Genomic DNA, 41,333 nt, shown 5'->3' with positions numbered 1-41,333 from the left:
CTGTGAACATCAGGCACACAGAAACAGAATGCGGATATCGAGGATCTGTGCATGGAATACCAGCAGGCTTGCGTATGATGGAACCGGAACAGTTATCCGTGATCCGGGAAACCACAGCCTGTGTGTATTCCAGACAGGAAAACGATATAATTGTGACTTATCAGCATCGTACAATATTGGAGCAAGATACTTTATCAGAGAACTTTTAAAACCCCTTCCGGTAACGGAAAGGTCTTTGCTGGAGGCAAAAGTCCCTGCAGTAAAGCGTAGAACCTCATGTGTTTATGCAGATCTGAGAAAACTCAGTTCAGAAATGAACTTAAGAGCAGCATAAATGCAGGCAGATATACAGCGGACTACCTGTTATGTGGGAACCTGCCGTATCCGGCATGGAAAATGCACGTAATTGTGCACCTAAGTTACAGGCGTATCTGCCGATATTTAGTCTGACGCCTAAAGCGTCTGGAAGCACGTGACTTCAGTCATGTGAGGATAGAGTTTTTAATTCACGGCGAGGCTATATAATTAACAGTAAATGAGTAGCCCTAATAAAACAGCATAATGACTGAAAAAAGAGGAGAAAGCATGAATCTTTTTGAATTATATAAAATAATAAATGAAAATCTTCAGCAGAAATCCAACCTTCTGGCGACGGTGCTGGAGGGAGAGGCAGCCGGAACCAGGTATTTTTGGGCAGATGGGGAACTTCTGGGATATACAGGCACCGGCGAGGTGAACGAAGAACTCAAAACACAGATCACAGAGACACCGCAGATCGGCATTTATGAAATAGAAGGGCAGAAATTTTTCATAGAGCATCTCAAACGTCAGGCGCATCTTGTGATCTGTGGAGGCGGGCATGTATCACAGCAGGTGATCGAACTCGCAGGGAAAGTCGGATTTCATGTGACAGTGCTGGAAGACAGACCATATTTTGCGGACCGCGCGAGAGAAGCCGGAGCAGACCTTGTTCTCTGCGATGCCTTCGAAAAAAGCCTGCAGGGAATCGCCGGAACGCCGGATACCTATTTTCTGGTGGTGACCAGAGGACATCGTTTTGACCGTGCCTGCCTTGAACAGATTCTGAAGAAACCATATGCCTATGTGGGAATGATGGCGAGCCGCGGACGTTCTGCACTTCTGAAGAAACAGATGGCTGGGGATGGTTTTGACAGAAAAGCACTGGATGAGATGCATACACCGGTAGGGCTTTCTATCCATGCGGAAACCCCGGAGGAAATTGCAGTTTCCATTGTGGCAGAACTGATCCAGATCAAGAACCAGACAAAAAAAACAGCCGGATACGATTCTCTTCTCATGGAGTATCTCACAGGAGTGAAGGAGCCGGGTCAGCCAAAAGTTCTTGCGACGATCATAGCCCGCAGAGGTTCAGCCCCGCGTTCGATAGGAACCAAGATGCTGGTACTCGGTGATGGAAGGATCATCGGCACGATCGGCGGCGGCTGTATGGAAAGCGAAGTCCAGCACCAGTGTCTGAGACTTCTCCGCGAAGAAAACGAAAAGTCCCGCATCGTCTGTGCTGACATGACAGTATCACAGGCAGAGGACGAAGGAATGGTCTGTGGTGGAACCATCGATGTTTTTCTGGAAAAATTTGAATGATTTCGAAGAAATAAAATAAAAAATACAATTCTGCAGAACGCTGTGTTATAATAAAAACACTTGAAAGAAGAAACCAGGAAGGCAGCTTTTTGAGACTGCCGCATCATATCATAATGGAGGATGAGATTATGAAAAAAAGAAGTATGATCGTAGCCGCACTGTGCAGCATGTGCCTTGCACTCAGTAACCCGATCCCGGCAATGGCAGATGCATCCAAAGTAGTAACACTTGGTGCAGACCTTACAGATGAACAGAAGAATACCATGATGAAATATTTTAAGGCAGATGCAAGCCAGGTACAGATCATCACAGTTAATAACCAGGATGAGCGCAATTATCTGGGAAAATATATTTCAAGCGCACAGATCGGTACAAGAACTTTAAGCTGCGCCTATGTGAAACCAACCCAGTCCGGCGGCATCAAGGTTCGTACTGCAAACCTCAACTACGTAACCTGCAACATGCTTGCAAATGCACTTTCCACAGCAGGTGTTTCCAACTGCGAGGCAGTTGCAGCCTGCCCGTATGAAGTTTCCGGAACAGGAGCACTTACCGGTGTCATGATGGCTTACGAGACAGCCAGCGGCAAGCAGCTTGATTCCACCAAGAAAGACCTTGCTACCAAGGAAGTCGTAGTTACCGGAGATGTTGCACAGCAGGTCGGCGGCGATAATGCTACCAACATCATCAACCAGGCGAAACTGCAGATCATCGGTGACAATGTTCAGAACGCAGACGAGATCTACAACATCGTCAACAACATTGCAATCCAGAACAACGTATCTCTGAGCTCCGATGAATTGAATACGATCACAGCACTTCTTCAGGAAATCGTACAGCAGAATTACGACATTCAGGAAATGAAGCAGACTCTGGAAAGCATCCAGAAGAACCTCGACAAGACTATGAATAACGACAGTTCTTCCGATGATTCCTCTTCCGATGGCGAAGAAGATCTTGTAGATGAAGATTCCAGTGACGGCGAAGATATCACCGAGGACGTAGACAGCGATGTTCTTGATGGCGCCAAGGAATCTTACACCGAGGATGCCAGCGTTGCAGAGGATACAGGCATGAATGACGTTCTGGAACCGGACGACGGCTCTGAGGATGATGGCATGGGAATCCCGGAGGCAACTGAAGACGGAACACAGGACAATTACGAAGAAATTACAGAAACTCCGGAAGGAACAGATTCTACAGACACCAGTACAGATGAATCTGACAGCAGTTCCGATGATGGTACAGGAATTCCGGAAGCAACCGGTGATGAGACATACGAAACAGACGCTTCCACAGAGGATACTTTAAATACAGATTCCCTCGATGATGCTTCAAAGGCACAGTTTGACCAGGCAGAACAGTTCTGCGAGGGAGAATACAATGGAGATATCGCAGTTCTCAATACTGTAATGCCAAATGCAGTGCAGCCGACCGTGACTCTTGATACAGACACCGCTTCCAAACTTACAAAGAAAGTTCTTGAGGCATATCTGAATGTTCTCAAGGATGGCGGAGCAACTTATACAGCATCAGAAACAGATATCTATGTATCCAGTCAGCTCAATATGGTCAACAATGACATGAAGAAGATTTTCAGCATTGAGACCGAGCCGGCAACAGACGATATCCTTGCAGCTCAGTCCGCAGAAGACAGACAGACTCTGTACAATGATACCATGAAGTTCTTTGAACAGCTTTATGGTGAGAGTACAGACACTTCTGCTCAGCAGGAATCTACAGATGAGACTTCTTATGATGAGGAGTCTTATGACTAAGAATCCTACAACGAAGAGTACTAATCATTAGGCAAAGCCCTCAGGCCGCAGCTTTTCTGAATAACCAGGAAGCTGCGGCTTTTTGCAGCTTTTTTGAGAACTGCAAAACTGTGATTTTTTTGTGAGCCCTGCGAAAAACTGGAAATCTAAAAGCATCTGTGATAGAATAGAGAGAAATCTTGTTGTTACTGTGGACAGTAACAACTTGCTAACTAATTGATGGGGAATATATAGCCGAAAGGGGAAATAATATGAGTCTTGCAGTGGTTACACTGAAAAAAGGAGAGGGAAGACTTCTCAAATCCGGTGGCATGTGGGTCTTTGACAACGAGATCGCCAGTATTATGGGAAGCTTTGTAAATGGAGATATCGTGCTGGTACATGATTTTGACGGATATCCGCTTGGAAGAGGATTTATCAACACCAATTCCAAGATCACGGTACGTCTGCTTTCCAGAGATGAGAATCAGCATATAGACGAGGACTTTTTTGAAAAAAGAGTAAGAGATGCCTGGGAATACCGCAAAAAGGTAACAGATACTTCAAGCTGCCGCCTGATCTTTGGCGAGGCAGATTTCCTGCCAGGTCTGACAGTTGACAAATTTGAGGATGTTCTGGTCGTACAGTCCCTTGCACTTGGAATCGACCGCTGGAAAGAAATGATCCTCGAACTTATCAGGAAAGTTCTTGCAGAGGACGGAATCAACATCCGTGGAATCTACGAGAGAAGTGATGCCAAAGTCCGCAAGCAGGAAGGAATGGAACTTCACAAGGGCTTCATCGGACCGGAGTTCCCGACTCTTGTTGAGATTGTCGAAAATGGAGTGAAATATCAGGTCGATGTCAAGGACGGACAGAAGACAGGATTTTTCCTGGATCAGAAATACAACCGTCTTGCGATCCAGAAACTCTGCAAGGATGCGAGAGTCCTGGACTGCTTTACACATACAGGTTCTTTTGCACTGAATGCGGGAATTGCAGGAGCAAGAGAAGTTACCGGCGTGGATGCTTCTGAGCTTGCTGTTCATCAGGCACAGGAGAATGCGAAGCTGAACGGACTGGACGGCAGAGTTAAATTTATCTGTGAGGATGTTTTTGAACTGCTTCCGAGACTGGAAGAAGAGGGCGAGAAATATGACGTTGTGATCCTCGATCCGCCGGCGTTTACCAAGTCACGAAGCTCTATCAAGAATGCAGTCAAGGGTTACAGAGAGATCAACCTGCGTGGTATGAAGCTTGTCAGGGATGGAGGATTCCTTGCAACCTGTTCCTGTTCTCATTTTATGGATTATGAACTCTTTACCAAGACGATCGGACAGGCCGCACGAAATGCACACAAGAGACTGCGCCAGGTAGAATACAGAACCCAGGCACCGGATCATCCGATCCTGTGGTCTTCAGATGAATCTTATTATCTGAAGTTTTATGTGTTCCAGGTGTGCAGTGACAGATAAAAATAATCTTACATAATAATAGTGACATCATTTCATTAAAGAAAGAAGGACTTGCATGAGAGAAAAGTTTATCAAGTTTATGGAAGGACGCTATGGAGTAGACGCATTTGCAAGATTTACGATGGGCGTTGCATTTGTGATGATCATTCTGTCCATGTTTATCCGGAACAGAGTCGGCGCGGCGTTTGATACCATTGGCCTTCTTGCGATCCTTTATACTTATTACAGAATGCTTTCCAGAGATATACAGAAGCGTTATGCCGAAAACCAGAAATATCTGTCCATTACATCCGGCATAAGACAGAAATTCAACCGTGAGAAAAACATCATGCAGCAGAGAAAGGAATATCACATTTATTCCTGTCCGAACTGCAAACAGAAGATCCGTATTCCGAGAGGAAAAGGCAAGATAGAGATCGACTGTCCGAAATGCCACACGAAATTTATCAAAAAAAGCTGAATACGATCTGAGATCAGAATACAGCCGGAGGTCTTATGTTTGGTTATGTGGTAATGAATAAACCGGAGATTAAATTCAAGGATTTTGACCTGTATCGTTCTTTTTACTGTGGTCTCTGCAGAGAACTGCGGGATCGCTATGGAGTGACAGGACAGATTTCCCTGACATATGATATGACGTTTGTGATCCTTCTCCTGAGCGGGCTCTATGAGCCGCCGACAAGGAAGGGAACGACGAGATGCATCATCCACCCTGTACGGAAACAGCCGGTCCGCAAAAATGCGATCACAGAGTATGCCGCAGATATGAATGTTTTTCTTGCATACTATAAATGTGAGGATGACTGGAAAGACGAGAAGAAGCTTCTGAGTCTTTTGTACGGGAACCTCCTTCGGGGCAAAGAGAAGCATGCAGAAGAGCGGTGGCGTAAGAAAGTCGACACGATCGTTTCACTTCTGAATGAACTTTCTGAGATGGAGAAGGCGGGGGAAGAGAATATCGATTGCATTTCCGGATGTTTCGGGAAGATCATGGAGGAGATCTTTGCGTATCGGGCAGATCTGTGGGAACCGACACTGCGCCGGATGGGTTTTTTCCTGGGTAAATTTATTTATCTCATGGATGCCTATGATGATGTAGAGGAAGATATCAAAAAAGGAAATTACAATCCTTTTTCCAGAAGTTATATAATGGAAGGGTTCGATGAACAGGTACGGCAGATGCTGATCATGATGATAGCAGAGGTCTGCCGGGAATTTGAAAAACTTCCTATTATTAAATATACCGATATACTGCGGAATATTCTGTATTCCGGAGTCTGGTGCAGATTTGAAGCAGTGTCCGGTAAGAGGAAGAAAGAGCAGGAGAAAGAAAATGTTTGATCCATACAGTGTCCTTGGCGTTTCCAGGGATGCATCCGATGAAGAAATCAAAAAGGCATACCGGAAACTGAGCAGGAAATATCATCCGGATGCAAATATCAATAATCCAAACAAAGAACAGGCGGAAGAGAAGTTCAAGGAAGTCCAGCAGGCTTATGAACAGATCATGAAAGAAAAGGAATACGGCTCCTCTTATGGAAATGCAGGCGGCTACTACGGTGGATTTACAGGCCGTCAGAACAGCACTTACCAGGATGAGGAGGCAATCCGCAGACAGGCGGCTGCCAATTATATCCAGAACCGTCATTTCCAGGAGGCAATGAATGTACTCTCATCCCTGAAGCAGAGGAACGGAGAGTGGTATTACCTTTCTGCGATGGCAAATATGGGATTTGGAAATAATGTCAATGCACTGGAGGATATCCGGACAGCGGTAAACCTGGAGCCGGATAATGTACAGTATCGTATGCTCCTTCAGAGAATGGAGGGCGGCGGAACCTGGTATCAGGAACAGCAGAATCCTTTTGGCGGAATGCCGGTGGATGGAAGCGATTACTGTATGAAGCTCTGTATCGCAAATATGCTCTGCGGACTGTGCTGTCCGGGCGGCGGTGTATTCTGCTGCTGAGAAAATTATTCAGTATTACTAAATGAATAAAAGAAAATACAAATCAACGGATTGACATTTTTTAGTTGTGATATTATCATAGTATCGTACTGCTGTGATAAAGCAAAAGCAGCAGGTCAGGTTCCTGTAACCGAGCAGGCAGGAACTTTAGAAGTACAATGGAAAAGTACAGGAGGAAATCTTAAGATGAGTATTCGTATTGGAATTTTAGGTTATGGAAACCTTGGACGAGGCGTAGAATGTGCAGTTAAGCACAATCCGGATCTTGAGCTTGTAGCAGTTTTTACACGCCGTGATCCTTCAACAGTAAAAATCCTCACAGATACAGCAAGCGTTTATCATGTAGATGAAGCAGAAAAAATGAAAGACAAGATCGATGTTCTGATCCTCTGCGGAGGAAGTGCAACAGACCTTCCGGAGCAGACACCGAAATATGCACAGTGGTTCAATGTCGTAGACAGTTTTGACACTCATGCAAGAGTTCCGGAGCATTTTGCAAACGTAGACAAGGCAGCTTCCGAGAGCGGCCATGTAGGAATCATCTCCGTGGGCTGGGACCCGGGAATGTTCTCCCTGAACAGACTGTATGCAAATGCAATCCTTACCAACGGTAAAGATTATACATTCTGGGGCAAGGGTGTAAGCCAGGGACATTCCGATGCGATCCGCAGGATCGACGGAGTCAAAGACGGCAAACAGTACACCATCCCGGTAGAAGCAGCACTGGAAGCTGTAAGAAACGGAGAAAATCCGGAACTTACAACAAGACAGAAACACACCAGAGAGTGCTTCGTAGTAGCTGAGGAAGGCGCAGACCTTGCACGTATCGAGAACGAGATCAAGACTATGCCGAACTACTTCGATGAGTACGATACTACAGTACACTTCATCACAGAAGAAGAACTGAAACGTGATCACAGCGGGATCCCGCACGGTGGATTTGTTATCCGTTCCGGCAAAACAGGCTGGAATGATGAGAACAGTCATGTGATCGAATACAGCCTGAAACTGGATTCTAACCCGGAATTCACTTCTTCCGTAATCGCAGCATATGCAAGAGCAGCATACCGCATGAGCCAGGAAGGACAGAAAGGCTGCAAGACAGTTTTTGATGTTGCACCGGCTTACTTAAGCGCACAGGACGGAGCAGAACTTCGTAAACATCTTCTTTAAGATCAATTTCAGCAGAGCGGGAAACACATGCCTGATATCTTATGTGAGACATCAGGCAGTGTTTCCCGCTCTTTTTATGTATTGACGTATCATAAATCTTGCGATATAATACCTACATGATATTGTAATAATATTGTAAAATTTGCAACGAAAAAAGTAACAATAAGTTTTTCGGAAAGAGGACGATATATGAAGAAGGTATGTAGAAAAGCTGGACTTTTGGGGATACTTTTGGGGCTCATGCTTTTTGCAGCAGGATTTGCCGTACATACAACGACGGTAGATGTTCAGGCTGCAACAACGACAGGATTTCGTACAGTAAACGGCAAAACTTACTATTACAAGAGCGGCAAGAAGGTCAAGGGATGGCTGACACTTGGAAGTAATAAGTACTTTCTGAATACGAAGACCGGAGTTCTTCTTAAGGGCTGGCAGAGAAGTTCCAAGGGATCGATGAGATACTTCGATTCCCGTACAGGAGCAATGTACAAGGGATTTAAGAAGATTGGTGGGAATTACTATTATTTCAAACCGTCTACAGGCTACACGGTCAGTGGTTTTGTCAAAACTTCAAGTACCGTTGTGAGATATTTTTCATCAGGCAGTTACACGATGGCAACTGGCTGGATGAAGAACAGCAAGGGCGAGAAGTGGTATTTTACCCCATCAACAGGAATTATGTACAGGGGACTTAAGAAGATTGGAGCCTATTATTACTACTTTGATGGGACAACCGGTGCAGCCAAGAGCGGATTCCTGACAGCAGCCAACGGAAATGTCCGTTATTTCCGCGGAAAGACCTATGTAATGGCAACCGGATGGCTTGGCAGCAGCAGCGGCAAACGCTACTACTTTGCAAAGAATACAGGTGTCATGTACAAAGGCTTCAAGACAGTTGATGGCAAGACTTACTATTTCAATCCAAAAACAGGAGTTGTAACTACCGGCTGGGTAAAGGAAAATGGTAAGACTTATTATATTAATCCAAGCACAACCACGATAACAACAGGTACGAAGCTGATTGACGGCAAATATTACGTTTTTGACTCAAACGGAGTTATGACGGGCTCTTATACTGACAGTTCCAACTCTGGTCCGACAGCACCAACCTCTGCAAGAACGCTTAAGAATTATCTCGCAGGAGCACTGCAGCCGGTAGGTCGGGCCCTTTATGTATGGGGCGGCGGCTGGACAGATTCCACAAGAAAAGGTGTAAGTCCGACCTGGGTTTCCTGGTATAACAGTCAGACGAGCAGTTACAACTATAATAATTACAGGGATTTAACGACTGCAAACAGAATCAAGGGACTTGACTGTTCTGGATTTGTAGGATGGGCATCTTATCAGGTTATGCATACAAAGTCTGGAGAAGGCGGTGGATATACCGTAGTTTCCGGAGATATTGGTTCTTATTATCAGAATACTCTGAAGTGGGGACGGATCGTAAACCAGAATTATCTTTCTCAAACAAAATGGAAGATGCAGCCAGGAGATATTGGCTATGATTCCGGACATACCTGGATCGTTCTTGGACAGTGTTCAGATAAGAGTGCTGTGATCGTTCATTCCACACCACAGGCAGGCTGCCAGATTGCAGGAACCTGCACACCGGATGGGGATTATGACAGCCAGGCAGTTGCACTTGCCAAAACTTATATGTCCAGATATAAGGGATATACGAAATACGAATATCATCCATCCTGTGGAAACTATATTCGAAGAGGAAATTATCTGAGATGGTACAGCAGTACACTTTCTGATCCGGATGGATATAAGAACAAGACAGCAGCACAGATACTTGCAGATCTGTACAGCTAAAATAAAGCATTAACAGTGAAGAGAAGCAGTTTTCATTACAGAAGGCTGCTTCTTTTTTTCGTATTCTTTACTAAATGTTACAAAATTTTAAATTTTTTAATTATTTACTCTTGCGTTCTTGAGAACGATATGTTAATATGTAAAAGAAGTTCAATAAGATATTTCGAAAATGTTACAAAATAGATTGATTTAGATTATGAGGTGAAAACATGAAGAAACGAATTGTTTGCATGACGTTAGCATTAATGATGACAGCATCACAGGTTGTCAGCGTAAGCGCGTCAAGAGAAGACGAGCTGAGAGAGGAACAGGCAGCTACCAGCGCACAATTGGATGCTACATACGCACAGATCGACCAGCTTTATTCAGCAAAGCAGCAGTTACAGAGCGAAATTGATGCTTTGGATGCAAATCTTGTGAATGTCATGGTTTCCATTCAGACCCTTGAGGGAGATATCAGCAATAAAGAAACTGACATTCAGAATACCCAGACAGCACTTGAGAAAGCACAGAATGCCAAGGCTAAACAGTACGAAGCAATGAAAGAACGTATTCAGTACATCTATGAGAAGGGCGGCAATGCTGCATGGTTCCAGATGATGATGGATGCTGATAACCTTTCTGATCTTCTTACTAAAGCAGAATACACACAGAAGATGTATGAATACGACAGACAGAGCCTTGAGAAATATGCCAACACCATTGACCAGGTAACACAGCTCGGTGACCAGTACAAACAGGAGAAGGCAGAACTCGAGGGAATGAAACAGGAATACGAATCTGAGTCAGTAAACCTTCAGACACAGATCGATACCAAGAAAGCCAACTCCGCAGACTGCGACAATGAGATCGCATACGCACAGCAGATGGCAACAGAGTATTCCAACCTGATCGTTCAGCAGCAGGCAGAGATCGAACAGCTTGAGGCAGAGCGTATCGCCGCTGAGGAAGAAGCAAGACGTCAGGCAGAGGCAGAAGCCGCTGCAGCAGCAGAGGAAGCTGCAAGACAGGCCGCTGAGGAAGAGGCAGCACAGGAGCAGGAAAATCAGGAAAATCAGTATGATGAGAATACTGATGAAGAAGATCAGGAAGAGATTTCTGAGGATGGTGAGTATACAGAAGATGATGGATGCACAGAGGATGAGGATTCTGACAGTGAAGACTCTTCTGATGACGAAAACACCGACAGCAGTGATGACGAGAGCACATCTGACAGCAGCGACGGTGTAAAACATGATGAATATGGCAATGTGATCGACAGTGACAACACTGTAAATCCGGAGGATGTAGATACTTCATCCAGTTCTTCCAGCTCATCCAGTGGTTCTGGCTCTTCTATCGTAGACTATGCACTGCAGTTTGTCGGAAACCCGTATGTATGGGGTGGAACAAGCCTTACAAGCGGTGCGGACTGCTCTGGATTTACACAGAGTGTATATGCACAGTTTGGCTACAGCCTTCCGAGAACATCCTACGAGCAGCAGAACTGGGGAACTGAGGTTTCTTATGCAGATGCACAGCCAGGCGACCTGATCTGCTATGGTGGACATGTTGCAATCTATATGGGCAATGGACAGATTGTACATGCGTCTAACTCCCAGGATGGTATTAAGATTAGTAATGATGCTACTTATAGGACTATTCTTTCTGTAAGAAGACCGTCATAATTTTTCATAAAATGTATGCATAAAAACGGTGGTGTAAAAACTGCCGTTTTTTTTGTTTTGTGGGGCGGTCTTGCATTACAAATGCGCCACTGCCGGGTGCCCCCGGCAAACAAAAATGTTGACTTTCCAAAGATAAAGTATTAAAATGTCATAAAGCGCAACGGGGCACTTCATAGTTTCGTGCGCTTTTTTTTACTTTAAAGCAGTCCCATCTGCTTTATTCAACACGGTGATATGTTCCGCAAGGACATATGGATGAAAAATATATATTTCAGGAGGAAACGAAAATGAGAAAGAGCAAAATGTGGAGAATGTTGACAGTAGCAGCCGTAGCAGCATCTATGACATGCGGAGTATTTGGCGTACAGAGCGTAAGCGCGGCTGACAAAAAGACCCTCAAAGTTGCAATGGAATGCGGATACGCTCCATACAACTGGACACAGCCGGATGATTCCAACGGAGCAGTGCAGATCTCCGGAAGTTCCGACTATGCATATGGTTATGACGTTATGATGGCGAAGAAGATCGCAGACGAACTTGGCTACGACCTTGAGATCGTCAAACTTGACTGGGATTCCCTCGTACCGGCAGTTCAGTCCGGACAGGTTGACTGTGTTATCGCAGGACAGTCCATCACCAAAGAACGTCAGCAGATGGTTGATTTCACAGATCCATATTATTATGCATCGATCATCACTCTGGTAAAAGGGGATGGAGACTATAAAGACGCAGCAAGTGTAGAAGACCTCAAAGGAGCAACAGTTACTTCCCAGCAGAATACCATCTGGTATGATTCCTGCTTGCCGCAGATCCCGGACGGAAACATCCTTCCAGCACAGGAAAGCGCACCGGCAATGCTGGTAGCTCTGGAATCCGGTAAATGTGATGCAGTCGTAACAGATATGCCTACAGGAAAAGCTGCCTGCGTAGCTTACCCGGATTTCAAACTCCTTGACTTCACGGGAACAGACGGAGAATTCGAAGTATCTGACGAGGACATCAACATCGGTATCTCCCTCAAGAAAGGAAACGATGAACTCAAAGATGCGATCAACGGAGTTTTAAGCGAGATGACAGAAGACGACTTCAACGATATGATGGACGAAGCAATCTCAGTTCAGCCACTGTCCAGCGAGTCATAAAGGAGGAGCAAAATGCTGCCTGAAAGTTTTGGAGGAAGAATCATATATCTTCTTCAGCAATATGGTCCCTCTTTCGCGAAGGGAGCCGGAGTCAGCATGTGGCTGGCACTGGTCGGAACACTTTTTGGATGCATCATCGGTTTTCTCGTAGGTATCGTGCAGACGATCCCGGTAGACAAAAACGATTCCACAGCCAAGAAGGTACTGATCAAAATCGTGAAATTTATCCTTGCCTGCTATGTGGAGTTCTTCCGTGGAACTCCTATGATGGCACAGGCAATGTTTATCTACTTCGGTAGTGCATACCTGTTCAATATCAATATGTCCATGTGGTTTGCCGCGATCTTCATCGTATCCATCAACACAGGTGCATACATGGCAGAGACTGTCCGCGGCGGTATCCTTTCCATTGACCCGGGTCAGACAGAAGGAGCCAAGGCGATCGGCATGACACATGTACAGACCATGATCAATGTTATTTTGCCACAGGCACTGCGTAACATCATGCCGCAGATCGGCAACAACCTGATTATCAACATCAAAGATACCTGTGTACTTTCCATCATCGGTACGGTAGAACTTTTTTACACGACCAAAGGTGTGGCAGGTGCACTGTATACATACTTTGAGTCCTTCACAATTGCCATGGTCATTTACTTTATCATGACCTTTACCTGTTCCAGGATCCTTCGCGTGATCGAGCGTAAGATGGACGGACCGGACAACTACGACCTGGCAACCGCAGATACCCTGACACATACAAGTGGTATGTATTCTTATAAGGAAAGGAAGGACAACAGAGAATGAGTGAAACGATCCTGGAAGTGCAGCACCTGGGAAAATCCTTCGGAACACATGAGATCCTGAGAGACATTGATTTCTCTGTAAAACCGAAAGATGTTACCTGCATCATCGGACCTTCCGGTTCAGGTAAATCCACACTGCTGCGCTGTATGAACCTTCTGGAGACACCTTCATCCGGCGAGATCCGCTACCACGGAACAAACATCATGGACAAACACGTGAACGTTCCGAAGTACCGCTCCAAAGTCGGCATGGTGTTCCAGAACTTTAACCTTTTTAACAATATGACAGTTCTCAAAAACTGCACAGTCGGACAGGAAAAAGTCCTCAAAAAAAGCAAAGAAGAGGCACACAAAAACGCAATGATGTATCTCGAAAAAGTCGGCATGGCCCCATACATCAATGCAAAGCCGAAACAGCTTTCTGGTGGACAGAAGCAGAGGGTAGCGATCGCAAGAGCCCTTGCGATGGAACCCGAGATCCTGCTCTTTGACGAGCCGACATCCGCCCTCGACCCGCAGATGGTCGGAGAGGTTCTGGAAGTCATGGGAACCCTTGCCAAAGATGGTCTGACGATGATCATCGTCACACATGAGATGGCCTTCGCCAGAGATGTGGCGAAGCATGTGATCTTCATGGGCGATGGAGTTATCGTGGAAGAGGGAACTTCCCATCAGATCTTTGAAGATCCACAGAAAGAACAGACGAAGGAATTTCTGAGCCGTTTCAGAAATTCCTGATGGGAACTGCCCAGTGGGGCGGCTGTTTGGCAAATAAGAAAACCCTGAGGGGGACGATCTCATAGTTGCGAAGGCCGATTGTCCCCCTCAGACTCCCCCTTTTTGGCCACGCCTGGTGCATCAAGACGGAACGGGTTGACGTCAACTGTTTAAGGCTGTTTCGCTGACGCGAAAAGCGCGGGAACTTGAGCTTGCGAGAACTGGGGTTCCCGCGAGCACGTCGAAGGCGTGATGTTGACGGGCCCGTAGTATGTGATACTGCGGAAGCAGGTAGAACAATAGAATACGTAGGATTGATTAGTTTCAGGTGCAAATCTGAACTATACAGAAAAACCAACAACATAAGTAAGCGCAGACTCATGGGGCAACCGTGCAAGTCTGCGCTTATTTATACGAAAATCTTCTTACATGCCAATGTAAATCGCGGGCACATGGGAAGTCTCCATGAAACATTGTTTTAATAAAAATACAATATCCAGCAAAAAAAAACTAGACAACACACAAAATATAATATATGCTTGAAAAGCAAATCAAATAACATTTGTTGGTTTTGAACCAGCCTCTATAAGTTCCAGTAAAATATTTTTTATTTTACATACACGGATTAAAAGGGAAACCGGTCGAATTCCGGTACGATCCCGTCACTGTGATAGGGAGTTGCGAAACATAATCCACTGGAGTGGCAGTCGCCAGTCTGGGAAGGAGTTTTGGAGCAAAGATCTTAAGTCAGGAGACCTGCTTATGGATGATCAGATATGATTCTTACGGTAGATAGGAAACATTGTTTTTTTGTGTGCAAACGTCCGTATTATGTTGTTTACGGATGTTTTTTTCTGCGCGTTTATTCAAAGGTGTATTTCCCCTGCCATTTTTAAAATTGAATCTGATCCAGTTAAAGTCGCTGATACTGTGAACGAAGTAAACAGTAACAAAACCTCTACAATGTAGGAAGGAGAAACAATGTCAAAAAAACAATTTGGAAAAAGGCTTCTGCAGATACTGATCGTTCTGATCGGCGTAAGTTTCTTTACATTTGGACTTACTTACCTTTCACCAGGTGACCCGGCGGAGATCATGCTGACAGAGTGTGGTAACCTGCCGACACCGGAACTTCTCGAACAGACGAGACATGAACTGGGCCTTGACCAGCCGTTTCTGGTGCAGTACGGTTCCTGGGTAAAAGGAGTACTTACCGGAGACATGGGAACTTCATATGCATTTAAAGTTCCTGTAACTGAGAAACTGATGAAATGTTTTTGGCCGACCCTTCAGATGTCGCTCTTCGCGCTTCTTCTGATGATCCTGTTCTCCATACCATGCGGAATCCTCTCCGCGGTATATCAGAACAAGTGGCCGGATTATCTGATCCGCGGAATCACGTTTTTCGGGGTATCTATCCCGAGCTTCTGGATCGGCCTGATTCTTCTGAGCATCTTTGGAGTGCAGCTTCGCTGGATCAACGTAGCAGGAGGTACGACTGATTTCAAGGCAATGATCCTGCCGTCTGTGACACTGGCGCTTTCCATGTCTGCAAAATATACCAGACAGGTACGAAACGCAGTGCTGGAAGAACTCAGACAGGATTATGTCATTGGAGCCAGAATGAGAGGGATCAAAGAAAGCGTGATCCTCTGGAGACATGTACTTCCAAACGCAATGCTTCCTATTGTAACACTTCTTGGTCTTTCCCTCGGCTCTCTGCTCGGAGGAACAGCAGTTGTTGAGATCATTTACAACTGGCCTGGAATGGGAAGCATGGCGATCAAGGCGATCGCCTGTCGTGACTACCCGATGGTACAGGCATACGTACTTATGATCGCGATCATGTACATGGTCATCAATATCATCGTTGACCTGTCCTATACTTATCTGGACCCAAGAATAAAGGAGGTTAAGTAAATTGAAGAAACAGAATTTTTTCCTGGCTCACAAACAGTTTACCTTATTCTTTATTCTGGCTCTCGCTGTTGTAGGCGTGGCAGTTTTTGCCCCGTGGATCGCACCGAAGGATCCTCTGGAAGCAGTGATGATCGATTCACTCAAAGCCCCGTGTGCGGAATACCCTCTTGGCGCTGATAAACTCGGACGTGATCTTCTTTCCCGTGTGATCTATGGTACCAGAACTTCACTGGTGTCTACCCTGATCCTTGTGGCAACGATTTTTGTTGTAGGTACTTTCCTTGGAATCATTGCCGGATATTTTGGCGGCTGGATCGATCAGGTGATCATGCGAATCGCAGATATGATGATCTCTTTCCCGGGAATGATCCTGGCTATCGCAATTGCAGGTATGCTCGGACCAAGCCTTCGTAACGGAGTTATCGCGATCACAGCGGTAAGCTGGACAAAATACGCACGTCTGGCAAGAAGTATGGTTTTGAAAGTAAAACGTAATCTGTATGTGGAAGCCGCGATCGTAAACGGCACAAGCACATTCAAAATCTTATGGAAACATATTCTCCCGAACATGCTGACGATCATGACTGTAACAGCAGCGGCAGATATGGGAACCATGATGCTTGAACTTGCATCTCTTTCTTTCCTGGGATTCGGAGCCGTGGCACCGACACCGGAATGGGGACTGATGCTGAATGAAGGAAGAACTTATATGGCAAAAGCACCGTGGCTTATGATCGCACCGGGTATCGCCATCGTAATCGTAGTAATCGTATTTAACATGCTCGGCGACAGTATCCGTGATATTCTTGACCCGAGACAGGACTAACACAGATACCAGGGTGAAAAGAGCTGAATCCACATGAGCTTGCTCATAAGTGGATGAAGAATCTTGGAACCCGCCCCGATATGAGCATAAAAGTGGGATGATAATCCCGCGATATGCGAAGAGAGGGTAGAATTGCGAAAGTTACTTGGTAACGGAGCAATTCGTAGGTATCGTAAACTACCGAAAAATAAAGGAGAAAAATATATGAAAAACAGAATCGCAAAAAAAGTCTGTGCAGCAGCACTTGCAGCTCTCATGACAATGGCACTCGTTCCAACATCCGTATTTGCAGCAGGAACAATGACGATCGGTGTAACAAGCTTCGCTGATACACTGGAGCCGACAGAGCAGTACTTCAGCTGGGTTATCTCCCGTTACGGCGTTGGCCAGGGTCTTACCAGGTTTGATGAAGAAGGAAACATGGTACCATGTCTTGCAACAGAGTGGACCAACAGTGAAGATGGAAAAACATGGACATTTACGATTCGTGAGGGCGTTAAATTCTCAAACGGTAACGATATGACACCAGAGCTTGTAAAAGCATCTCTGGAGCGTACCATCGAAATGTCAAACCGTGTACCGGAGTTCTTTGATATTGACAGCATTGAAGTTGATGGACAGAACATCATATTCAACCTGAACAGAGCAAACGCAAACATGGCAGGATGTCTGGCAGACCCGCTGTTCCTGATCATGGACACCAGCATTGACAACTCCAACATCGCAATGGAAGGACCAGTTTGTACAGGACCGTATGCATTCCAGTCTTTTGACCCGTCAGGTGATACCGTTGTTGTACGCAACGAGTACTACTGGGATGGAGATGTTCCGAATGACAGCGTAACTCTTCGTATCATTGGCGACCAGACAACACGTTCCATGGCTCTTCAGTCCGGTGAGATCGATGTCGCTTACAACTTAAAGACAGAGAACGTTTTTGAATTTGACGGAAATGACAACTACAACATCCAGTCCCTGGAATCCCTTCGTTCTACTTATGCATTCATGAACCAGAACGGAGCACTCGGAGATCTGGCACTTCGTCAGGCAGTTCTTCGTGGACTTGACAAAGAAACTTACACAAGCGTTCTGCTTGAGGGCGGCGCAACACCAGGAAAAGCACCGGTACCGCCGACACTGGATTATGGCTATGATGATCTGAACGATGAGAACGCTTACGATCCGGATGGAGCAAAACAGGTTCTTGAAGATGCAGGATACAAAGATGTAGATGGTGACGGATATGTAGAAGATCCGGACGGAAACCCGGTAGAACTTACTTTTGTATACTATGACAGCCGTGCAGAACTCGGTGTATATGCACAGGCAGCTCAGGCAAGCCTCAAAGAGATCGGAATCAACATCAAACTTGACTGCGTATCTTACGAGACACTTCTTGACCGCCGTGATTCCTCTCAGTACGATCTCCTGATCTGGAACGTACTCGTTGCAAACACAGGTGACCCGGAAAACTACCTTCGTGAGAACTGGTACAGCACATCTGCAAACAACACAGCAGGATATGCAAATGAAGATGTAGACAAATGGCTGGATGAGCTGGCAGAAACAATCGATACAGATGCAAGAAAAGAACTGATTGTAAAGATCCAGCAGGCGATCATGGACGATGCAGCTACTGTATTCTTCGGATATGAAAACACATTCCTTATCTCCAAAGCAAGCGTAGAAGGACTTGTAATGTATCCAATGGATTACTACTGGGTAACTGCTGACATGCAGATGGCTGAATAATAAAGGAGACTGTAAGAATGCTGGAAATTAAAGATCTGGCTGTACAGTATGGACATCATGATCCTACGATCGAGCATTTTAACCTTTCCATGAAAAAGGGTGAGATCATCAGTGTTGTAGGTGAGAGCGGAAGTGGTAAGACCACAGTGATCCGTGCCGTTCTGGGGGCTCTCCCCGGAGCGGGACAGGTTACTTCAGGAGATATCCTCTTTCACGGGGAATCTCTTCTGAAAAATTCCAAAAGCGACTGGAGAAAGATCCGTGGCAGCAAGATGTCAATGATCTTCCAGGACTGTGGCGGAACCCTGAACCCGATCCGTAAGATTGGCAGCCAATATGTAGAATATATTTGTACACATGAGGCTATGGCAAAAAAAGATGCCTGGCAGAGAGCAGTCACCATGCTTTCCAAAATGAGACTTCCGGATGCGGAAAACATCATGAACAGTTATCCGTATCAGTTATCCGGAGGTATGCGCCAGCGTGTCGGAATTGCTATGGCGATGACTTTTAACCCGGAACTTCTTCTGGCAGATGAGCCGACAAGTGCTCTGGACGTAACAACACAGGCACAGATCGTCCGTCAGATGATGGAGCTCCGCGATGATTTCGGAACAGGGATCATCATTGTTACACATAATATCGGAGTAGCAGCTTATATGGCAGATCAGCTGATCGTTATGCACCACGGCAAGGTGGTAGACCACGGAACCAGAGAAGAGGTCCTGAATAACCCGACCAGCGATTACACAAAGAAACTGCTTGATGCAGTTCCGGAAATGGAGGGAAAACGATATGTCTGAAAATCATGAGATCGTCATGCAGGCAAAGCATATTGTAAAACAGTTCCCTGCTTCCCGCGGAAGAACCCTGACTGCCTGCAATGATATCAACCTGACCATGTATAAAGGAAAGACTCTCGGGATCGTAGGAGAGAGTGGATGCGGTAAATCTACATTTGTCCGCATGGTGACTTTCCTGGAAAAACCGACCAGCGGTGAGATTCTTTATCACGGCAAAAACATCACAGGGCTTTCAAAGAAAGAAACCTGGGAAAACCGCCAGAACCTTCAGATGGTCTTCCAGGATCCGATGGCATCTTTTAACCCGAAGATGAAGATCAGGGATATTCTGACAGAGCCTCTGATGAACTACAAAAAGATCAAAAGAAACGAAAGAGATGCAAAAGCAAGAGAACTTCTCCGCATGGTAGAACTTCCGGAAGAGTTTGTAGACCGTTATCCGCACAACATGAGTGGTGGACAGCGTCAGAGGATCAGTATCGCAAGAGCACTTTCTCTGGAACCGGAGATCCTGGTCTGTGATGAAGCAACTTCTGCACTGGATGTTTCCGTACAGGAGTCTGTCATCGAGCTTCTGGTACGTCTGCAGAAAGAAAAAAATATCTGCATGATCTTTATCTGCCATGACCTGGCGCTGATCCGTTCTTTCGCGCATCAGATCGCAGTCATGTACCTGGGACATATCGTGGAAACGATTCCGGGCGAAGATGTTTCAGGAAATGCAGAACATCCATATACCAAAGCACTTGTCGGAGCACAGTTCTCTGTTCATATGGATCCAGCCAAAAAGATTGAAAGCATTGAAAGCGAAGCACCAAGTCCGCTCGATGTACCGGTAGGCTGCCCGTTCCAGAACCGCTGTGAACACTGTACGGAACAGTGCAAAAAAGAAATGCCGGAATTAAAAGAAATTGCACCGGGTCATGAAGTTGCCTGCTTTTATGTAGAAAATATCACAAAATAAACAGAAGGAGGCAAGTAGATGAAGAGAAGAATACTCACTCTGATGATGAGTGCGGCACTTATTGCCGGCACTCAGAGCACTGTATGGGCCGATGTGGAAGACTACTCAGACGGAGATGTTCATACGATCGGTGTAGTTGTATATGATCCGGACTCTGCGGAGATGGAAATGTTTGCGGACTATTACCGTGATTACATCCAGGAAGGTTTTCCTGTAAAATTTATTTTTTCAGGAAAAATTGCAGATTCTGAGGAAGAAAAGGCATTTATTGAAGAAGCCAAAGCAGAAGGTGCAGAGGGGATCATTTCTTTTGCCGGATATGCAGATGGGCTTACAAACGTTATCAAAACCTGTGAAGAAGAGGAAATCTACTATGCACTGGGTTCCAATACGGTAAGCGATGAGAACTATGAGGTCATCAAAGATAATCCATGGTACATGGGAAGCGTCGGACCGGATCTTGAGACCGTTTATCAGGCCGGCTGCGACATGACAGAGTTTTTTCTGGATAAAGATGCCAGAAACATCGTGATCATGTCAGGCGGTGCATCTTCTGGAAACAGACTTCATCAGGTAAGAACCTGGGGAATGCTGAACACTCTGGAAGAAAAAGCGGGACTTGTACTTGATGAAGATGCAGAAAAACTTTCTGCAACAGATAAAGTGACCGAACTCACAGACAAGGACGGAAATTTACACGTTACGATCTGCCCGGGATATACCGAGGGTGGAGAGGGACTTGACAATCTGGAGACCGCATTTGCGGAAGGCACCTGTGATACGCTTATGAGTGCGTTCCATGTATCTGCCTATCTGGATAAGATCTCCGATAAGGAAAAAGATCAGGACAGCAACATCATGGTCGGCGCGATCGACAGCTTTTCTGAGCAGAATTTTGAAATCTTCAAAGAAAAAGATTCTTTTGGAAATGCACCGATCGACTATGTACGCGGCAAATACGCTTCCATGGCAGGCCCGGCCTTCGCAATGATCTACAACGCGATCACCGGAACTCCGGATGTAGTCCGGGAAAACGGTGAGGCAGTACGCCTGTACCAGAATCTCTGGACTGCGAAGTCTGAGGAAGAATATGTTGAACTGTATGGGTATGCGACGGGGATTTATGAGAATGCGTATAGTTGTGATGACCTTATGCAGGTCATCGGGCAGTTTGATGTGGATGCGGATCCGCAGGGCTTTAAGGAGTTGACGGAAGCGTCTGATGTGGAGAGTGTGAAGGAGAGGATTTTTTCCAATTAAAAAATTGGGTAAAAGGGATGGAGTTTTTTGGCTCCATTCCTTTTTTTATCCCTTAAATTCGTGGGATTTATTTGCTTGGGAGCAGAGAAAACCGCGAAGGGACGTCGCCCGTCCCCTTGCCACCCCTGAGGTCTTCTTAGTCTCCCAGACAAAATAAAAGAAAAACAGAAAAAAAATTAAAAAAATGAAACAAACCTTTCATTTTTTGCAACGTTTTTATAAAACCATAAAAACCACCCCATTTTTTTGAGTCTTTTGTCAATGGAATTTTCAAATGAAGTCGGCTACAATAAGGACAGTTGAAAGATACGTAAAGAAACAACGAAATCAATATTGTAGAAGAATCAGGAGGAAATAACAATGAAAGTTGGATTTATTGGTCTTGGAATCATGGGAAAACCGATGTGCAAAAACCTCATGAAAGCAGGTTACGAAATGGTTGTAACCACACATAATAAAGAAACCCTCAAAGAAATGGAAGCACTCGGAGCCAAAACTGTAACATGCGGACGTGAAGTTGCAGAAGAAGCAGATGTGATCATCACCATGCTCCCGAACTCCCCACAGGTAAGAGAAGTTGCACTTGGCGAAGGCGGAATCATCGAGGGCGGCAAAGAAGGAAGTGTCCTGATCGACATGAGCTCCATTGATCCTACCGAGAGCAAAGCAATCTCCGCAGAGCTTGCAAAGAAAGGCATCGACATGCTGGACGCACCTGTTTCCGGTGGAGAACCGAAAGCAATCGATGGAACCATTTCTGTAATGGTTGGCGGAAAGAAAGAGACTTTTGATAAATACTATGACCTGATGATGGCTATGGCTGGTTCCGTTGTATACGTAGGACCGATCGGATCAGGAAACGTTGCAAAACTTGCAAACCAGATCATCGTTGCAGTCAACATTGCAGCAGTATCCGAAGCCCTCACCCTGGCAAAGAAAGCCGGAACAGATCCGGAGCTTGTATACCAGGCAATCCGCGGCGGACTTGCAGGATCTACAGTCCTCGATGCAAAAGCACCTATGATGATGGACAGAAACTTCAAACCGGGATTCCGTATTGAACTTCACATCAAAGACCTGAACAACGCCCTCAATGCAGGACATGCCGTAAGCGCACCGCTTCCGCTGACAGGAGAACTTATGGAGATCATGCAGGCACTCAAAGCAGACGGACACGAAAAAGAAGATCATTCCAGCATTGTAAAATTCTACGAAAAAATTGGTAATGTAACAGTTACAAGAGACTAAAATCCGGTATATAATAAGGTAAGACTTTTGCTAACCGTAAAGAAAGCCTCGACAGGTTGCCATGAGCCTGCCGGGGCTTTTTTGAGTGGAATGGAGGATCTTTTATGTCAAAAATAGCGATTTTACTTCCAAAGGAATATATGCTGGAACAGGCAAGAAATGTAATCCGGGAGGACGAACTGGATATCGACATCCTCAAAGTGATCAAGACTTCCGACTCTGTCTATGAAGCAAGACAGGCCGTAGAGCAGGGCGCGGAGGTGGTTCTTGCCCGAGGCGTGCAGGCAGCTTTTATCCGCCAGTACACAAATATTCCTGTTGCAGAACTGACACTTACAGGCCAGGAAATCGGTCTTATGATCGCCAGCGCCAAGAAAAAAGTCCCGGACAAAAAGTGCCCGCAGATCGCACTGATCGGTTTCAAAAACATGTTCAGCGATACAACTTATGCAGATGAGCTTTTTGATATCCGGCTGAAATTTTATGACATCACAGCCATTGAGCAGGCAGCAGAAAAAGTAGACCTTGCGATACAGGAAGGCGCAGATGTCCTGCTCGGCGGCGATACCGTCAATGCACTGGCGGCACAGAAAGGCATTCCGGCGCAGTTCATCGATTCCACAGAGGAGTCGATCCGTTCCGCTATCGGCGTGGCAAAAAAGATGATCCTGACTGCGGAGGCAGAGAAAAATTTTACCGCACAGTTTGAGACAGTGCTGGATAATTCATATAACGGGATTTTGGAAATTGATGAAAACAAAGAGATCATGATCGTAAACCGTGCAGGAGAAGAACTTTTTCACAAAAAAGCTTCTCAGCTTGAAGGAACTGCCCTGGAAAAAGTGATCCCGGAACTGGAACAACGGTATATCGATGACGTTCTGAGCGGAAAAAGAGATTCATTTATGACCTCGGTCTATGTGGCTGGTGTTCCGATGATGCTCACGGCAGCGCCGATCCAGTATGAAAACAAGATTCGTGGCGCGATCATTTCACTCTATCGAAATGCTTCTGTCCGAAAAAATGATGCAGATGAGCTGCATTCCTATTACCTGAAGGGCTACGTGGCGCATGCTCATTTTTCTGATATCAGGATCACTGGTAAAGAAATGGAATACTGCGTGGAACTTTCCAAAATGTACGCCCTGTCAAAGAATCCTGTGCTGATCTGTGGAGAAGACGGAACAGATAAGGAAAAACTGGCACAGTGCATCCACAACAACAGTTCCTATAAAGCGGGGCCTTTTGTTGCAGTGAATTGCAGCGGTATGACAGAACAGATGCAGGTGGACAGGCTTTTTGGAAACCCGGATGCAGAAGACGAGAGCATGAAAAAAGGGGCACTTGCGATCGGCGATCATGGAACGATCGTAATCTCTGAAATAGAAAAACTTTCACTTCTGTGCCAGTATCGTCTGTACCGTGCGATACGGTATGATTCCCTGATCCAGAATGACCTGGAGCGAAGCCAGACGCTGGATAACCGTATCATAGCGATAACGGGAGCAGATCTTTACCAGTATGTAGAGCAGGGCAGATTCCGGCAGGATCTTTATTATCTCCTGAACAGCCTTACGGTGGAGATTCCTCCGCTTCGGAAGCGCCCGCAGGATATCCGTGCGATCGTGGAGGACTGCAGGGTAAGATTTACAAAAAGATATGCAAGATTTCCAAAGATCGCAGAGGATGCGATGGAGGCACTTGCCGGATTTGGATGGCAGGGGAATGAAATCCAACTGGAGTCGTTTTGTGAAAGACTTTTTCTGACTTCACCCAAGAAGACGATCACCAGTGACTATGTATATTTTCTTCTGGACACATTGTATCCTGTAAAAGAAAGAATTTCGGAAGATGGCACAACAGTGATCTATCAGCACCCGGAGGCCGCGCGTCTGACGGAACTTCTGGAAAAACACCAGGGAAACCGTTCAGCAGTGGCGAAGGAGCTTGGAATCAGCACAACGACGTTGTGGAGACGAATGAAAAAATATGGCGTGATAAATAAATATGATCTGACGTAAGGAGGAAACGCTATGGCGATCCATATCATAGATGAGGCAAACCGCTGTCTCAATTGTAAGAAACCAAGATGTATGGAAGGATGTCCGGTGCATACACCGATCCCGCATATTATCCAGATGTTCAAGGAGCACAAGGTCATGGATGCGGGGGCGGAGCTGTTTCAGAATAATCCGATGTCTGTGATCTGCTCGATCGTGTGTGACCATGAGCAGCAGTGTGCCGGTCACTGTGTACTTGGAAAGAAAGGCAATCCGGTGCATTTTTCCAGTATTGAGAACTATATTTCGGACACTTATCTGGATCGAATGAAACTTCAGATTCCAGAAGAAAAGAAAAAACCGGTGGCAGTGATCGGGGCAGGTCCGGCAGGATTGACGGTGGCGATCATTCTGGCACAGCATGGGTATAAGGTGACGATCTTTGAGCAGCAGGACAAGATCGGCGGTATCACACGTTACGGAATCCCGGAATTCCGTCTGCCGAAATCTATCCTGGATCGTCTGGAAAAGCAGATCCTTGCGATGGGTATCCGCATCCGTCCGCATACTGCGATCGGAACAGTTCTGACGATCGATGATCTTTTCCGCGACGGATATGCAAGCGTGTTTGTTGGAACAGGAGTGTGGAAAGCACGAAACCTGGGGATTCCGGGGGAATGTCTGGCGAATGTGCATTTCGGCATTGACTATCTGGAAAATCCGGCAGCATATGATCTGGGAGAAAAAGTCGCCATTATTGGAATGGGAAATGCGGCAATGGACGTTGCGCGGACAGCTCTTCGAAACGGTGCACTGCAGGTGACATTGTATGCCCGCGGAACGCATGTAGCGGCGAACTCGCATGAAATGGCGTATGCAGAGCTGGATGGCGCACAGTTTGTCTTTGGAAAAGCGATCGAGCGCATCACGGAAACCGGCCCGGTATTCAAGACTTCGGTCATTGATGAGAATAATAAAGTCGTCGGATACGAGGAAGGCGAAGACCAGGTGGAAGCAGATTCCACGATCATCGCCATCAGCCAGGGACCAAGAAACCGCCTGATCCGCACAACAGTAGGACTGGAAGGCTCCGACAAAGGTCTCCTCATCGTAGACGAAAACGAAATGACCACCAGAGAAGGCGTCTTCGCCGCAGGAGATGTCGTACGCGGCTCCAAAACCGTCGTCCATGCCGTAGAACAGGCAAAGAAAGCGGCCGTGGCGATGATCGCGTATATGGAAAAAGAAAGTTGACTTTTACCAGGGAAAGACATATAATAAATAATAGCTAAGGAATGTGGTGAAATTCCAAGAGGCAAAACGAAAACCCCCAGAGTTGCCGCTCTGGGGGTTTTCTTGCTCGTTACGGTGAGCTATTCCGTTTAGGCTGTTGCTACCTATTGTCTACCGCTCAGCCATTTGCATATGTAATAGCTAATTACATTTGCTAACACGGTGACAAGAAGTGTGGTGAAAAAATCATCCAAGAGATACACCTCCTTTCTGCTGGAGGAGCGGCAGCAACATTATTATAACACAAAATCAGAACAAAATGTACAATCTATAAAATTTAACTCCAGAATTCTTCAGCCAGGGATATGAAATCTCTGGCTGCTTTGCTGAGATAACGTTTTTTGTGGTGACATGCCATGATGTTCCAGGAGGGTTTGCCAGGGAGAGTGAAGAATCGGATCTTGTCCTCGTGTCCACGGGCATAAAAAGCAGGAATGATGCCACAGCACATTTCAGCCCCGACCATAGTGGTGATGGTTGCATTGCTGGAGGTCTCAAAGAGTACATGAGGCTTGAAACTGGCAGATTCGAAGATGTGGTCGGTCAGATCGCGAAGCGTGGATTCTTTGTACGTGAGGACAAAAGGTTCCTCGCGAAGCGCATAAAGGTTCAGTTCGGAAATCTCACCCTCGCGAACAGGAACAGCATTTGTCCATCCTTCCTCCGGTGGTGTGGCGATCGGATGGCGGATCGGAACGGCAGCAAAAATATCCTCGGAAGCTAAAGGAATATAACTCAGAGCAGGTTTCTGCTGTTCCGGAACAAGTGTCACGAATCCCAGATCCAACTCACCGGATATCAGGAGTTCCTGCTGTTTCTGGACACTGAGTTCCCGTGGAGTGACCTGGATATTAGGATGCAGGCGGTGAAATTTCGGATACACATTAGAAAACATGGCGATCCCACGCCCAGGCGTAAAGCCAACACTGAGCTCCCCCTGCTGGATCTTCGCGAGATCATGGATCCTGTGGTAAGTATCCTTCTTAAGCAACAGCATTTCCCGTGCAGCCTTCAGATAAATCTCCCCAGCTTCCGTAGGATGCCAGTCCGTCCGCGAACGATGAAAAAGCTGCACACCGAGTTCCTTCTCAAGTTTAAGAAGCTGCTGGTTAAGCGCAGACTGCGTGATATAAAGCTTTTCCGCTGCACGGGTGATGTTGTTTTCTTCCGCGATTGCTACAATATATTGTATTTGACGTAAATCCATTGTGGGTACCTCCTTACCTCCATTCTACCCCAATCCCCTCCACATTCCAATATGTAAATTAGAAAAATTAAGAGAACTATAACTACAATGAATTTTACTTATACAACCTCCTGCGTTATAATAACCTCAACAAAGCAAAGGAGGAATCCAAAATGTCACTGCTAGTAAAAATAAACCAGTCTGACAACGTAGCCATCGCTGTTCAGCCACTGAGCGCAGGATCAGAAGTGGAAGGCATCCACATCAACCAGGACATCCCGCAGGCACACAAAGTCGCACTGGCTGACATTCCAAAAGGAAGCCCGGTCATCCGCTACGGCGTGATCCTCGGATACGCCATGAACCCGATCAAACGCGGCGACTGGATCAACGAATTCATGCTCGAACTCCCAACCCCGCCATCCGTAGATGACATGGAGTTCGGCAAAAACATCGTCACAGACCTGCCTGAACCGCCGGTAACTACCTTCGAAGGATATGCAAATCCAGACGGCGGCTACGCAGGAACCAGAAACATCCTCGGGATCAGCACCACCGTACAGTGCGTAACAGGAGTACTGAATGTCGCAGTAAAGAAAATGAAAGAAGAACTTCTTCCAAAATATCCAAACGTAGACGACATCGTCCCGATCAACCACGCATACGGCTGCGGCGTTGCCATCAACGCACCTGAGGCAAAAGTCCCGATCCGTGCACTCAGAAATCTCGCCAAACATCCAAACTTCGGCGGACAGCTCATGGTAGTCGGACTTGGCTGTGAGAAATTCACTGTACAGATGCTCCTCGATGAAGCCGATATTACACCTGAAAATGTCATTATTCTCCAGGAACAGAAAGGCTTCGATGCCATGGTTGACGCCCTCATGAAAATGGCAGACAAAAAACTCGCGATCCTCAACGAAAGAAAACGAGAAACACTTCCATTATCCAAACTCTGCATCGGTATGCAGTGCGGTGGAAGCGATGCATTCTCCGGCGTGACTGCAAACCCATCCGCAGGATATGCGGCAGACATGCTGGTAAAAGGCGGCGCAACCGTTATGTTCTCCGAAGTAACAGAAGTACGTGACGGAGTACATTACCTTGCAGAACGCTGCGTCAGCGCAGAAGTAAGAGACAAACTTGCAGCAGAAATGCGCTGGTACGATCATTACCTTGCAGAAGGAAACGTAGACAGAAGCGCTAACCCGACCCCGGGAAACAAAAAAGGCGGACTCTGCAACATCGTAGAAAAAGCCATGGGCTCCATTGCAAAATCAGGAAGCTCACCGATCGTGGAAGTACTTTCCCCGGCAGAAAAACCAACCAAACACGGTCTTATCTATGCAGCGACACCGGCAAGCGATATCGTCTGCGGTCCATGCCAGCTTGCATCAGGAATCACTCTGCAGGTATTTATGACAGGCCGCGGAACTCCATATGGACTCGCAGCAGCTCCGGTCATCAAAGTCTGTTCAAGAAATGAAATGAAAGCCATGTGGCAGGATCTGATCGATGTCAACGCCGGTCCGATCGCAACAGGCGAAGCAACGATCCAGGAAATCGGAACCCAGCTGTTCAACAAGATCATCGCGGTTGCAAGCGGAAAGGATCAGTCCTTCGCAGAGAAATACAAACTCCACAACGACCTCTGCATCTTCAACCCGGCACCGATCACCTGATATCCAGGTTTCAAAATTTCAACTGCATCTCATGCCTGCATGTGTATGCAGTTGAAGTTATAAATATCAAGCGACCTGCTTTTTTTTTACCTTAAATTGCAGAAAATCCTGTATTTTACGCAATGCATGAAACAAAATGCGATTAAAATGAAACATATCATTTCAAAAACCGCAACATTAACGAAAGCATAAAAATCATAAGAACCTTCTTGGGTATTCTGCGAATTGAACAAAAAGCCAGAATGTATATAATAAAATACATACAAAACAAACAAAGAAAAACATTGAGGCCGCAATGATTTCGAATATTCTAGGAGGAAGAAAAATGATACCTGTTGTAGAAAAAATGGAAGTTTTCCCGGTAGCCGGACATGACTGTATGGAATTAAACCTTTCCGGCGCACATGCACCTTACTTTACAAGAAACATCGTGATCCTGACAGATTCCAACGGAGTAGAAGGTGTTGGAGAAGTTCCGGGAGGAGAGAAGATCACAAATGCACTTGAGCAGGTAAAAGACCTGGTGATCGGAACAAGCATTGCAGATTACAAACAGACGCTCAACAAGGTTCGTAAATGGCTGGATGAAAATATCAAAGATGACGTGCGTGGCTTACAGACATTCGACCTTCGTACCGGAGTACATGTAGTAACAGCAATCGAAGCACCTCTGCTTGACCTTCTCGGAAAATTCCTTGATGTGCCGGCAGCAGCTCTGATGGGTGATGGAATCCAGAGAGAAAGAGTACAGTTCTTAAGCTACCTCTTCTACATTGGAGACCGCAAAAAAACAGATCTTCCGTACGAAGAAGAACCAGATGCAGAATGCGACTGGTACCGTCTCCGTCACGAAGAAGCCCTTACACCAGAAGCAATCGTAGCACTTGCAAAAGCGACCCATGAAAAATACGGCTTCGTAGATTTCAAGCTTAAAGGCGGCGTACTTGCACCGAAGGAAGAACTCAAAGCAGTTCAGGCGATCAAAAAAGCATTCCCGGATGCAAGAGTTGATCTCGACCCGAACGGCTGCTGGAGCCTCAAAGAAGCACTGGAGATTGCTCCACAGCTCAAAGAATGTCTTGCTTACTGTGAAGACCCATGCGGCGCAGAAAACGGATTCTCCGGACGTGAAGTTATGGCAGAGTTCAGACAGCTCTCCGGAATGCCGACAGCAACCAACATGATCAACACAGACTGGCGCCAGATGCATCACTGCCTGTCCCTGCAGAGCGTAGATATTCCGCTTGCAGACCCGCATTTCTGGACTATGAACGGTTCCGTTCGAGTAGGTCAGATGTGCAACGATTTCGGCATGATGTGGGGATGTCATTCCAATAATCACTTCGATGTCAGCCTTGCAATGGTCGTACAGTGTGCAGCAGCAATCCCAGGAAAGATGAACGGAATCGACACACACTGGATCTGGCAGGAAGGACGCGAGCGTCTCACAAAACAGCCGATGAAAATCGTTGACGGATGCATTGATCTTCCGAAAAAAGGTGGACTTGGAATCGAAGTTGACCGCGAACAGGTTCTCAAAGCACACAAACTTTACATGGACAACTGTCTGGGAGCACGTGACGATGCAAAAGGCATGCAGTATCTGATCCCGGGATGGAAATTCGATAACAAGCGTCCGTGTCTCGTAAGATAAGATTTTATCAGCAAAATAGGTTACCTTAAAAACTTTAGTGAATGAATATATGGAAAGAGTATGAGGAAAAAACATGTCTGAATCAACAAGAATGTTATTAGGACTGGCATTAGGAATCATCGTAATGATCGTCCTGGTAATGAAAACAAAAGTACATTCCTTCATGGCCCTTCTGATCGCAGCCATGATCACAGGAATCATCGGCGGAATGCCGATCTCAGATATTACCCTCGCTGACGGCACAACTCAGACTGGTCTGATCACAGCCATTCAGGAAGGATTTGGAAGCACATTAAAGAGCACCGGTATCATCATCGGTCTTGGCGTTATGATGGGCGGTATCCTGGAGAAATCCGGAGCTGCCGAAAAAATGGCATACAGCTTTATCAAACTGATCGGTCAGAAAAACGAAGAATGGGCACTGGCGATCACAGGATGGTTCATTTCCATTCCGGTATTTGCAGACTCCGCGATCGTAATTTTTGCACCTCTTTGCAAAGCAATGTCCAAAGTAACCGGTAAATCTGTAGTTGGACTTGCACTTTCACTGGCAGTTGGTCTTCAGCTGACACACTGTCTGGTACCTCCGACACCTGGTCCGCTGACTGCAGCCGGAATGTTCAATGTCGATGTAGGCCAGATGATCATCGGTGGTGCACTGATCTCCATTCCGATGCTGATCGTAGTAGTTTTTTACACAAAATGGATCGGAAAGAAAATCTATCAGGTTCCGAACGATGAAGGTGGATTTGACAGAAAAGAATTCAAACAGGAATACATCAAATCCATGGATGAACTCAATGCAATGATGGATGCAAAACCACTCCCGGGCTTCTGGGTATCTGTAGCACCGATCTTTGTTCCGATCATCCTGATCCTTCTCAAAACTGTACTTGGTTTTGTTGGTATCAGCAACAGCGTAGTTGATTTCCTTGGTTCTCCGATCGTAGCACTTGGAATCGGTACACTTCTTGCAATCTACGGACTTGTTCCGAAGGAAGATAACAAAGCTGTTCTCAAGATGATGGATGACGCTATCAAAGATACCGGTATCATCATGCTGATCACAGGTGCCGGCGGATCTCTTGGAAACGTTGTAAAAGTAAGCGGTATCGGTACTGCACTTGGTGAAATGGTTACATCCTGGGCACTTCCGGCAGTTCTGATCCCGTTCATCATTGCAGCACTTATGAGGATCGCTCTCGGATCTGCAACCGTTGCAATCACAACAGCAGCATCCCTGACAGCACCACTTATGAGTGTTTTAAGCATCAGCCCGCTTCTTATGTCCCTTTCCTGCTGCGTAGGTGCGATTTCATTCTCCTACTTCAATGACAGTGGATTCTGGGTATTCAACGGAATGTTCGGACTGACAGAACTGAAAGACCAGGTTCGATGCAAGACGGCCGTATCGATGATCATGTCGGGCGTTGGTGTACTGGAACTGCTTATCGCACAGTTCTTTATCTAAAATCAATGAACAAAAATTAAAACATATAACAAGATCATTCAATCCAAAAAATATAGCAACAACGAGGAGGAAAAAACAATGGGATTTGTACCAAGAGGAATTATTCCACCAATCATCACACCACTTACAGATGACGGAGAAGTAAACTATCCAGTACTGCGTCAGATGGTCAATCATCTGATCGACAACGGCGTGCATGGTCTGTTTCCACTGGGAACGACCGGAGAGTTTTACGCATTCGATGACGATACCTATCGCAAGATCCTTGAAACAGTCAAAGATGAGACAAGAGGTCGTGTTCCGGTTTACGGCGGTGCAAACCATATCACAACAAGAGGCGTTATCCGTCTGGTAAAGATCTGCGAAGAAGTTGGCGTGGATGCAGTTTCCGTACTGACACCAATGTTTGTATCCCAGACACAGGACGAACTGTACGCTTACTATAAGGAAATCGCAGAAAGCACTTCACTTCCGATCATCCTTTACAACAACAAACCAAAAACAAACGTAACTATCACACCGGCAACTGTTGCAAAACTGGCTGAGATCGACAACATCGTTGCAGTCAAGGACAGCACCGGTGATATGACAAATGCAGCAGAGTACATCCGTCTGACAAGAGACAACGACAACTTCCATGTACTGATGGGAAGAGACACTCTGATTCATGCAGCTCTCTGCTATGGAGCAACAGGCGCGATCGCATCCTGTGCAAACGTAGCTCCACGTATCGCAGCTGATATCTACGACAAATTTATGGAAGGTGATCTCAAGGGATCTTTGGATGCACAGTTTGAACTGGCACCGCTCCGTATCGCATGCGGTATGGGCACTTTCCCGGCTGTTATTAAGGAAGGGCTTGTACAGCAGGGCATCCCGGTTGGCAAGTGCCTGGCACCGATCGGAGAGCTGACACCAGAAGAGAAGGAGAAACTTCATCAGGTTCTGGTTGACATGAAGCTTGTTTGATGATATAAAATCTCCAGATAAATAAAAAGGCAGGAATGTAAAATGCGAGTTTTCTACGAAGAAATGAAAGAAAAATTACAGAGCATTCTTGTGAAATATGGTTTCGATGAGAAACGTGCAGAGGAATCGGCGAAGAATTTCGCCGATTCTTCTTTAGATGGAGTGTATTCTCATGGTTACCAGCGTTTTCCAAGAGTGATCGATTATATTCAGAAAGGCTACATTGACGTAAATGCAGTGCCGGAAAAAATCATCGGCTTTGGTGCCGTGGAACGATGGGACGGCCATCTGGGAATGGGAAATCTCAATGCAAAAATGGCAATGCAGCGTGCGGTAGAACTGGCGGCACAGCTTGGGATCGGTATGGTGGCGATGTCCAATACCAATCACTGGATGCGCGGGGGTGCCTACGGATGGCAGGCAGCGGAAGCAGGATGTATCGGAATCTGCTGGACAAATACCTGTCCAAACATGCCGGCATGGGGAGCCATTGATGGAAGGATCGGAAATAATCCATTCGTTCTGGCTGTTCCGGATCAGAATGGAGAGCATGTTGTTGTTGATACTGCGATGGCACAGTATTCTTACGGCAAGCTTTCTGTATGCAGGCAGAATGGAGAAAAACTTCCTTATCCGGGTGGTTACGATGAGGAAGGCAGCCTGACCTGCGACCCGGCAGCCATCGAAAAAACAAGAAGAGTCGTCCCGATCGGCTACTGGAAAGGTTCTGGCCTCTCGATCGTACTGGATCTGATCGGCGGGATACTCACACTCGGAAGAACTGTGACAAAAGTAGGACAGGAATGCGAATCGGAATACGGCCTGACGCAGGTATTCATCGCGATCCGCCCGGAAGTCCTGAATCAGGATCCAGACAAAGCACAGGAAATCTTAAACGAGACACTGAAAGATATCCAGGCTTCCATTCCGGAAAAAGAAGGACATACCGTCCGATATCCAGGACAGGGAACACTCATCCGACGCAGGGAAAATCTGAAGAACGGAATCCCGGTCAACGAGGAAATATGGAAAAAGATATGTGAATTATAAATAGCACAATAAAACTCCGGTCATGAAGAAATTTGTGACCGGAGTTTTGAACATATCAGGGTGTTTTTACAGGAAGCGTTGTTTCGCGATGAATCAATATCGGTGGAATGATCTGGTGGACTGGTTCGGAAGAAAGTGCAGGTTTCCTTTTGTGGCTTTCTTTGATCTGAACGTTCAGGATTTCCATAGCGGCAGCGGCAATCTTGTCGATCTGCTGTCCAACCGTACTGATCGGAACGATGGCCTCTCTTGAGACAGGAGAGTCATCAAAACCGATGAGCTTATAATCATCAGGAAGCTTTCCGTATCGCCGGATCAGATGATGAAGTACGATATTGGCAAAAGTATCGTTTGGAAGAAAGATTCCCTTGGTTTTGCCGGTATATCTGATATCAATATCGTCAATCAGGTTCTTGAGAATCTGGGACGTTTCTTCATAACTGTGTCCTGTATCGGTAAGGATCAGTTCATGTGGGATTTGGTATTCTTTACAGATATCAGTAAATCCTTTGATACGTCCGTAGGATGGAATCTGCGAAGAAAACTCTGCGTTAATATGAATGAGTACATCAGCTCCGATTTTTGCCAGAAGACTGGTTGCCTGCACCCCGCCCATGTAGTTGTCTGTATTGACACTGCTGACATACTGATCTTCTCTTTCGATTGTTACGATAGGAATATTATAGGAGGCGAGTTCACGGGATGGTATCGTATGACTGAGAATGATCATTCCTTCAATCTTGTAGGAAAGGAGCTCCTGGATATATTTTCGCTCATTTGTCTCCTGGTCATCTCCTGTGAATACAAGAAACTTGTAGCCAAAAGTTTCGTAAGTTTTTAATATCTGGTTCAGAACTTCAGAATAGTAGTGCATATAGAGGTTTGGGATGATAACCCCGATAAATTCTGTTTTTCCGTTTGCGAGGATCCTCGCAACTTTATTTTCTTTATAGTTTAATTTCTCAAGAGCATCCGCAATGATCTGCTGGTTTTCCAGGGTAAGAGAGTCCGGATTATTGAAATATCTGGAAATCGTTGTTTTGGAAAAACCGGTATATTTTGCAATATCGCTGAAAGTTATATTTTTTTTCCCCATAATAACAGAAGAGTCCTTTCAATAAAAAAACTGAATAGTATTATATTGCTTAAGAGTATAACAGAAATTGTGGTTTATAACAAGGACAAGCAATACAGAAGTGGTTAAGTAACCGGTTTTGTAAAAAATCAACAAAGGAAAAATACAGAATTTGTATATATCAATGAAAAAATAAGAGAATACTTGACGAAATCATATTCTGATGATATTATCAATTTATAAAGTAACCGGTTACTTTACCGGTTACACAAACAGCAGAAAGGAAAAGGAGGAGAACATGAAAAAAACAAAACTGATTCTTCTTGCCGGTCTGGCAATGGCAGTCAGTATGACGGGATGCCAGAAAAAGGAAGTAAAGCCTGGCGATGTGGCAGGATACGATGAGGGCGAACAGTATCTTTCTATATGGGTACACAGTATTGAGGATACTCCGGAAGGACAGGTTTACAGGGAATCTGTAGACAGGTTTAACGAGAAATATAATGGCAAATATTTTGCAGATATTGAATTTATTCCGAGAAATGACAGCGGCGGCGGCTATTCGGATAAGGTAAATTCATCGGTGCTCTCAGGAGGACTTCCGGATGTTCTTACACTGGACGGACCGAATGTTGCTGCATATGCAGAGAACGGTATCATCCAACCTCTGGCAGACCTGACAGAGGAGGAGAGGGGCGAGTATCTGGAATCCATTCTGGAGCAGGGAACTTATGATGACAAGCTCTATGCACTTGGAGTCATGGAATCCAGTGTAGGCCTTTATTACAATAAAGATATTCTTGAGGAGGCCGGGATTGAAGTGCCGGATGCCGACCATCCATGGACAAGAACGGAATTTATGGATATTCTGGCAAAACTGAAGCCAATAATGGATGAGAAGAAGGGATATCCGATTGATATGACTTTCCCGGTAGGTGAAGCAAGTATTTATTATTATGCACCATTTATCTGGGCAAATGGCGGCAATCTGGTAAGTGATGATGGAATGACTGTAGATGGATATTTTAATTCAGAGAAAAACGTTGAGGTTATGAATTATTTCCATCAGATTGTAGAGAACAAATATATGTCAGAAGCTCCGGTCGAAAAGCTTTTTGAAAGCGGAAGAGCAGCCTTCAAATTTGATGGTGCATGGGAAGTCAATACCATATATGAGAACTATCCGGATGTGAACCTCGGTGTGGCACCTTATGTAGTAGGAGATGACTGGGATGGTGAGAGATATACACCGACAGGATCCTGGGCATTTGCGGCTTCTTCTGCGACAGATAATATTGAAGGAGCAACAGAGTTGGTCAAATGGATGAGTGGTGTGGAAAGTGGTGTCAGAATCTGGAATGAAGCAAAATCACTCCCATCAACATATAAGGCATTTGATCAGATCGATATATTCCAGACAGACGAAAATTACAAAGCACTGTACGAGCAGCTGAGTAAATACGGACACCCAAGACCAAAAACTCCTGTATATCCACAGGTAAGTACATCCTTCCAGCAGGCACTTGAAAGTGTCGGACTTGGCGGCAAGGATGCACAGACAGAACTGGATAAATCTGTAGAAAGGATTAACGCGAAACTGGAACGTTATACGAGAGAATAATGAAGAAAAAAGAATCAATCTTAGGAATGGCTTTCTTTGGCCCGGCACTGGTACTTCTTATACTGTTTTTATTTCTGCCGATGGTGTTGACACTGGTGTTCAGTTTTACCGATTACTTTGCACTGAACCCGGATATGACACATTTCGTAGGACTGGAAAACTACATAAATATTTTTAAAGACGAATTATTTGTAAAATCATTTTTTAACACGGTAAAATTTGTAATTATCATCGTTCCCTGCCAGTGTATCGGAGCACTTGTTCTGGCACTTGCAATCAATAAAGTTACGCATTGCAAGAAATATTTTAAAGTAGCATTTTTTATCCCTGTTGTCATGTCTTTGGCAGTTGTATCCACACTCTGGATGGATATTTACAGCCCTGAGGGCATCCTGAATACAATGCTTGCACACCTTGGAATCAGTGCACAGCCTTTTATCCACAGTGCAAAGCAGGCACTTCCGTCCATCGCAGTTATGAGTGTATGGCAGGGTGTCGGATATCAGATGATTATCTTCCTTGGCGGACTTCAGAATATCAATCCGGCACTTTATGAGGCAGCAGAGATGGATCATGCAAGTGGATGGCAGAAATTTAAAGACATCACACTTCCGGAACTGAAACCTCTTTGCGTTTTCGTATTTATCACAGTTACAATTGGCGCGTTCCGTATGTTAGTACAGCCGATGGTAATGACCGGCGGTGGTCCGGACCATTCAACCTACACTTTGGTATATGATATTTATGAAACTGGTACAATGAACTGGGAGATGGGACTTGCATCTACCATGGCAATTGTCTTTACAGTCTTTGTTGTTGTACTGACTATCATACAGAATGTACTGACTAAGGGAAAGGAGGAGAAAAAACATGTTAACAAAAAAGCAAAAAACATTTAACTGGGTTCTGGCAGTTTTTCTTCTGCTGCTCTCCATATTCTTCCTGTTTCCGGTAATCTGGATGCTTGCAAACTCTTTTAAACCGGATGCAGCGATCACAGCGGATATGAATTCTGTGGCAGCATTTATTCCGCCTGCTTTAAACGGAAATTATTTTGAAAACTATATTACGATTCTTACGGACACCAATTTCCTCCGTTATATGCTTAATACTTTAGGATATGCGGCACTTTTGATCGTACTCGGCGTGATCGTCAACGGGCTTGCCGGTTATGCACTGGCAAAGATTAATTTTCCATTTCGTGACCAGTGGCTTCTGATCATTATGATGCTTCTGATCGTACCAACAGAAACAGTTATCACGATTCACTTTCTGATCATTGCAAAAGCAGGTCTTCTGAATACAGTTATCGGATATGTACTTCCAATGATCGTGAATCCATTTAATATTTTCCTTTTCCGTCAGGTGTTTGTAAGCCTTCCGGATGACGTTTACGAGGCAGCTCAGCTTGATTTCTGCAGCCCGGTAAAATACTTCTTCACAATGGTGCTGCCGATGTCAAAGACAGTTGTTGCAACAGTAAGTGTTTTTACATTCCTCGGAGTATGGAATGATTATCTCTGGCCGTCACTTGTATTCACATCCAGTGATCTTCTGACCGCACAGATCGGTCTGAACTCAATCACATCCAATGACAATACAACAATGGGTCAGACACTTGCAGTGATCACCCTGATCACAATTCCTGTTATTATCATTTATGCACTGTTCTCAAAACAGATTGTAGAAGGTGTAACTTCAACCGGTTCCAAGGAGGGTTAATGAATTATGAGTTTTATAGAATTTAAACATATCGGAAAAAAATATGCAGGAGCAGATAAGAACTCCGTAAGTGATTTCAACCTGGAAATCAATGAAAAAGAATTTATTGCATTTGTCGGACCATCTGGATGTGGAAAATCAACAACACTTCGCATGGTAGCCGGATTTGAGGAGATTACAGAAGGTGATCTGTATATTGATGGAAAAAAAGTAAACGAAACTGCTCCGAGAGACCGAGGTATTGCAATGGTATTCCAGAACTACGCACTGTACCCGCATATGACAGTAGAGAAAAATATCGGATATGGTCTGAAGAATATGAAAATGCCGGCAGATCAGATCAAGAAAAAAGTAGACTGGGCGATTGATATTCTGGGACTGCAGGAATTTCGTTACAGAAAACCGAAGAATCTTTCCGGTGGACAGAGACAGAGGGTTGCACTTGGTCGTGCCATCGTAAAAAATCAGAAAGTATTCCTGATGGATGAGCCTCTTTCCAACCTGGATGCGAAACTCCGTGTCAGTATGAGAACAGAGATCAGCAGACTTCATCGTGAGATGGGAGCAACTACAATTTATGTTACACATGATCAGGTTGAGGCAATGACAATGGCAGATCGTATCGTCATCATGAAAGAGGGCGTGATCCAGCAGGTTGGAAAACCAATGGAGCTTTATGATCATCCGGTAAATAAATTTGTAGCTGGATTTATCGGATCTCCGCAGATGAACTTCTTTGATGTGACAGTAAAAGGAAATGAAGTTACATTTAAGGACGGAAATAAACTTACACTTCCGGAAGCTATCATCAATAAACTGAACGGCAGGGAAGGTGAAATGACACTTGGAATCCGTGGTGAGGATCTCAAGATGGATGCACAGAATCTGGAATTATATAAAGAAAATAAAATGAGAGCTGTGATCACAGATACGGAAGTTATGGGAAATGAAAATAACCTGTATTTCCAGTTTGGAGGCTGCCAGGCAGTTGCGAGAGTTTCAAAGTATGAGATCAGCCAGGTCGGAGATGAAATTGAGTTTGTATTCATGCCGTCCAAAATTCATTTCTTTGATAAGGAAACTGAGGTAAATTATTTATAGGAGTGACAGTAATGGAAGAAATCAGGATATTTTTGGGTACGATTGAGAGAGTCAAAAATTTTGTGAATGAAGTGAGTCATCTGGAATGCGACGTGGATATTGTTTCCGGAAGATACGTGATCGATGCAAAATCTATCATGGGAATTTTCAGTACAGATCTGTCCAAACCGGTCAATGTAAGAATTCATGCACAGGGAGCCGAAGCAGAAAAAGCCCTGCAGGTAGTCCGAAAATATGCAGAAGAATGAGAAAGTGAGTACAGAAAATGCAGAAAATATATGTAAAACCAAAAGACTGCTGGATGAATGACCCGAATGGTTTTATTTATTTCAAAGGTCTGTATCATTTGTTCTATCAGTGCTTTCCTTATGCACCGCAGTGGGGAAGAATGCACTGGGGTCATGTTGTCAGCAAAGATCTTGTAAGCTGGGAAAATCAGGGAATAGCGTTGTATCCAAGTAAAACAGATGACAGAAGTGGGTGTTTTTCTGGAACAGCTGTTGAAAATGATGGGAAGATGCAGCTGTATTTTACCGGAGTAAATTATCTGGTTGAAAATCCTGAGAATATCAATCACTGTGTAGATGAGCAGTTTGTATCCGCACAGCTGATGATCACTTCTGAGAATGGATTTGATTTTGATAACATTGGGGATAAGAAAACAGTTCTTCCGGTCATCCATGATGCAAAAACCGGTGATGCGAGACATACCCGAGATCCGAAGGTCTGGAAAAATGGCGACAGATGGTATATGATGCTTGGAAGCACAATTGAAGATAAGCAGGGAAGACTTCTGTTCTTTACTTCAAAAGATGGCGAATCCTGGAAATATAAAAACTCTGTTACCAAAGAGAAATTTGGCTGGATGTGGGAATGCCCGGATTACTTTGAAGTGGACGGAAAACAGATAGTAATCTTTTCACCAATGGGATTTCTGAAAGACGGAAAAGCAGATGATGCACAGGCGGTCTGTATGCAGGTGAAATTTGATGAGAAAACATGTCAGATGGAACTTCCGGATGAGTACCAGCTTATGGACTATGGAATGGATCTTTATGCACCACAGAGCACCCTCGATGAGGAGGGAAGAAGAATCCTGACTGCGTGGCTTCGCATGCCGGAGCCGGTGGATGGGAAATGGCAGGGAATGATGTGTATTCCAAGAGTTGTAGAAGCGAAAGAGAATCACATTTATTTTCGTGTCCATCCGAATATTCAGGCAGCATATACAAGAGAAATCTCCGCACCGTATGAAGCAGATGAAAGCGGATATCGTGTAAGATTTTCTCTGAAAGATGGTGAAAAGGTAAACATTGGCGGATACATTATTTACAGAGAAGGCAGCAGGATTTGTACTGACAGAAGCAGCCTCTACAGAAAATTTACGAATCACAGAGTACAGTTTACAACACCTGAATTAAAAGAAGGATTTGAGCTTGAAGTATATGTAAACCCGAACCTGATTGAAGTCTTTGTAAATGACGGTGAAGCGGTAATTTCCAATACCGTGTATGATCTGGGCAAAGAAATAGAGACAGATGTAAAAATGAGAATAGAAACTCTGGAAAAATAAAGAACTCCGGTCATGA

Annotated in this window: 34 protein-coding genes, 2 pseudogenes and 1 riboswitch; of the genes and pseudogenes, 33 read left to right on the top strand and 3 right to left on the bottom strand. The window is 45.3% G+C overall.

Features of this window, described 5'->3' with window-relative positions; translation table 11 throughout:
• From DWX28_RS05135 to nikC, 15 genes and pseudogenes are all read left to right on the top strand, one after another.
• Window positions 1-334 (top strand): annotated as a pseudogene (locus DWX28_RS05135) (IS200/IS605 family accessory protein TnpB-related protein); the annotation flags it as partial.
• 251 nt (window positions 335-585) lie between these two features.
• Window positions 586-1,623: an XdhC family protein gene (locus tag DWX28_RS05130; protein WP_118252058.1), complete on the top strand. Its 1,038-nt coding sequence runs from the start codon at window positions 586-588 to the stop codon at window positions 1,621-1,623.
• Between the two features lie 128 nt (window positions 1,624-1,751).
• Complete coding sequence (locus DWX28_RS05125; RefSeq protein ID WP_243002340.1) at window positions 1,752-3,401, top strand: DUF1002 domain-containing protein; 1,650 nt, start codon at window positions 1,752-1,754, stop codon at window positions 3,399-3,401.
• A gap of 251 nt (window positions 3,402-3,652) precedes the next feature.
• A complete protein-coding gene (locus tag DWX28_RS05120) occupies window positions 3,653-4,855 on the top strand; it encodes a class I SAM-dependent rRNA methyltransferase (protein WP_118252057.1) in 1,203 nt (400 codons plus the stop codon).
• A 55-nt stretch (window positions 4,856-4,910) separates the two neighbouring features.
• On the top strand, window positions 4,911-5,315 hold the full coding sequence (locus DWX28_RS05115; protein ID WP_022214537.1) for a hypothetical protein: 405 nt from the start codon (window positions 4,911-4,913) through the stop codon (window positions 5,313-5,315).
• A gap of 35 nt (window positions 5,316-5,350) precedes the next feature.
• Window positions 5,351-6,196: a DUF5685 family protein gene (locus tag DWX28_RS05110; RefSeq protein WP_022214538.1), complete on the top strand. Its 846-nt coding sequence runs from the start codon at window positions 5,351-5,353 to the stop codon at window positions 6,194-6,196.
• The gene (locus DWX28_RS05105; protein ID WP_022214539.1) at window positions 6,189-6,824 is read left to right on the top strand and encodes a J domain-containing protein; all 636 of its coding nucleotides are present in this window, start codon (window positions 6,189-6,191) and stop codon (window positions 6,822-6,824) included. The genes DWX28_RS05110 and DWX28_RS05105 overlap by 8 nt, the downstream gene beginning before the upstream one ends.
• Window positions 6,825-7,010: 186 nt before the next feature.
• Window positions 7,011-7,997: a diaminopimelate dehydrogenase gene (locus DWX28_RS05100; RefSeq protein ID WP_022215719.1), complete on the top strand. Its 987-nt coding sequence runs from the start codon at window positions 7,011-7,013 to the stop codon at window positions 7,995-7,997.
• Window positions 7,998-8,186: 189 nt separating this feature from the next.
• Window positions 8,187-9,815, top strand: a complete 1,629-nt coding sequence (locus DWX28_RS05095; RefSeq protein WP_118252056.1) for an N-acetylmuramoyl-L-alanine amidase family protein — start codon at window positions 8,187-8,189, stop codon at window positions 9,813-9,815.
• Window positions 9,816-10,024: 209 nt separating this feature from the next.
• Entirely contained in the window at window positions 10,025-11,482 is a 1,458-nt protein-coding gene (locus DWX28_RS05090; RefSeq protein WP_118252055.1) for a C40 family peptidase, read from the top strand.
• 341 nt (window positions 11,483-11,823) lie between these two features.
• A complete protein-coding gene (locus DWX28_RS05085; RefSeq protein WP_227222316.1) occupies window positions 11,824-12,624 on the top strand; it encodes a transporter substrate-binding domain-containing protein in 801 nt (266 codons plus the stop codon).
• A 15-nt stretch (window positions 12,625-12,639) separates the two neighbouring features.
• Window positions 12,640-13,431, top strand: coding sequence for an amino acid ABC transporter permease (locus DWX28_RS05080; RefSeq protein ID WP_173905530.1), 792 nt, complete (start codon window positions 12,640-12,642; stop codon window positions 13,429-13,431).
• On the top strand, window positions 13,428-14,168 hold the full coding sequence (locus DWX28_RS05075) for an amino acid ABC transporter ATP-binding protein (RefSeq protein ID WP_118252053.1): 741 nt from the start codon (window positions 13,428-13,430) through the stop codon (window positions 14,166-14,168). The genes DWX28_RS05080 and DWX28_RS05075 overlap by 4 nt, the downstream gene beginning before the upstream one ends.
• 549 nt (window positions 14,169-14,717) lie before the next feature.
• Window positions 14,718-14,925: riboswitch (cobalamin riboswitch) on the top strand.
• Window positions 14,926-15,128: 203 nt separating this feature from the next.
• Entirely contained in the window at window positions 15,129-16,067 is a 939-nt protein-coding gene (nikB, locus tag DWX28_RS05070; protein ID WP_022215725.1) for a nickel ABC transporter permease, read from the top strand.
• Window position 16,068: 1 nt separating this feature from the next.
• Window positions 16,069-16,893, top strand: a complete 825-nt coding sequence (nikC, locus tag DWX28_RS05065; protein ID WP_022215726.1) for a nickel transporter permease — start codon at window positions 16,069-16,071, stop codon at window positions 16,891-16,893.
• On the opposite strand, the pseudogene DWX28_RS20735 reads toward nikC, so the two are convergent.
• Window positions 16,890-17,095: pseudogene (locus DWX28_RS20735) on the bottom strand (hypothetical protein). The gene nikC and the pseudogene DWX28_RS20735 overlap by 4 nt on opposite strands.
• 2 nt (window positions 17,096-17,097) lie before the next feature.
• Between DWX28_RS20735 and DWX28_RS05055 the strand changes: the two are divergent.
• The 7 genes from DWX28_RS05055 (at window position 17,098) to DWX28_RS05025 (ending at window position 26,174) form a co-directional block, all read left to right on the top strand.
• Window positions 17,098-18,645, top strand: coding sequence for an ABC transporter substrate-binding protein (locus DWX28_RS05055; protein ID WP_118252051.1), 1,548 nt, complete (start codon window positions 17,098-17,100; stop codon window positions 18,643-18,645).
• 17 nt (window positions 18,646-18,662) lie between these two features.
• The gene (locus tag DWX28_RS05050; RefSeq protein WP_022215728.1) at window positions 18,663-19,448 is read left to right on the top strand and encodes an ABC transporter ATP-binding protein; all 786 of its coding nucleotides are present in this window, start codon (window positions 18,663-18,665) and stop codon (window positions 19,446-19,448) included.
• Complete coding sequence (locus DWX28_RS05045) at window positions 19,441-20,412, top strand: ABC transporter ATP-binding protein (protein WP_022215729.1); 972 nt, start codon at window positions 19,441-19,443, stop codon at window positions 20,410-20,412. The genes DWX28_RS05050 and DWX28_RS05045 overlap by 8 nt, the downstream gene beginning before the upstream one ends.
• 18 nt (window positions 20,413-20,430) lie before the next feature.
• Window positions 20,431-21,672 (top strand): substrate-binding domain-containing protein, encoded by a 1,242-nt coding sequence (locus DWX28_RS05040; protein WP_118252050.1) that lies wholly within the window; start codon window positions 20,431-20,433, stop codon window positions 21,670-21,672.
• 360 nt (window positions 21,673-22,032) lie between these two features.
• The gene (gene garR / locus DWX28_RS05035; RefSeq protein WP_022215731.1) at window positions 22,033-22,920 is read left to right on the top strand and encodes a 2-hydroxy-3-oxopropionate reductase; all 888 of its coding nucleotides are present in this window, start codon (window positions 22,033-22,035) and stop codon (window positions 22,918-22,920) included.
• A gap of 104 nt (window positions 22,921-23,024) precedes the next feature.
• Window positions 23,025-24,941 carry a sigma 54-interacting transcriptional regulator gene (locus DWX28_RS05030; RefSeq protein ID WP_118252049.1) on the top strand — a complete coding sequence of 639 codons (1,917 nt, stop codon included), beginning with the start codon at window positions 23,025-23,027 and terminating at the stop codon, window positions 24,939-24,941.
• A 12-nt stretch (window positions 24,942-24,953) separates the two neighbouring features.
• A complete protein-coding gene (locus tag DWX28_RS05025; RefSeq protein WP_118252048.1) occupies window positions 24,954-26,174 on the top strand; it encodes an NAD(P)-dependent oxidoreductase in 1,221 nt (406 codons plus the stop codon).
• Between the two features lie 316 nt (window positions 26,175-26,490).
• On the opposite strand, the gene DWX28_RS05020 is transcribed toward DWX28_RS05025, so the two are convergent.
• On the bottom strand, window positions 26,491-27,420 hold the full coding sequence (locus DWX28_RS05020; protein ID WP_022215734.1) for a LysR family transcriptional regulator: 930 nt from the start codon (window positions 27,418-27,420) through the stop codon (window positions 26,491-26,493).
• Between the two features lie 152 nt (window positions 27,421-27,572).
• Between DWX28_RS05020 and garD the strand changes: the two genes are divergently transcribed.
• From garD to yiaK, 5 genes are all read left to right on the top strand, one after another.
• Window positions 27,573-29,081 carry a galactarate dehydratase gene (gene garD, locus DWX28_RS05015; protein ID WP_118252047.1) on the top strand — a complete coding sequence of 503 codons (1,509 nt, stop codon included), beginning with the start codon at window positions 27,573-27,575 and terminating at the stop codon, window positions 29,079-29,081.
• 325 nt (window positions 29,082-29,406) lie between these two features.
• Entirely contained in the window at window positions 29,407-30,735 is a 1,329-nt protein-coding gene (locus tag DWX28_RS05010) for an enolase C-terminal domain-like protein (RefSeq protein WP_118252046.1), read from the top strand.
• Between the two features lie 73 nt (window positions 30,736-30,808).
• Window positions 30,809-32,206 carry a GntP family permease gene (locus DWX28_RS05005; RefSeq protein ID WP_118252045.1) on the top strand — a complete coding sequence of 466 codons (1,398 nt, stop codon included), beginning with the start codon at window positions 30,809-30,811 and terminating at the stop codon, window positions 32,204-32,206.
• A gap of 78 nt (window positions 32,207-32,284) precedes the next feature.
• Window positions 32,285-33,175, top strand: coding sequence for a dihydrodipicolinate synthase family protein (locus tag DWX28_RS05000; RefSeq protein ID WP_022215738.1), 891 nt, complete (start codon window positions 32,285-32,287; stop codon window positions 33,173-33,175).
• Window positions 33,176-33,217: 42 nt separating this feature from the next.
• A complete protein-coding gene (gene yiaK, locus DWX28_RS04995; RefSeq protein ID WP_118252044.1) occupies window positions 33,218-34,225 on the top strand; it encodes a 3-dehydro-L-gulonate 2-dehydrogenase in 1,008 nt (335 codons plus the stop codon).
• A gap of 55 nt (window positions 34,226-34,280) precedes the next feature.
• On the opposite strand, the gene DWX28_RS04990 is transcribed toward yiaK, so the two are convergent.
• Window positions 34,281-35,321 (bottom strand): LacI family DNA-binding transcriptional regulator, encoded by a 1,041-nt coding sequence (locus tag DWX28_RS04990; protein ID WP_118252043.1) that lies wholly within the window; start codon window positions 35,319-35,321, stop codon window positions 34,281-34,283.
• Window positions 35,322-35,598: 277 nt separating this feature from the next.
• Here DWX28_RS04990 and DWX28_RS04985 point away from each other — a divergent pair, with 277 nt between their 5' ends.
• From DWX28_RS04985 to DWX28_RS04960, 6 genes are read left to right on the top strand one after another with little or no spacing between them, the layout of a single operon-like run.
• The gene (locus DWX28_RS04985; RefSeq protein WP_118252042.1) at window positions 35,599-36,921 is read left to right on the top strand and encodes an ABC transporter substrate-binding protein; all 1,323 of its coding nucleotides are present in this window, start codon (window positions 35,599-35,601) and stop codon (window positions 36,919-36,921) included.
• Window positions 36,921-37,820: a carbohydrate ABC transporter permease gene (locus tag DWX28_RS04980; RefSeq protein ID WP_118252041.1), complete on the top strand. Its 900-nt coding sequence runs from the start codon at window positions 36,921-36,923 to the stop codon at window positions 37,818-37,820. Before DWX28_RS04985 ends, DWX28_RS04980 begins: the two co-directional genes overlap by 1 nt.
• Window positions 37,792-38,643 (top strand): carbohydrate ABC transporter permease, encoded by an 852-nt coding sequence (locus tag DWX28_RS04975; protein ID WP_022215743.1) that lies wholly within the window; start codon window positions 37,792-37,794, stop codon window positions 38,641-38,643. The genes DWX28_RS04980 and DWX28_RS04975 overlap by 29 nt, the downstream gene beginning before the upstream one ends.
• Before the next feature lie 6 nt (window positions 38,644-38,649).
• A complete protein-coding gene (locus DWX28_RS04970) occupies window positions 38,650-39,744 on the top strand; it encodes an ABC transporter ATP-binding protein (protein ID WP_118252040.1) in 1,095 nt (364 codons plus the stop codon).
• Window positions 39,745-39,755: 11 nt separating this feature from the next.
• Entirely contained in the window at window positions 39,756-39,992 is a 237-nt protein-coding gene (locus tag DWX28_RS04965) for an HPr family phosphocarrier protein (protein WP_022215745.1), read from the top strand.
• Window positions 39,993-40,009: 17 nt separating this feature from the next.
• Window positions 40,010-41,317 carry a glycoside hydrolase family 32 protein gene (locus DWX28_RS04960; RefSeq protein WP_118252039.1) on the top strand — a complete coding sequence of 436 codons (1,308 nt, stop codon included), beginning with the start codon at window positions 40,010-40,012 and terminating at the stop codon, window positions 41,315-41,317.
• Window positions 41,318-41,333: the final 16 nt, after the last annotated feature.

The organism is Blautia sp. AF19-10LB, assembly GCF_003461245.1.
In the GTDB taxonomy this organism is placed as follows: Bacteria; Bacillota; Clostridia; order Lachnospirales; family Lachnospiraceae; genus Blautia_A; species Blautia_A intestinihominis.
Note: the sequence above shows the minus strand (reverse complement) of the source record. Positions and strands in the feature narration are given on the sequence as shown.

What these genes read in the sequence shown, in the direction of transcription:
- DWX28_RS05130 (WP_118252058.1), top strand. Translation starts at nt 586, where the DNA reads ATGAATCTTTTTGAATTATATAAAATAATAAATGAAAATCTTCAGCAG.
- DWX28_RS05125 (WP_243002340.1), top strand. Translation starts at nt 1,752, where the DNA reads ATGAAAAAAAGAAGTATGATCGTAGCCGCACTGTGCAGCATGTGCCTT.
- DWX28_RS05120 (WP_118252057.1), top strand. Translation starts at nt 3,653, where the DNA reads ATGAGTCTTGCAGTGGTTACACTGAAAAAAGGAGAGGGAAGACTTCTC.
- DWX28_RS05115 (WP_022214537.1), top strand. Translation starts at nt 4,911, where the DNA reads ATGAGAGAAAAGTTTATCAAGTTTATGGAAGGACGCTATGGAGTAGAC.
- DWX28_RS05110 (WP_022214538.1), top strand. Translation starts at nt 5,351, where the DNA reads ATGTTTGGTTATGTGGTAATGAATAAACCGGAGATTAAATTCAAGGAT.
- DWX28_RS05105 (WP_022214539.1), top strand. Translation starts at nt 6,189, where the DNA reads ATGTTTGATCCATACAGTGTCCTTGGCGTTTCCAGGGATGCATCCGAT.
- DWX28_RS05100 (WP_022215719.1), top strand. Translation starts at nt 7,011, where the DNA reads ATGAGTATTCGTATTGGAATTTTAGGTTATGGAAACCTTGGACGAGGC.
- DWX28_RS05095 (WP_118252056.1), top strand. Translation starts at nt 8,187, where the DNA reads ATGAAGAAGGTATGTAGAAAAGCTGGACTTTTGGGGATACTTTTGGGG.
- DWX28_RS05090 (WP_118252055.1), top strand. Translation starts at nt 10,025, where the DNA reads ATGAAGAAACGAATTGTTTGCATGACGTTAGCATTAATGATGACAGCA.
- DWX28_RS05085 (WP_227222316.1), top strand. Translation starts at nt 11,824, where the DNA reads ATGACATGCGGAGTATTTGGCGTACAGAGCGTAAGCGCGGCTGACAAA.
- DWX28_RS05075 (WP_118252053.1), top strand. Translation starts at nt 13,428, where the DNA reads ATGAGTGAAACGATCCTGGAAGTGCAGCACCTGGGAAAATCCTTCGGA.
- nikB (WP_022215725.1), top strand. Translation starts at nt 15,129, where the DNA reads ATGTCAAAAAAACAATTTGGAAAAAGGCTTCTGCAGATACTGATCGTT.
- DWX28_RS05055 (WP_118252051.1), top strand. Translation starts at nt 17,098, where the DNA reads ATGAAAAACAGAATCGCAAAAAAAGTCTGTGCAGCAGCACTTGCAGCT.
- DWX28_RS05050 (WP_022215728.1), top strand. Translation starts at nt 18,663, where the DNA reads ATGCTGGAAATTAAAGATCTGGCTGTACAGTATGGACATCATGATCCT.
- DWX28_RS05045 (WP_022215729.1), top strand. Translation starts at nt 19,441, where the DNA reads ATGTCTGAAAATCATGAGATCGTCATGCAGGCAAAGCATATTGTAAAA.
- DWX28_RS05040 (WP_118252050.1), top strand. Translation starts at nt 20,431, where the DNA reads ATGAAGAGAAGAATACTCACTCTGATGATGAGTGCGGCACTTATTGCC.
- garR (WP_022215731.1), top strand. Translation starts at nt 22,033, where the DNA reads ATGAAAGTTGGATTTATTGGTCTTGGAATCATGGGAAAACCGATGTGC.
- DWX28_RS05030 (WP_118252049.1), top strand. Translation starts at nt 23,025, where the DNA reads ATGTCAAAAATAGCGATTTTACTTCCAAAGGAATATATGCTGGAACAG.
- DWX28_RS05025 (WP_118252048.1), top strand. Translation starts at nt 24,954, where the DNA reads ATGGCGATCCATATCATAGATGAGGCAAACCGCTGTCTCAATTGTAAG.
- DWX28_RS05020 (WP_022215734.1), bottom strand. Translation starts at nt 27,420, where the DNA reads ATGGATTTACGTCAAATACAATATATTGTAGCAATCGCGGAAGAAAAC.
- garD (WP_118252047.1), top strand. Translation starts at nt 27,573, where the DNA reads ATGTCACTGCTAGTAAAAATAAACCAGTCTGACAACGTAGCCATCGCT.
- DWX28_RS05010 (WP_118252046.1), top strand. Translation starts at nt 29,407, where the DNA reads ATGATACCTGTTGTAGAAAAAATGGAAGTTTTCCCGGTAGCCGGACAT.
- DWX28_RS05005 (WP_118252045.1), top strand. Translation starts at nt 30,809, where the DNA reads ATGTCTGAATCAACAAGAATGTTATTAGGACTGGCATTAGGAATCATC.
- DWX28_RS05000 (WP_022215738.1), top strand. Translation starts at nt 32,285, where the DNA reads ATGGGATTTGTACCAAGAGGAATTATTCCACCAATCATCACACCACTT.
- yiaK (WP_118252044.1), top strand. Translation starts at nt 33,218, where the DNA reads ATGCGAGTTTTCTACGAAGAAATGAAAGAAAAATTACAGAGCATTCTT.
- DWX28_RS04990 (WP_118252043.1), bottom strand. Translation starts at nt 35,321, where the DNA reads ATGGGGAAAAAAAATATAACTTTCAGCGATATTGCAAAATATACCGGT.
- DWX28_RS04985 (WP_118252042.1), top strand. Translation starts at nt 35,599, where the DNA reads ATGAAAAAAACAAAACTGATTCTTCTTGCCGGTCTGGCAATGGCAGTC.
- DWX28_RS04980 (WP_118252041.1), top strand. Translation starts at nt 36,921, where the DNA reads ATGAAGAAAAAAGAATCAATCTTAGGAATGGCTTTCTTTGGCCCGGCA.
- DWX28_RS04975 (WP_022215743.1), top strand. Translation starts at nt 37,792, where the DNA reads ATGTTAACAAAAAAGCAAAAAACATTTAACTGGGTTCTGGCAGTTTTT.
- DWX28_RS04970 (WP_118252040.1), top strand. Translation starts at nt 38,650, where the DNA reads ATGAGTTTTATAGAATTTAAACATATCGGAAAAAAATATGCAGGAGCA.
- DWX28_RS04965 (WP_022215745.1), top strand. Translation starts at nt 39,756, where the DNA reads ATGGAAGAAATCAGGATATTTTTGGGTACGATTGAGAGAGTCAAAAAT.
- DWX28_RS04960 (WP_118252039.1), top strand. Translation starts at nt 40,010, where the DNA reads ATGCAGAAAATATATGTAAAACCAAAAGACTGCTGGATGAATGACCCG.